A 57671-nucleotide genomic window follows, 5' to 3' on the forward strand; every position below is an offset into this window, starting at 1 on the left:
GGCTTGCGCACATCGGTCAGCCGGGTCCACCCGGCGAACCAGTCGGCCTTATACGCGGTCGAGAAGTCGAGGCTCGACATCTCCTTGATATCGGCGCCGGCGGCGAAGGCCTTCTCGCTGCCGGTGATGACGATCGCCTTGACCGAATCATCGGCGTCGTAGGCGGTCGCGGCATCGGTGATGTCGGTGAGCACCTGCAGATTCAGCGCATTGAGCGCCTTCGGCCGGTTGATCGTGATGGTGGCGACACCGTCGGTGACGTCGGTGAGGATGGTTTCGAATTCGCTCATGAGAACACCTTGTCTTCCTGGTCGGTAGTGAGGATCGAGTGGACCTGCTCGTCGCTGACCTCGGCCAGCGAGGCGGGATTCCACTGCGGGTTGCGGTCCTTGTCGATGACCTGCGCGCGGATGCCTTCCTTGAGGTCCGGCAGCCCGGTGAGGGCCACGGCCACGCGGTAGTCCTGTTCGAGGACCTCGGCCAGCGTCATCTTCTCAGCATTGCGGATCGCGGCCAAGGTCACCTTCACCGAGGTCGGAGCCTTCGTGCGGATGAGCTCCGCGGTGGCCTGGGCGTCGGGGTTCTCGTGCGCGGCGAGAGCCGCGACGATGGCCTCGGCGTCGTCGCCGACGTAGCAGGCGTTGATCCAGTCGGCCGCCTCGGCGAGATCATCGGCAGGCGCCTCCCCGGCGTAGTTGCCGAGAACGGATTCGAGGTCCTGGCCGGCGGTGAGGTCGGCGATGAGGTCGGGGATCTGCGCATCGGGGACGAAGTAGTCGGCGAGCCCGAGACTGATTGCGGTGCCGGCTCCGACGGGCTGTCCGGTCAGTGCGAGGTGTGTGCCGAACTCTCCGGGACTGTTGGCCAGCAGGTGCGTGCCGCCGACGTCGGGGAAGAGTCCGATTCCTGTCTCCGGCATCCCGACCTTCGTGGAATCGGTGACGATGCGGTGCGATCCGTGGCCGGAGATGCCGACTCCGCCGCCCATCGTGATGCCGTTCATGATGACGACGTAGGGCTTGGGGAACTCGGAGATCGCGTGGTTCATCTTGTATTCGCGATTCCAGAACTTCGCGTTCTCGTCGCTGCCGGCCACGATGTCGTTGTACACGGCCTTGATGTCGCCGCCAGCGCACAGTCCGCGTTCCCCGCGACCGGTGACGAGGACGATTTTGACCGCGTCATCGTCACGCCACGCGTTGAGAGCGTCATCGATGGCACCCACCATGTCCTGGCTGAGCGCATTGATCAGTTTCGGTTTGTTGAGTTCGATCCGGCCCACCCCGTTGGTGACCGAGGCGATGACGGAGTCATCCGCCTGCTTCGTCGAAGGTTCTGTCATATCAGCCCACTCCTGTGCTCTTGCGCGAGATGATCACGCGCATGATTTCGTTGGTGCCTTCCAGAATCTGGTGGACTCGCAGGTCACGCACCAGCTTCTCAATTCCATACTCTGTCAGATAGCCGTAGCCGCCGTGCAACTGGAGTGCCTTGTTTGCGACCGCGAAGCCGGTGTCAGTGGCCTTGAGCTTGGCCATGGCCGAGAGCAGAGAGGTGTTCGGATCGCCTGCGTCGTAGGCACCTGCTGCCCGCCACAGCAGGGAGCGGGCGCCTTCGAGATCGGCCTGCATCTGCGCGACTTCGAAGCGCAGAGCCTGGAAACCGGAGAGATCCGTGCCGAACGCCTGACGCTCACCCATATAGGAAATGGCCTTCTCCAGAGCGGCCTGCCCGCCGCCGAGCGAGCAGGCCCCGATGTTGAGCCGTCCGCCGTCGAGTCCGGACATTGCGATCTTGAAACCCTGGCCAGGGGCGCCGAGCAGGTTCTCCTTGGGAACACGCACGTTCTCCATGATCACCTGTCGGGTCGGCTGGGCCCGCCAGCCCATCTTCTGCTCATTGGGGCCGAAGCTCAGTCCCTCCATGCCCTTTTCGAGGATGAACGCGGAGATTCCGCGCGCTCCGTCCTGGCCGGTGCGAGCCATGACGAGGTAGGTGTCCGTGGTGCCGGCACCGGAGATGAACTGTTTGACTCCGTTGAGCACATAGTGGTCGCCGTCCTCGCGGGCCGAGGTGCGCAGGGCGGCCGCATCGGAGCCGGCATTGGGCTCGGTCAGGCAGTAGCTGCCGAGGTGCTCCATGGAGACGAGCTTCTCGAGGTACTTGGACTTCTGCTCGTCGTTGCCGAACTTGTCGATCATCCACGCGACCATATTGTGGATCGAGATATAGGCAGCGACGGAGGGGCATCCGGTCGACATCGCCTCGAAGATGAGCGCCGCATCCATCCGGCCCATTCCGGTTCCGCCGGCTTCTTCGCTGACGTAGATGCCGCCCATTCCGAGCTCGGCGGACTTCCTGATGACATCGACGGGGAAGAAGTGCTCAGCGTCCCATTCGAGAGCATGCGGGGCGACTTCGGTATCGGCGAACTCGCGCACCATCCCGGCGACGGTCTGCTGTTCGTCGGTGAGACCGAAAGGTAGGGCAGCGGCTGTACTGCGGGACATGATTCCTCCAAGAATCGGACGCGTATTCGGTGATCGACACCACGATACGTCCATATTACTTGGACATCCAACTAATTTATCGCCGAGGCGGCCCGACCGTCGGTTCCATCAGCGGGTTCGGTCAGCTGCCGGCTTCGAGGCCCGAGCGCAGCTTTTCGAGGTGGGGGAGCAGGGAATCGAGGTCGATCTCGGCGAAATCGGGGGAGGAGAAGACCTCGGCGTTGAGGGCCGTCGTCGCCTGAGCGGCGAGCGAACGACCGGCGTCGGTGAGGTCGATGAGCGTCGTGCGGCGATCATCGGGGTGACTGCGTCTGGCGACGAGTCCGGCCTTTTCGAGGCGGTCGACTGAATTGGTCGTCGAAGTCGCATGCACCTGCAGGCGGGCGGAGATCTTCGACATCGGCAGGGTTCCGGCCCTGGTGAACGACAGCAGGGTGAGGACCTCGTAGCGCGAGAAGGTCAGTTCGAAGGGTTTGAGGGCGGCGTCGACTCGGGCGAGGAACAGCTGGTGGATTCGCATCACCGAGATCACTGTCGTCATTCCGTCGGCTGCGTCATCCCACCCATGGGCCAGCCATTGCCGTCGGGACTCTTCGATCGGGTCGAAGCCCGGGACTGTATTCTCTTCTGCCGCCATTGTCGACAGTGTAGTGAAGTGAGAAGATGGGCGCATGTGCGGCCGACTCAATATGTCTCTCGATCCGGCGGATCTCGCCGATGAGCTGCGGCTGGACGTCGTCTCCTATGACTTTGCGCCGCGCTTCAATGTGCCCCCGGGGTCGTTCGTGCCGATCGTCGTCGAGCGGCTCGACGAGGATGGCCAGCTGCATCGCCGTCTCGAAACCGCCTCCTGGGGATTGGTTCCGGCATGGGCGAAAGATCCGAAGATCGGGTTCAAAGCATTCAATGCACGTTCGGAGACCGTGCTCGAGAAGCCGATGTTCCGGCAGGCCATCAAGCGTCGTCGCTGTGCCCTGCCGATCCCGGGCTACTACGAGTGGGAGAACACAGAGGACGGCAAGCAGCCGTGGATGATGACCGCCGCCGGCGAGGACCCGCTCTTCATGGCCGGTCTCTTCGAATTCTGGAAGCAGCCGGACAAGACCTGGCTGGTCTCCACGACGATACTGACCATGGAATCGGCGGGACACCTCAGCGATGTCCACCACCGCATGCCCGTGTTTCTCGGCCGCGACCAGATCAGTGACTGGATCGATCCGGGAGTGCTGACGAACGATGTGCCGAATCTGCTGGCAGCGACTCTCGGCCAAGTCGACCCCGCGAGTGTTACGCGACACAAGGTCGGCAAAGCGGTGGGCAACGTCCGCAACGATTCTCCTGAGCTCGCCGAACCCGTGGCGTAGATCTCTCTGCGTTTGACGGGAGCGATTACGCGGCTCGGCTCGGATCGTTGCGCTGAGAAATCTACTTCTACCAGGCTCAGGGCTGCCCCGGAAGGAGCGGAGCGGTCTGATCTCGAAGCGGTTCTAATGAGGATCTCGCCCGAGATCTCGGGGTTCTGACGAACGGGGGAGAGGGTGCAGGCGGAGCGATTTTGCAGCCGGGGGCAGATGTGTGTATTGTTGTCCAGGTTGCCAGGCCGCAAGGAACGGCAACAGTCGCTCTGATCGGGAACGATGCGGGCAAATTGAAGGTGAACTTCGAGTTGCACGGATCAGAACAACCATGTAGAGTAGACATCCGCTGGCACAGCGAGTCGCAAGACGAGAAGTGCACACAATGAAACTGATACCCCCAGTGAACACGCTCGTTTTTCGGGTGGTGGTGATGGGTGTGTGTTTGTGGTTTGAGAATCCAATAGCGTGTTTGTTTGAACAAGTTGTGATGCCAGAACATTTATTATTTCTGGTAAGACAATCACCTGATCGAACAGTATTTCACTCCTGGTGGGTGGTTCTTCGCCGAACCGCCAACCGTTTTGTGGGGTGAGTGTGTTTGGTCGGGATATTTTTTGATGAGCCGGTCTGTCACCCCGTGACGATCGGCTGTCTTGCCGGGATTCATTCGTAACATAATTTTTTTATGGAGAGTTTGATCCTGGCTCAGGACGAACGCTGGCTGCGTGCTTAACACATGCAAGTCGAACGCTGAAGCCCGAAGCTTGCTTCGGGTGGATGAGTGGCGAACGGGTGAGTAACACGTGAGTAACCTGCCCCTGATTTCGGGATAAGCCTGGGAAACCGGGTCTAATACCGGATACGACCACCTGACGCATGTTGGGTGGTGGAAAGTTTTTCGATCAGGGATGGGCTCGCGGCCTATCAGCTTGTTGGTGGGGTAATGGCCCACCAAGGCGACGACGGGTAGCCGGCCTGAGAGGGCGACCGGCCACACTGGGACTGAGACACGGCCCAGACTCCTACGGGAGGCAGCAGTGGGGAATATTGCACAATGGGGGAAACCCTGATGTAGCGACGCAGCGTGCGGGATGACGGCCTTCGGGTTGTAAACCGCTTTCAGCAGGGAAGAAGCGAAAGTGACGGTACCTGCAGAAGAAGTACCGGCTAACTACGTGCCAGCAGCCGCGGTAATACGTAGGGTACGAGCGTTGTCCGGAATTATTGGGCGTAAAGAGCTCGTAGGTGGTTGGTCACGTCTGCTGTGGAAACGCAACGCTTAACGTTGCGCGTGCAGTGGGTACGGGCTGACTAGAGTGCAGTAGGGGAGTCTGGAATTCCTGGTGTAGCGGTGAAATGCGCAGATATCAGGAGGAACACCGGTGGCGAAGGCGGGACTCTGGGCTGTAACTGACACTGAGGAGCGAAAGCATGGGGAGCGAACAGGATTAGATACCCTGGTAGTCCATGCCGTAAACGTTGGGCACTAGGTGTGGGGGACATTCCACGTTCTCCGCGCCGTAGCTAACGCATTAAGTGCCCCGCCTGGGGAGTACGGTCGCAAGGCTAAAACTCAAAGGAATTGACGGGGGCCCGCACAAGCGGCGGAGCATGCGGATTAATTCGATGCAACGCGAAGAACCTTACCAAGGCTTGACATACACTGGACCGTTCTGGAAACAGTTCTTCTCTTTGGAGCTGGTGTACAGGTGGTGCATGGTTGTCGTCAGCTCGTGTCGTGAGATGTTGGGTTAAGTCCCGCAACGAGCGCAACCCTCGTTCTATGTTGCCAGCACGTGATGGTGGGAACTCATAGGAGACTGCCGGGGTCAACTCGGAGGAAGGTGGGGATGACGTCAAATCATCATGCCCTTTATGTCTTGGGCTTCACGCATGCTACAATGGCTGGTACAGAGAGAGGCGAACCCGTGAGGGTGAGCGAATCCCTTAAAGCCAGTCTCAGTTCGGATCGTAGTCTGCAATTCGACTACGTGAAGTCGGAGTCGCTAGTAATCGCAGATCAGCAACGCTGCGGTGAATACGTTCCCGGGCCTTGTACACACCGCCCGTCAAGTCACGAAAGTCGGTAACACCCGAAGCCGGTGTCCCAACCCTTGTGGAGGGGGCCGTCTAAGGTGGGACTGGTGATTGGGACTAAGTCGTAACAAGGTAGCCGTACCGGAAGGTGCGGCTGGATCACCTCCTTTCTAAGGAGCACACATAAGAACCCCAACGAACCAACCGCACGTGTTGGTGTTGGGAGCTCAAGGGTGGAACATCACAACTTCTGCTCATACCTTCCAGCGTTGTCCGGTGACTGCCGTGTCGACGTTGATTGTTGTATGGGCTAGAACGAACACGTTATTGGGTCCTGGAATCACAAACCCCAACCGATTGGTTGGGTGTGGTTTCAACCAACAGGACCAACCCCGGTACCGACTGGCAGCTGTGTGTTGTCTGGTGGTGGTGGGTGTTTGGTAGTGGTTTGAGAATCGTATAGTGGACGCGAGCATCAAATAACACGAAAGTGTTGTTTATGTAATGTGATTTTTCTTGTCATCATCTAGTTAGGTGAATGAAACAATTTTTCGCGCACATGAACCGATCCCGGTGGGGTTGGGTGAGTGTGTAAGAGCGCATGGTGGATGCCTTGGCATCAGGAGCCGATGAAGGACGTGGAAATCTGCGATAAGCCTCGGGGAGCCGATAAACAGGCGTTGATCCGAGGGTGTCCGAATGGGGAAACCCCGCCACTCGTGAGGGTGGTGACCCGTGTCTGAATATATAGGGCATGTGGGGGGAACGCGGGGAAGTGAAACATCTCAGTACCCGCAGGAAGAGAAAATAACAATGATTCCGGGAGTAGTGGCGAGCGAAACTGGATGAGCCTAAACCGTGTGCGTGTCAAGCGTGCTGGTGTTGCGTACACGGTGTTGTGGGGTGTACATGGTCCGGTCCAGCATGGCCGGTCTGTGACGAGTGTTGGTGTAGTCGAACCTGGTGGGAAACAGGACCGGAGTGGGTGAGAGTCCCGTAGGCGAAACGTCAGCCAGTTGCAGTGTGTGCGTTGCCCGAGTAGCACGGAACTCGTGGAATTTCGTGTGAATCTGCCAGGACCACCTGGTAAGGCTAAATACTTCCTGATGACCGATAGCGGATTTAGTACCGTGAGGGAATGGTGAAAAGTACCCCGGGAGGGGAGTGAAAGAGTACCTGAAACCATGTGCTTACAATCCGTCAGAGCAGTATCTAGATGACTGTGATGGCGTGCCTTTTGAAGAATGAGCCTGCGAGTTAGCGGTGCGTGGCGAGGTTAACCCGTGTGGGGTAGCCGTAGCGAAAGCGAGTCCGAATAGGGCGTACCTAGTCGCGTGTCCTAGACCCGAAGCGGAGTGATCTAGCCATGGGCAGGGTGAAGCGTGTGTAAGAGCGCGTGGAGGCCCGCACCCACTTCAGTTGAAAATGGAGGGGATGACCTGTGGTTAGGGGTGAAAGGCCAATCAAACTCTGTGATAGCTGGTTCTCCCCGAAATGCATTTAGGTGCAGCGTTGCGTGGTTCTTGCTGGAGGTAGAGCTACTGGATGGCTGATGGGCCCTACCGGGTTACTGACGTCAACTAAACTCCGAATGCCAGTCAAGGTTCAGCGTGGCAGTGAGACAGTGGGGGATAAGCTTCATTGTCGAGAGGGAAACAGCCCAGACCATCAACTAAGGCCCCTAAGCGTGTGCTCAGTGGGAAAGGATGTTCAGTTGCGAAGACAACCAGGAGGTTGGCTTAGAAGCAGCCACCCTTGAAAGAGTGCGTAATAGCTCACTGGTCAAGTGATTGAGCGCCGATAATGTAGCGGGGCTAAGTACACCGCCGAAGTTGTGGCAGCACCACAAACAACCGTAATGGTGTGGTGTTGGGTAGGGGAGCGTCGAGTCGCTGGTGAAGTCATCGTGTGAACGAGTGGTGGAAGCGATTCGAGTGAGAATGCAGGCATGAGTAGCGAAAGACGGGTGAGAAACCCGTCCACCGGATGACCAAGGGTTCCAGGGCTAGGCTAATCCGCCCTGGGTAAGTCGGGACCTAAGGCGAGGCCGACAGGCGTAGTCGATGGACAACCAGTTGATATTCTGGTACCGACACACAACCGACAGTACCAAAACACACGATACTAACCCTGTGATGACCCCGTGGTGCCTGCGGGTACCTGGTTGGGTTTGAGTGGGGGACCTGAGTGTGGAGTCGGTAAGCGTGAGGTGTGACGCAGAAAGGTAGCCAGGCCGTGCGATGGTAGTCACGGTCTAAGGTTGTAGCACGTGGGGGTAGGTAAATCCGTCCCCACATTTGGTGTGAGAGCTGATGGGCGCCCCACGTTGGTGGGGTGATCTGGTGATCCTCTGCTGCCGAGAAAAGCATCGACGTGAGGGTGTGTGTTGCCCGTACCCTATAACCGACACAGGTGGTCGAGTAGAGAATACTAAGGTGATCGAGAGAATCGTGGTTAAGGAACTCGGCAAAATGCCCCCGTAACTTCGGGAGAAGGGGGACCATCCCGGTGAACCCACCATGCGTGGGGATGTGCTGGTGGTGGTCGCAGAGGCCAGAGAGAAGCGACTGTTTATTAAAAACACAGGTCCGTGCGAAGATGTAAGTCGATGTATACGGACTGACGCCTGCCCGGTGCTGGAAGGTTAAGAGGACCTGTTAACCCACTTTGTGGGTGAAGCGGAGAATTTAAGCCCCAGTAAACGGCGGTGGTAACTATAACCATCCTAAGGTAGCGAAATTCCTTGTCGGGTAAGTTCCGACCTGCACGAATGGCGTAACGACTTCTCTGCTGTCTCAACCACGAACTCGGCGAAATTGCATTACGAGTAAAGATGCTCGTTACGCGCAGCAGGACGGAAAGACCCCGAGACCTTCACTATAGTTTGGTATTGGGATTCGGTGTGGTTTGTGTAGGATAGGTGGAAGACTGGGAAGCCTCGACGCTAGTTAGGGTGGAGTCGATCGGTGAAATACCACTCTGACCATAGTGGATTCCTTAACTTCGGACCCTGATCGGGTTCAGGGACAGTGCCTGATGGGTAGTTTAACTGGGGCGGTTGCCTCCTAAAGAGTAACGGAGGCGCCCAAAGGTTCCCTCAGTCTGGTTGGCAATCAGGTGTCGAGTGTAAGTGCACAAGGGAGCTTGACTGTGAGACGGACGTGTCGAGCAGGAGCGAAAGCTGGGACTAGTGACCCGGCCATGGCTTGTGGAAGCGTGGTCGCTCAACGGATAAAAGGTACCTCGGGGATAACAGGCTGATCTTGCCCAAGAGTCCATATCGACGGCATGGTTTGGCACCTCGATGTCGGCTCGTCGCATCCTGGGGCTGGAGTCGGTCCCAAGGGTTGGGCTGTTCGCCCATTAAAGCGGTACGCGAGCTGGGTTTAGAACGTCGTGAGACAGTTCGGTCCCTATCCGCTGCGTGCGTAGGAAATTTGTGGAGGTCTGTCCTTAGTACGAGAGGACCGGGACGGACGAACCTCTGGTGTGCCAGTTGTTCCGCCAGGAGCATGGCTGGTTGGCTACGTTCGGGATGGATAACCGCTGAAAGCATCTAAGCGGGAAGCCGGCTCCGAGATGAGATTTCCAACTGACCTTGAGTCAGGGGAGGTGTCCTATAGATGATGGGGTTGATAGGCCGGGTATGGAAGCACTGTGAGGTGTGGAGTTGACTGGTACTAATACACCGATCACTCATCAACTCTTTTCATGGGGTTGGTGTGTGCGAGAAAGTGTTTTGCTCGCTGGCTAGGTTTTTAGTGATGGCTTGATTGTTCGCCCTGATGGGGTGGGCATGTTGCATGTTTGGTGTTCGCGTTCGCTGTGCGGTTCTTGGACCACTACCACCCAAACGTTGTTTGGGTGTGGTGGTTTGTTGGTTTTGCGGTGGTGATAGTGGTGGGGAAACGCCCGGTTAACCGTTCCGATCCCGGTAGCTAAGCCCATTCGCGCTGATGGTACTGCAACTTGGTGGTTGTGGGAGAGTAAGTGACTGCCGCAATATTTTTTGGGGTGATGGCCTCGTTCGATCCTTTTGGGTTGGGCGGGGCCATCACTGTATTCACCGGTTATTGCTACCTGGCGGGGGTGTTGCTACCTGGCGCGGGGTTGCTGCGCCCCCGCCAGGTAGCAATTGAGAGGAAGTTGCGGAATGGGGCGTCGCCGGTGACGTGCAGGTCGCTGTCTTCCGGCTCATAGTTCTCTGCGTTGAGAACCATGTGGTGCTCGGTGAGGACTGTGTCGTTCTGGCCGACAGTGCTGCGGTGGCCATTGGGGGAGTAGCCGAGCTTCTCCGATACTCGTCGGCTGGCATCATTGTCGGTGAAGTAGGCGGAGTCGAATCGTGTGGCACCGAAATGTCGGATGAACGTTTCGACGATGATCCGCCGCATTCTGGTGCCGTAGCCGCGGCCCTGTTCGGGCAGAGCCAACCACGAACCTGTTGAGACTGTTCTCGTCAGTGGATACCGATGCGCATTGACGCCTTGTACCCCGATGGCGCGCCCATCGACCCTGACCGTGAACTCGATCGTCCATTCATCAACGGTGAAGTTCGCCGGTGTCGACCAGTGATACTGTGCGAGGCTGCGCGCTACCTGTTCATCGGTTCCTGAATCCCAATTGACGAGGAATGCTTCGATTCCGTCTCTTCTGACGCCGCCTCGAGCGATTTGGGCGAGCTCGGGAATATCTGCTTCTCGGACAGGGGAGAGCTCCATATCCCCTGATCGCAGATGAAGTGCGAACGGCGGCCAGATCTCCGAGATGTCCATGTGCCTTGTACTCATTCTTTCCTGATCAACCGCGCCCAGATTGCGTGGGAGAGTTATATCCCACTTGAAGTGACCGGACAACGTTGTCCATTATCTGGTCGCTCGGATTGTTGTTATACGGGTCACGGTATGTTTGTGCCCATGAGTCTACATCCATCACTGCAGCCAATCTTCGACACTGTGCTCCAACGCAACCCTGGAGAGTCGGAGTTTCACCAAGCGGTACAGGAAGTTCTCTATTCCCTGGGCCCCGTCGTGGACAAGCACCCCGAATACCTGGAACTCTCAGCGCTCGAACGGCTGTGCGAGCCCGAACGCCAGATCATCTTCCGGGTTCCCTGGATCGATGACTCCGGAGAGGTGCAGATCAACCGCGCCTTCCGCGTGCAGTTCAACTCTGCTCTCGGCCCGTATAAGGGAGGCCTGCGCTTCCATCCTTCGGTGAATCTCGGCATCGTCAAGTTCCTCGGCTTCGAGCAGATCTTCAAGAACGCCATCACCGGCCTGCCCATCGGCGGCGGCAAGGGCGGAGCGGACTTCGACCCGAAGGGCCGCAGCGACCGCGAGGTCATGCGCTTCTGCCAGTCCTTCATGACGGAACTGTCCCGTCACATCGGCGAGTACCGCGATGTGCCTGCCGGTGATATCGGCGTCGGCGGTCGCGAGATCGGCTACCTCTTCGGCCAGTACAAACGAATGACGAACTCCTATGAAGCTGGTGTGCTGACCGGAAAGGGACTGTCCTACGGCGGTTCCATGGTCCGCACCGAGGCCACCGGCTTCGGCGTCGTCTACTTCCTCAAAGACATGCTCGCCGCCGCGAAGAAGAACATCGACGGACGCACCGTCTCGATCTCCGGGTCCGGAAATGTCGCCGTGTTCGCCGCAGAGAAGGTTACGGCCTTCGGCGGTACCGTCATCACAATGTCCGACTCGGCCGGCTTCATCCATGACCCGGACGGCATCGACACCGAACTCGTGAAGCGCATCAAGTTCGAAGAGCGCGGACGCATCTCCGAATACGCCGAACAGCGCGGCGGGCGCGCGACCTACCACGAGGGCGGCAACGTCTGGGACGTCGAGGTCGACGTCGCACTTCCGTGTGCGACTCAGAACGAACTCGACGGAGAATCCGCTGCGACTCTCGTCAAGAACGGCGTCATCGCCCTCGCCGAAGGTGCGAACATGCCCTGCACCCCGGAAGCTGTGAAGATCTTCTCCGAAGCCGGCGTGCTCTTTGCTCCCGGCAAGGCCGCAAACGCCGGCGGCGTTGCCACCAGTGCGCTCGAAATGCAGCAGAACGCCAGTCGCGACTCGTGGGACTTCGACTTCACCGAGGCTCGCCTGGCCGAGATCATGGGCGATGTCCACGACAGCTGCGCCGCCGCTGCCGACGAATTCGGTTCACCCGGTGACTACGTCGCCGGCGCCAACATCGCCGGCTTCATTCGTGTCTCCGAGGCGATGCTCGCCCAGGGAGTCGTGTGATCGACTGATCCATCCACGGTCGGCAGACCGGCCGGACCCTGCGTAGCAGCCCAAGGCTGACAACCAGGACCACGCGGCAGAGGCCCTGCTCCGAACGATTGAGCTTCCAAGAGAAGCACAACGGTCCGGAGCAGGGCCTCAGCCGTACCCGTAGGGCGCTGGCGAACCGGGTGGCCCCATCTTTGACGGCCAGCCTGGGCCTCACTGGAAGGACTTGTTTGAGCCCGTCGGCTCGGTCAGCGCTTGCCGATGGTCCCGTAGCCCTTGCGCCAGCGCAGCAGGGGACGGCTCGTTCCCGCATCGGCGCCGGCGCCCATGGACACCACCTCACCGACCACGATGTTGTGAGTCGCGACTTCGAGGATCTCGGTGAGTTCGAGCTCGAACCAGGCGATGGCCTCAGTGAGCACCGGTTGTCCTGCCTGCGGGGCCGGAAACGTGTCGATGCCCTTGAGTGATCCGTACAAAGGTTGACCCGAAGCGCCGAGTCGTTCGGAGATGTCGCGCTGATCGGAGTTGAGCAGCGAGATTGCAAAATGAGAGCTCGTCTCCAGGGTCTCCATCATCCGTGAGCCTGAATACACGCTGACCGCCATCGTCGGGGGATCGTACGACACGTCGAGAAACGAATCGACGGTGATCGCATGCAGCGTATTGCCCCGGGTAGCGGAGACTACGGCGACGGCCGCGGCGATGTTATCGCTGAGCTCGCGGTAGCGTTCTGTGAGGGAATCGTCGTAGGGCTGGTCCATGACTCCCATTCTAGGGAACTACAATGGGGCCATGACCATTCCAGCTTCAGGCGGTTCAGCAACGATCGAGCGCGAGCAGTCCGAGCAGCTAGTCGAGCCCGGCGACCACGAGCGCTTCAGCCACTACGCGCCCAAGGACAAGATCATGGAGTCCATGGTGACCGGGACTCCGCTGATCGCCTTGTGCGGAAAGGTGTGGGTCCCCACGCGCGACCCCGAGCGGTTCCCGATCTGCCCCAAGTGCAAAGAGATCTACGAGACGATGTCCGAAGGACCGCAGGAGTAGATGTCCGCGGATCGTCTCCCAACAGCACCAGGGACCTCCGCGGCAGAACAGCTTCCACCGGCATTCCCCGAGCGCGCAGCGTGGGGAACGGCGGGAAAGCTGCGTGCCTGGCAGGCAGAGGCTCTCGAACTCTACTTCCAGAAGCAGCCCAAGGACTTCCTCGCTGTCGCAACTCCCGGGGCAGGTAAGACCACCTTCGCTCTGCGCCTGGCGGCCGAACTGCTGGCCCAGCGGGTCGTCAACAGAGTCACCGTCGTCGCTCCCACCGAACACCTCAAGGTGCAGTGGGCCGATTCGGCGGCACGTGTGGGCATCAAACTCGACCCGCACTTCAAGAACTCCCAGGGCAAACACGCACCTGGATACCACGGAGTGGCTCTGACCTATGCTCAGGTGGCGGCCAAACCCGTTCTCCACCATAACCGGACCGCCGCAGGTCGTACCCTGGTCATCCTCGACGAGGTCCACCACGGAGGCGACGCCCTGTCGTGGGGCGACGCCGTGCGGGAGGCCTTCGGCCCCGCGGTCCGCCGCCTGTCCCTGACCGGAACCCCCTTCCGCTCGGACACGTCACCGATCCCGTTCGTCACCTACGCTCCCGACGAGAACGGCATCCGCACCTCGGTGGCGGACTATTCCTACGGCTACGGCCGTGCGCTCAAGGACTCCGTCGTCCGCCCCGTCCTCTTCCTCGCCTACGCCGGCGCCATGACCTGGCGGACCAAGGCCGGCGACGAAATGTCGCACGTCCTCGGCGAAGAGACGACGAAGGACATCAACTCGCAGGCCTGGCGCACCGCACTCGACCCGAAGGGCGACTGGATCCCGGCGGTGCTCAAGGCCGCCGATAGACGACTGACCGAAGTCCGACGCACCGTCCACGATGCCGGCGGCCTCGTCATCGCCACCGACCAGGAGGCGGCCCGCGCCTACGCCAAACGCCTGCACGAGATCACCGGAGAGAAGCCGACCGTCGTGCTCTCCGACGAGGCCGGCGCCTCGGAGCGGATCGAACAGTTCCAGAACTCCACCGACCGGTGGATGGTCGCCGTGCGGATGGTTTCCGAAGGCGTCGACGTTCCCCGACTGTGTGTCGGCGTCTACGCGACCTCCTCGTCGACGCCCCTGTTCTTCGCGCAGGCGATCGGACGCTTTGTGCGTGCCCGCAAACGCGGCGAGACCGCCTCGGTGTTCCTGCCCTCGGTGCCGGTGCTGCTGGCCCTGGCGAACTCGATGGAAGCCGAACGCGACCATGCCCTCGACCGACCGAAGAACGAGGACGAGAACGATGTCGTCGTCTTCGACGATGAGGCCATGGAGCAGGCGAATCGAAACGAGGGTGCCTCGTCGGACCAGCTCGGTTCCTTCGAAGCGCTCGGCGCCGAAGCCCTGTTCGACCGCGTCCTCTACGACGGCGGTGAATTCGGCACCGGCGGAGCCATCGGCTCCGAGGATGAACTCGACTTCATCGGCATCCCCGGCCTGCTCGAACCCGATCAGGTGCGTGAGCTGCTGAGCACTCAGCAGGCGCGGCAGGCCAAGCGCAAGACCGCGGCGGCGCCGCCGGCACCCGAAGTCGAGACGAGCGAGCTCGAGCACCGCGCGATGAAGGAAGAGCGCAATCAGCTCCAGAGCCTCGTCGGCGCCTGGTCGAGACGTACCGGGCACACCGCACCAGAACGTCCACGTCGAACTGCGCAAGGCGTGCGGGGGACCGGCCGTCGCCCAAGCTACCCGTGAGCAGATCCAGGCCCGGATCAAGAAGCTGCAGGGCTGGTTCATCGGCAAGAAGTGAGACCCGGGCGCCGGCAGGAGAGACTCACCGGCTGTGTGATCAGCGAAGCCGCCGAGGCAGACAGTGCGTCAGCCTCGGCGGCTTCGTTCGCGATCGGACGGGTGGGCGATGGGGCGGGTGCGGGATGGGGCGCGGTCAGTTATAAGCGAGCTCGATCCGGACCCTGGAGACCGCCCAATGGGCCAGGTCGCCGGGTGCGTATCAGGCGGAATAGAACACGGTGGGAATAGCCGGCTCGCCGTCCTGCAGACGCCTGGCCGAACGCGGCAGCTCCGCCAACGATTCGTCATGTCGGGCACAGGCCTTCTTCACACCCGCAGCACCGATGAACGTCTCATCGACCTCACGTCGAGAACGAGATCGACGCTCAGCCGGCGCCCCTCACCGAGGTCATCGGGCAGAGACGGAATGCCGACGGCTTCCTCCACCGCGATCGGACCGTCGATGAGACGCAGCGCCTCTTTGTGTCCGCCGCGTGACGGTTTGCCGGAGGAATGCTTGGCCACCGAGGTCCACTCGCCGGACTCATCGGCGCGAGCCACGAGCTTGTACACCAGCCCGGCGGCCGGGGCACCCGAACCGGTGACCACACGGGTGCCGACACCATAGGAGTCGACGGGAGACGCCGCCAGTGCGGCGATCGCATACTCGTCGAGATCGCTCGTGACGGTGATCGTCGTATCGCGTGCGCCGAGGCGGTCCAAGCTCTCGCGCACCTCACTGGCCTGTTCGATGAGGTCACCCGAATCGATGCGCACACCGCCGAGTTTCGGACCGGCCAGTTCGATCGCCGTGGTCAGTGCCTCCTCGACGTCGTAGGTGTCCAAGAGCAGAGTCGTATCGGTGCCCAGCGACTTCAGCTGGGCGGCGAAAGCCTCGCGCTCGGAATCGTGGAGGAGAGTGAACGAATGGGCGGAGGTGCCGATCGTGCGCAGACCGTACTGCAGACCGGCCGCCAGGTTCGATGTCGATGCGAAACCGCCGATGACAGCCGCCCGAGCCGCGGCCACGGCCGCATGCTCGTTGGTGCGTCGTCCGCCCATCTCCGCGCAGGGCCGGTCGCCGGCCGCCTGAGCCATCCGAGACGCCGCCGAGGCGACTGCGCAGTCATAGTTCATGGCCGAGAGGATGAGGGTCTCGAGGATGACGCCCTCGGCGAACGTCGATTCGATCGTGAGCAGCGGTGATCCCGGGAAGTAGATCTCCCCTTCCGCATAGCCGCGGATATTGCCGGAGAACCGATAGTTCGCCAACCAGTCGATGGTGCGCGAATCGACGATGTTCTCCCTGCTGAGGAACGAGAGCTCGGCGTCGTCGAAGCGGAAGTCGCGGATCATCTCGAGGATCCGACCGGTGCCGGCGACGACACCGTAGCGGCGACCTGCGGGAAGACTGCGGCCGAAGACTTCGAAGAGGCTCTTGCGGTGAGCGGCGCCGGATTCCAAGGCCGCCTGCACCATCGTCAATTCGTACTGATCCGTGAAGAACGCCGTCGAATCGGTCCGTGTGAGATCACTCATAGGCGCGATCTTACGTCACGACAGCGTCAGTGTTCTGCCGTAAGCTGGAAACGTGAGCAATCCAACGACACCAGTCCTGGAGCCGGAGGTCGACGTCCGGCCGTCCGAGAGCCTGGCCAAGCCCTGGAGGACCGTGGTCTTCAATGACCCGGTCAACCTCATGAGCTATGTCAGCTTCGTGTTCCAGACCTACTTCGGATACTCCGAGGAGAAGGCCCACTCACTCATGCTCGAAGTCCATGAGAACGGACGCTCCGTGGTCGCCACCGGAGGTCGCGAGGCCATGGAACGAGACACCCAAGCGATGCACGAATACGGCCTGTGGGCTGCGTGCCAACCCGATTCAGGATCCGACTGACACATGGCCGCTATCGACGCACGAGGGGACGATGTCGTCCTCACACTGCAGGACAACGAACGCTCGCTCATGCTCACCGTGTTCACCGATCTCGCGGCTCTGCTGGCCGAAGACAGTGACGACGATGACGACCGCCCGGACTCGGAGAACTGGGAAGCCCGACTCGGCCTCGTCGACCGGCCCCGCCCCGAGGACCCGGCACTGCTGCGTCTGCTGCCCGACGTCGATCCCACCGATGCAGAGCGTTCAGCGGAATTCCGCCGCCTCACCGAATTCGATCTCAAGCAGGCCAAGGCACACAATGTGCGCATCGTGCTGCTGGGACTGAGCAAGGGCAACGACATCTCCCTGACCCGGGACGAAGTGCTCGCCTGGATGAAAGGGCTCAACGATCTGCGACTCGTCCTCGCCGTCCGCCTCGGGATCGATACCGAGGAGGCGCAGGAGGCGCAGGAGGAGAAGTACGCCCACCGCGAGGACCTCTCCGAATCGGAAGACCTCACCCTGACCCTGTACGACTTCCTGACCTGGATTCAGGACCGACTGACGACGACCTTGCTCGACCAGACGCAAGGGGATGACGAGCTATGAAACTCACCGCTATCGGCACCGCCGGCTCCTTCCCGGGACGGGGCGCTCTCGCCAGCTGCTACCTCATCGAAACCGATGAGGACACACCCACTCGCATCATCCTCGACCTCGGATCCGGTGCGCTCAGCCCCCTGCAGGAGACGATCGACACCGATCGCCTCTCCGGGATCGTGCTCAGCCACCTCCACCCGGACCACTGCATGGACATGACCGGTCTGTACGTCAAACTCTGCTTCGACCCGAAGTTCTTCAACGGCGACATCTCCGACACCGGCACGATCCGCACCCGCACCCCGGTGCTCGCTCCGGCCGGTGCGAAGGAACGGCTGTTCCGGGCCTACTACACGGATCCCGGCAAGTCCCCGGTCGCCAACGGGGGAGACGACTCGGACTTCGACCACGCCTTCGAATTCACCGACATCGACCACGGCAGTCGGCATCAGATCGGATCGCTGACCATCGAATCCTTCCTCGTCGACCACCCTGTCGAGGCCTATGCACTGCGGATCACCGACGCGGCCGGCAAGGTCATCACGTATTCCGGCGACAGCGACGAATGCGACAACCTCGTCGAGGCGGCGAAGGGTGCCGACCTCTTCCTCTGCGAAGCCGCTTTCCAGGAAGACCGCGACACCGCGCGCGGCATCCACCTCACCGGCAAACGCGCCGGGCGAGTAGCGCAGAACGCCGAGGCGGCAGCGCTCGTGCTCACCCACATCCCGATCTGGACCGACTGCTCCATCGTTCGCGGTGAAGCGGCCGGGGAGTACCGTGGACCCATCGAGCTGGCGAAGCCCGGAGCCACCTGGACCGTGTGAGTCGGCGACGACCAGCAGACACCACCACCGAGACGAAAGAGGCAGACAGTGCGAGCAGACGGCCGTGCAGCAGACGAACTCCGTGAAGTCCGGATCACTCCGGACTGGATCAACACCGCCGAAGGGTCCGCGCTCGTGGAATTCGGCAACACCCGCGTGCTCTGCGCGGCCTCGCTGACCGAAGGAGTGCCGCGCTGGCTCAAGGGCCAGGGACGCGGATGGGTCACCGCCGAATACGCCATGCTCCCGCGGGCCACCGACTCCCGCAGCACGCGTGAGTCAGTCAAGGGCAAACAGGGCGGACGCACCCACGAGATCTCCCGCCTCATCGGGCGCAGCCTGCGTGCGGTCATCGACATGGACAAGCTCGGAGAGAACACCCTCGTCCTCGACTGCGACGTCCTCCAAGCCGACGGCGGCACCCGCACCGCGTCGATCACCGGCGCCTACGTGGCACTGGCGAAGGCCATCGACAAGGGACGGTCGACCGGGCTCATCCCCGCCGCCCACCAGCCGATCATCGACTCGGTGTCGGCCATCAGCGTCGGCATCATCGACGGAGAGCCCCTCCTCGACCTGCCGTACGTCGAGGACTCGCGCGCCGAAACCGATATGAACGTCGTCATGACCGGTTCCGGAAAGTTCATCGAAGTCCAGGGGACCGCCGAGGGAGCTCCGTTCGACCGCGAAGAACTCGGCAAACTGCTCGACCTCGCCGCTCATGGCTGCACCGAGCTCACCCGCATCCAGTCCGACGTGCTCGCCGCATGACGACCTTCGTCCTCGCCACTCACAATGAGGGCAAGAAACGCGAGCTGCTGACCATCCTCGGCCCCGTCCTCGGTGACGACACCCAGGTGCTCTCCGCCGCCGAGGCGGGACTGGCCGATGTCGCCGAAACCGGAGTCACGTTCGCCGAGAACGCGCTCATCAAGGCGCGTGCCGCGGCCTCCGCGACGGGACACACCTCCATCGCCGACGACTCCGGAATCAGCGTCGACGTCCTCGGCGGTGCACCGGGCATCTTCTCCGCCCGCTGGGCCGGCCGCCACGGCGACGACCGAGCGAACCTCCAACTGCTGCTCGCTCAGCTGGGCGACATCGCAGCCGAACACCGCGGAGCACAGTTCCGCTGCGCCGCTGCTGCTGTGACCGCCGACGGACGCGAGTTCACCGCCGAGGGCGTGATGCCCGGACGTCTGGCCACCGAACCCAAGGGGGAGAACGGCTTCGGCTACGATCCGATCTTCGTTCCCGAGGGTTCAGACCTCAGTGCCGCCGAGATGAGCGCCGAGGAGAAGAACTCACGCTCCCACCGCCGGTTCGCCTTCGACGCACTGGCCGCGATCCTCGCCGACGAACCGAACCTCTGAGCCACCTGCCTAGGCCGCCCAGCATCTGAACGCAGCCGCCTCACCAGCTGAGAACTTCGGATACACTGACGATGCTTGAATGTTGGCGAACGACCCTTCTTCGTGGTCGGCGAAATCGAGGAGAACAATGAAGACTCCGGGGCATCATGACGTGGGTGGCGGCCGCTGCCGCCACGAGCCTGCTCATCACAGGCTGTTCGGCCGGAGCCTCCGACTCCGGAGGCGATGCACAGAAGAAGGACTCGATGACCATCGCCTTCACCGCCGAACCGGTCAACCTCGACTTCACCTCCACCTCGGGAGTCGCCATTCCCGAAGCGCTGATGGAGAACGTCTACGAATCGCTCGTCCGGCTGGACGGAGAAGGCGAGATCCAGCCCGCACTGGCCAAGGACTGGAAACTGTCCGACGACCGCAAGACCTACACCTTCGAACTCCAGGACGGTGTGAAGTTCTCCAACGGTGCGGACTTCACCAGCGAAGACGTCAAGTACTCCTACGAACGAGTGCAGAAGGACTGGAAGAACGCGCTGAAGTCGAAGATGGACATCGTCGAGTCCATCGAAACCCCGGACGACTCCACCGTCACGATCGAGCTGAAGAAACCGTCGAACACCTGGCTGTTCAACCTCACCAGCCTCGTCGGTGCCGTCTTCGACACCGAGGGCACCACAGACCTGGCGAACGAAGCCATCGGCACCGGTCCCTTCCAGATCGAGAAGTTCACCCGCGGACAGTCCATCGACTTCGCCGCCCGCGACGACTACTGGGGTGAGAAGCCCTCCCTGAACTCGGTCCAGTTCAAATACTTCAAGGATGCGGTCTCGGCCTCGAACGCCCTGAAATCCGGAGAGATCGACCTCGTCTCCAACCTCCAGGCACCCGAACTGGCCGGAGAGTTCCAAAGCGATGACTACCAGATCGTCTCCGGCACCACGAACGGCGAAGTCGTGCTGTCGATGAACAACGCCGAAGGCATCTTCAAGGACAAGAAGGCCCGTGAAGCCGTGATGCATGCGATCGATCGCAAGGCCGTCCTCGACACCGCGTGGGCCGGCTACGGCGAACTCATCGGCTCGATGGTGCCCCCGACCGACCCGTACTACGAAGACCTCACCGGCGAATGGAAGTACGATCCCGAGAAAGCCAAGAAGCTCGTCGACGAAGCCGGGATCAAGGGCGAGGAGTTCGCCTTCACCGTGCCGAACCTGCCGTACGCGAAAGCGATCTCCGAGATCGTCTCCGCTCAGCTCGAAGAGGTCGGACTGAAAGCGAAGATCTCGACTCAGGAGTTCCCCGCCGTGTGGTTGGACAAGACGTTCACCGAACACGACTACGACATGTCGGTGATCAACCACGCCGAACCGCGCGACATCCTCACTGTGTTCTCGAAGGACTACTACATCGGCTACGACGACTCGAAGATCAAGAAGATCGCGGAGAAAGCCGACACCGGCACCGAAGAGGAATACATCTCCGGGATGAAGGAGATCGCACGGACGATCACCGAGGATGCCGCCTCGGACTTCCTGTTCTTGTTCCCGAACCTCGTCATCGCCAAGGCCGACGTCGAGGGGATCCCCGCCAACCGCGTCTCCGACGCGTTCAAGATCGCCGACCTCAGCTGGGCCTGACCGCGAACGTCGATGCTCACCTACGCAATCAACCGTGCGATCCAGTTCGCACTGTCCCTCCTCGTCGCCTCGGTGGTGGTCTTCGCCCTGATGAGCCTGCTGCCGGGAAATGCGGCTCAGGTGGCGCTGGGAACGAACGCCACCCCGGAAGCGGTGGCGGCGCTCGAAGCACAGTACGGGCTTGATCGACCGCCGATCATCCGGTACTTCGACTGGATGGGCGGAATGCTCACCGGAGACTTCGGCACCTCCTACGTCACCGGCGCCGAGATCACACCCGTCATCGTCGACAGCGTCCAGGTCACCGCGATCCTCGTCATCGCCGCCATCGCCCTGTCCATCCTCATCGCTGTCCCCCTGGGCACCTTCGCCGCCCTCGAACAGCGCAACTGGATCGGCGTGACGATCTCGGCGATCAGCCAGGTCGGCATCGCGATCCCGAACTTCCTGGCCGCGATCATCCTCGTCATCATCTTCTCGCTGACCCTCGGATGGTTCCCGTCCCAAGGCTGGATGGCCCCGATCGAGGGCCTCGGCGGCTTCCTGCTCCGCCTCGTCCTGCCGGTCGTGTCGCTGGCGCTCGTCCAGGCGGCGATCCTCACCCGCTACGTTCGTTCGGCGGTCCTCGACGTGATGCGCGAGGACTATATCCGCACCGCCCGTGCCAAGGGACTGACCAGGACGAAGGCACTGTTCGTGCACGGACTGCGCAATGCCGCGATCCCCGTCATCACCGTCGCCGGAGTCCAACTCGCCACTCTGCTGGTCGGGGCCGTGATCATCGAACAGATCTTCGTGCTGCCGGGAATCGGGTCCGAACTCGTCCGCGCCGTGGCCAACCGCGACCTCGTGGCGGTCCAGGGCATCGTCATGGTCCTCGTCCTGCTCGTCCTCATCATCAACCTCATCGTCGACATCCTCGTGCCCATCGTCGACCCCCGCATCAGGAACGCCGCATGAACCCGACCGATGCCCAGAATCCCCGCGACCACATCGATCCCGTCGATGACGACGCGACCGGCACGACCGCCTCGGCGAAGGTCGGACCGACCCGGTCCCGCAAGGGCGGACGGCGAGTGAACGCATCGATGCTCATCGGTGCGGCGCTCGTCGTGCTCATCGTCGGGCTCGCCCTCATCTCCTTCGCGTGGACCCCGCACGATCCGAACGCGATCGACCCCGCCGCCAGACTGCAGAACGGCAGCCTCGCCCACCCGTTCGGCACCGACACCTTCGGTCGGGACACGCTGACCTGGGTGATGGTCGGAGCCCGGATCACCCTGCTCGTCGGGGTCGTCGCCGTCGGCATCGCCCTGCTCATCGGCACCCCGATCGGCATCATCTCCGCACTCTTCGCGAAGCAGCCGTGGGGGATGTGGATCGACGCGGTGATCATGCGCGCCAACGACATCCTCCTGGCCTTCCCCGCCCTTCTGCTGGCGATCATCTTCGCCGCCGTCTACTCACCGGGGACGGGACCGGCGATGGTCGCCGTCGGCATCGCCGCGATCCCCGGGTTCGCCCGAGTCGCGCGGTCCGGGACGCTGCAGGTGCTCGGCTCCGAATACGTGCGGGCCGCACGAGCCTCGAACCGTCGGGTCCCGGCCATCGCCTTCGTCCATGTCCTGCCGAACATCGCCGGAATGGTCATCGTCCAGGCGTCCGTGGCGTTCGCGATCTCCGTCCTCGCCGAGGCGGGGCTGTCCTTCCTCGGACTCGGCACCCAGGCCCCGACACCCTCGTGGGGCCGGATGCTGCAGGAGTCCCAGCAGTACCTGTCCACCCACCCCGAACTCGCGCTGTGGCCGGGAGTGTTCATTGCACTCGCCGTGCTCGGATTCAACCTCTTGGGCGATGGGCTGCGTGACCGGTTCGACCCGAAGATGGAGGCCCGAGGTGCCTGAGAATCTGCTCGAGGTCCGTGACCTCACTATCACCCCTGCCGGAGCGGAGACACCGGTGCTCCACGATGTCAGCCTCAGTCTGGCGCCGGGGGAGCGGGTCGGGCTCATCGGCGAATCCGGGTCGGGAAAGTCCCTGACTGCGCAGTCCGTGATGGGTCTGCTGCCCGAAGAGCTGCACGCTCGGGGCCAGGTGCGCCTGCAGGGGCATTCCGGGAACCTCCTCGAAGCGAACGAGAAGACCCTGGCCGGGTTGCGTTCGGACATCGTGTCGATGGTGTTCCAGGAACCCATGAGCGCCCTCAACCCGCTCATGCGCATCGGCGACCAGATCGCCGAAGTGCTGCGCATCCACGGCAAGGTGCCGCGAGCACAGATCCCGACGCGGGTGCGCGAACTGCTCCACGACGTCCACATGCCCGACCCGGACAGTGCCCGGTTCGCCTACCCGCACCAGATGTCGGGCGGACAGCGGCAGCGGGTCATGCTTGCGATCGCCCTGGCCAACTCGCCGAGGCTGCTCATCTGCGACGAACCCACCACTGCCCTCGACGTCACCGTGCAGAAGCATATGCTCGACCTCATCGCCGAAAGGGTCGCGGCGGTGGAGGCGGGACTGCTGTTCATCACTCACGACCTCGCCGTCGTCGCCGGGGTCTGCGACCGGGTCATCGTCATGTACCGCGGCCGCATCGTCGAGTCCGGCAGCGTCGACGAGATCTTCACTGCTCCCAAGCACGAATACACCCGTGGACTCCTGGCTTCCTCGGATCTCGAATCCACCGACGACCGCGGCCGGCTCTTCACGCTCAAGACCGCGCTCGCCTACTCGGGGCCGCAGGTCGACGCGGAGTCGCCGGCCGAGGCGGATTCGTCGGATGGGGCGGGGGAGTCAGAGGAATCCGAGTGCCGTGAGGAGTCGACGACCTCGACCCGGTCGGGGCACACCGGCACGACCGTCGCAGAGTCGACGGACGATGGCGATGACGGGGCCGCCTCGACGCGGGAGAACGACGGGGCCGCCTCGGTGGGGGAATCGGCACAGCTCATCGAGGTCTCGGGCGTCACCCGGGTCTTCCGCCGACGGGGATTATTCGGCCGCAGACGCTCGCAGGTCACAGCCCTGGGCGGAATCGACTTCACCGTCGCAGGCGGAGCCCGTCTGGGCATCGTGGGGGAGTCGGGCTCGGGGAAGTCGACGCTGCTCAACATCCTCTCAGGCCTCGATCGACCGACCACCGGCCACGTGCGCGTCGGCGACATCCGGGTCGAAGCCGCAAGCTCACAGGCGCTGCGCCGCCTGCGTGAGAATCTGCAGATCGTGTTCCAGGACCCGTTCGCCTCGCTCGACCCGCGGATGCGAATCGCCGATATCGTCTCCGAACCGCTCATCGCCGCCGGCGTCGACAAGGACGAACGCATCGCACGGGTCGAGGAGATGATCGCATCCGTCGACCTCGATGCGGACTCCCTGCGCCGGTACCCGCACCAGTTCTCGGGCGGGCAGAGACAGCGCATTTCGATCGCCCGGGCGCTGGTGACCAGGCCGCAGATCCTCGTCGCCGACGAACCTGTCTCAGCCCTCGACGTCTCGGTTCGCGCGCAGGTGCTCAACCTGCTCACCGACCTCGTCGACGAGTACGCGCTGACACTCCTCTTCGTCTCCCACGATCTCGGCGTCGTCAAACACCTGTGCTCCGACGTCATCGTCATGAAAGCCGGGCAGATCATCGAATCGGGTGCGACGGAGGACATCTACGCGCACCCGCAGGAGGAGTACACGCGACGTCTCATCGCCGCCACTCCGAGCCTCGCCGAGGCGCTCGCCGCCGGATAGCCCGGCCCGCGCGCGGGGAGCGACGAACCACCGAGAGAAAGGGCAGCATATGACCACATCGCTTGCCGACCGCAGTGCGGCCGAACTGGCGGCCGGATTCGCCGGCGGGGACTTCGACCCGATCGAGGTGCACTCCGCGGTCGTGGACCGCATGGACGAATGCGAACCGACCATCAACGCCCTGTTCCACCGCGACGACGAACGCTCCCGGGACGCCGCGGCGGCCAGCGCCGCACGCTGGCGTGAGGGCCGCCCGCTGAGCGACCTCGACGGGGTGCCCGTGACGATCAAGGAGAACATCGCCCGCCGCGGAGTCCCGCTGCCCAGCGGTCACGCCTGGGTGGAGACGCCGGTGGCCGGTCACGACGCCCCGATCACCGAGCGCCTCGAGGAAGCCGGCGCCGTCATCCTCGGGTCGACGACGATGCCCGACTGGGGAATGCTCTCCTCGGGAGTGTCCTCTCTGCACGGCATCACCCGCTCGCCCCTGGACCCGAGCCTGACGACCGGAGGGTCGAGCGCCGGTGCCGGAGCCGCGGCGGCAGCCGGCTACGGACCCATCCACATCGGCTCCGACATCGGCGGATCCATTCGCCTGCCCTGCACCTGGCTCGGACTGGCCGGGCTCAAACCCAGCTTCGGCCGCGTGCCGCTCGACGCGCCCTACCTGGGCAGGTGCGCGGGACCGCTCGCGCGGACGATGGCCGATGTCAAAGCCGCCATGGACGTCATCTCCGCCCCGGACGATCGTGACTATTCACGGCTGCCGCGCTTCGCCGCCGATGACGCGCAGGCTCTGCCGGGCAGCGACACGACCGCGACCTTCGATCCGCGGGGACTGCGCATCGGCGTGCAGCTCGACGCCGGGTGCGGAGTCGCCGCAGATGCGCAGGTGCGCTCGGCCGTCACCGAGGCGGCCGACCGGTTCTCCGCGGCCGGAGCCGAAGTCATGACGCTCGATCCGTTCATCGACGATGATCTGCTCCACGACATGGACCTGTTCTGGCGGGTGCGGTCGTGGGCCGACCTCAAAGCGCTGCCCGTCGATGAGCAGGCACTCATCCTGCCCTATATCCAGCAGTGGGCTCAGGACGGGGCCGATACCAGCGGAGTCGACCTGATCGGCTGCTATCACAGCGTCCAGGAGATCCGGCGGCGGACGATCAACGCTACTGCCGAGTTCGACCTGGTCATCTCGCCGACGGCTCCGGAAGCGGCCTTCCCGGCCGAACAGCCCATGCCCTACCCACAGGTTCACGAACCGATGGGCCATATCGGGTTCACGATGCCGTTCAACATGTCCGAGCAGCCGACGGCAACGGTGCTGGCTGGCTTCATGGACGACGGGCGGACCATCGGTGTGCAGATCGCAGGGCGACGGTTCGCCGACGAATTCGTCATGGCCGCCGGCGCCTGGTTCGAGGCCGCTGCCGGACTCGAGCTGCCGACGCGGTCGGTGGGCTGACAGAACGAGAACAGCGGGCCTGTGACGACCGGGAATCGGTCGTCACAGGCCCGCTGTGTCTTCAGCGCCGCCTCGGTGACAATGGTGCCTCACCTCAGGGGAGGCGAGGCACCGAGATGTCGGTGAGTCCTGAGGTCAGAAGTCGAAGAACTCGACCGAGAGCTTGTCTCCGTCGATCTTCACGCTTCCGGACACCGACAGGGAGTTGCCGTTGGAGAAGTACGAGGAGCCGGCCCTCTTGCCGTCGACGGAGAAGTCGAACTTGCCGGGCTTCTCCGTGAAGAACGAGCCGGTGCTCGTGTCTCCGGCACCGAAGCTGGCCTTCACCTTGGGCATCTCCTTCATGTCCCAGTCGGCCGTGTTCTTCTTCGCCAGATCATCGAGTTTCTTGTCCGAACCGCCGACGGGAATCTCGGTCGGGTCGTACTTGATGAAGTCGCACTTCGGCTCGATGCTCTTGTTGTCGAAGCACTTCTTCAGCTCCTTCTCGACCTGTTTCTGAACTTCCTTGTCGAAGGCTCCGGTCGGGGCCAGATCGAGGTTGAGCGTGGTGGGAGACGCCTGCCCCTTGTTCGGCTGTCCACCGGGAGCGAAAGCCTTCGGGAAGTTGACTTTGGCCGTATCGGACGCCTCGGAGATCCACTTGCTCTTCGGGATCGTGAAGTCGTAGCTGCCGGGGTAGACGGCGAACGAAGTGGTGCCCGACTTCGCCTTATAGTCCTTGCCGTTGACGGAGAGACCGTCGGCTGCGGGGATATCGAGGGAGATGACGTTGAGGTCGGGGCCCTTCATCGTCCACTTGTCGAAGAACAGGTCCTGCTTGCCGTCCTTCGTCGCGGAGAGCTCCACGTTGTAGGGGCTGCCGTCGAGCTCGTAGGACACGACGACGGTTCCCTTGTCTCCGTCGACCTTCGACGATTCGACCTTGGCCTTCTCGATCTTCGCCGAGGAGGGATCGGTGAATTCCTTCTGCAGCAGGTCGAGGTTCGTGCCCTCCGGCCGTGCGGACGGTGCGATCTTCTCCGCGGCTGCGAAGTCGCCCTTGTTGAGGGCTTCGACGTAGTCCTCAGCGACCTTGTCGGGTCCGTACTTGTTCTTATTCACACTGCCGATGACGAAGAACCCGACGAGAACGAGGACGATGACGAGTGCGACCGCGCCGAGAGTGATGAAGAGGGGCAGCTTGCCCTTCTTCTTCTCGGGACGATTCTCGGCACGCGTAGCGCCGTTCTGTGCGCCGGCGAAGCCCGGAGCCGGAGCCGGCTGGGGAATCGCCTGCGACGAACCGGAACCGGTCTGCTGGGCGTTCGGTCCTGATCCCGTCTGGTACTGCCCCGACTGGTTCTGCGCGGAGTTGTACTGGCCCGGCTGGTTCTGAGCACCAGGGTACGGAGGCTGGTTCTGAGCACCCGGGTACGCGGCATTCGAATACTGGCCTCCCGGCTGTCCGCCCTGCGGCTGTGCGCCGGGGTAGCCGCCGTTCGGCTGTTGCGGGCTCTGGTACTGCCCGTTCTGAGGCTGGCCATTCGGGGACTGACCGTTCGGAGATGGGGCACCTCGGTAGGGGCCCGCCTGCGAGCCGCCCGGGGCGTTCGCTCCGCCATTCTGGCCGGGGCCGAAGGACTGATCGTTCTGGGCACCGGGGCCCGAATACTGCGGCGGCTGGTTCTGCTGAGAAGGCGCCGGAGCGACAGTGGGGCGCGACGGCTCATCGCCGGCAGGGGTGCCCAGGGGCGGCGCCTGATCATCGGGCACCGAGGAACCGCTATCGGACTGAGCCGGGCCATCGGCTGCGGGGGAGTCGTCGCCGGATGCCGAGGTGTCGGCCTCGGCAGGAGCCTGCGCATCCGAGTCGGACGGACCATTGGTCGAATCCGGCCCGTCAGCGGACTGCGGCTGCGAGGTGGGCGTCTCGTCGCCTGGGGCGGCGCTCGAACCGGTCGGGCCCTCATCCGTCGGAGTCTCCGACTCAGGCTTCGGTCCGCCGTTCTCCGGAGGCTCGCTGGGTGGTGGCGGGAAATTGGGGTGATCGTTCCCGTTGCTCATCGTGGGGTCATCCTTTGCGTGTACAAGCCTGTCCTGGCGCAATTGTACTTCCCGGAGCAGGGAACCGCGTGGTCAATACCGGGAAGCCGACCCGAGTTAAGCGAAAATGGACCTGATGCACACTTCTCCACACCCTCAGCCCTACCGTCGGACGATCTTCGCGGCCCTCATGGAAGTCGTGAAGATCGACCTCATCGTCGTGCCCGCCGGGTTCGTCATCGCCACCGTCTTCTGGATCATCGGACTCGGTTCGCAGCTGCCGTACTCGGTGATTCCCGAATGGGCATTCGCGCTGTGGTCGACGGTGTCGGGACTGAGCGTCTCGACCCTCGGCTTCGACTTCTCACTGGCGCCGAGCCTTGTGGCTCTGGGCCTGTGGTTCCTGGTGGCGACGGGGGCCGGACGTGTGGTTGGCGGCACGGCGGCGGACAGCCCGACCGAGAGCGACGACGATCCGGGCGGATGGTGGGCGCTGATGGGAACAGCTCTGGGCACCTTCGTCGTGGTCTACGCTGGTCCTCTGCTGGTGCTGGCGATACTGGTCGGCCAGGTCGCTGTGACTCCGCTCGGATTCCTACGTCTCTTCCTCTTCCTCGTCACGGCTGTCGTGTGGGCGTTCATTCGAGTGCGGGGAATCGGTGACATTCCCGGACTGTCCATGTTCTCCGACTGGACGTGGAACGTCGCCACCGGGCTCGTTCGACGTCTGCTGTGGTCCGCCGCGGCTCTGAGCGCGATCGTCCTCATCGTCGGAGTCGTCATCCGCTGGGGCGACGTCGTTGACACTGCGCAGGTCTACAGTTCACCGGTCGCCGCCGGCATCGGCCTCCTCGTCGTGCAGGTGCTCTTCGCACCGAGCATTCTCTACTCGGCCCTGTCCTGGATCGCCGGGACGGGAGTGAGCATCGGCGAAGCAGAGACGAGCTCGGCGTTCCGGTCGACCGCTGTGCCCGTCCCCGATGTGCACGTGCTGCAGCTGTTGGACGGTGACTATCCGGCGTGGACGGCAGCGGCACCGGCACTTCTCGCGCTGCTCGGTCTGCTGTGCGTCATCCTCGGCCGAGACCGAGCCCGCGAAGTCGCGGCACAATCGTGGACGGGACTCGGCATCGCGATTGGGATTCTGTTCGTCACCTTCGAGATGCTCGCGCTCTTCGCCAGCGGTGCCATGGGCCCGCTGGGTCTGTCCGGATTCGGACCCTCGGCACTGACATCGGCGCTGGCAGTGACAGGATGGATCAGCGTGGGAATGGCCGGCGGCCTCCTGCTGATCAGACTCTCCGGTCTGCACAATGCGGATTCGGAATTCGACGATGACGACGAAGACGACGAAGAGGAGGCCTTCTTCGCTGAGGACGAACCGGAATCGATCGCCGACGACATCGTCACGGACGACGAACCGCGATAGCCGGGCGGGCCGCCTCGGTGCGGGATCTGCGTCCCAGGCGCAATTGCACTGTGAACGACGGGCCGCCTCGGCGAGGGTCTCAGACGTGAGTCGAGGGCATCCTCGGTGAAGGGATCAGTGCCGAACGATCGGGGATCGGAGCATCTGGATCAATTGGTGCCGGGCAGGTCGAGCTCCTGACCGGTGACCTGCTTGAACCAGTCGCCGAGTCCCGACTGATATTCGGTGCTGCATGAGAGCTGCGCCTGCTGCGTGATCGCATCGCGCAGGCATTCCTCGTACTTCGACTGCACCGGCCAGAGGATGACCGAGGACATCGTGGAGAAGATGAGATAGATGCTGAGCAGGCCGCCGAGGATGCCCAAGGACATGTTCCGGCGCTGCTTGGTCTTGACGACGGCGACGATGTACTTCACCGACCACACGACCGCGGCGATGGCGAAGCCGATGGCGGCGAGCTTGAACGGCAGCTGATACGTGAACGTCAGCACCGAGGCGAGGATCAGCAGTATCAGGACGAGCCCATGTCGTGCCGGTGCGGCCTGTGCCTCCTCTTCGGGAGTCGGTGCCTTCTTCTCTTCAGTATTCTGCGGTGACGTCACCCGATCAGTTTCTCACAGTCGACTGACAAATGCCTCGGCAGGCTGTGTCCGCACGATGACAGCCGCGCATCGTCCATGTGCTGCAGACGTTAGACTGTGCGGGTGCGCATCGTTCTTCTGGCCTCAGGATCCGGTACCCTCACGCAGTCCGTCATCGACGCCTTCGCCGACGGGACCCGCGGAGTCGACATCGTCGCCATCGGAGCCGACTCGGCGACCGCAGGGGTCCTGGCCAGGGCCGAGCAGCACTCGATTCCCACCTTCGTCGTCCGCCCCAAGGACTTCGCCGACCGCGAGGAGTGGAACGCAACGCTGAAGGACACGGTGGCCGAGCTCGCCCCCGATTGGGTGGTCTCCGCCGGATTCATGCGCATCCTCGGCCCCAGCTTCGTCGACGCCTTTCCCTCCCGGATCATCAACACCCATCCGGCGCTGCTGCCGTCGTTCCCGGGCGCTCACGGAGTCCGCGACGCGCTCGCCCACGGGGTGAAGCTGACCGGTGGAACCATCCACCTCGTCGACACCGGAGTCGACACCGGACCGATCATCACCCAGTACGCGGTGCCCATCGGCGATGACGACACCGAAGAGACCGTGCACGAGAACATCAAGGCCCGTGAACGCGAAGAGCTCGTGCGCCTGCTCGCGCATCTGGCCCACACCGACCTCGTCGTCGACGGCCGACATGTCCGCGGATATGTCGCCTCGGCGATGTCCGCCCACTGACCCCGCCGTGAGAAGAACCGACCGGCAACCGAACCTCAAGGAGGATCTGTGACAGGAACCCGCGCGATCAAGAGAGCGCTGATCAGCGTCTATGACAAGACCGGGCTGGAGGAGCTGGCTCGCGGCCTCCACGCGGCCGGAGTCCAGATCGTGTCGACCGGATCCACGGCAGCCAAGATCGCCGAGGCGGGAGCCGCGGTGACGAAGGTCGAAGAGCTCACCGGGTTCCCCGAATGCCTCGAAGGCCGAGTCAAGACACTCCATCCGCGCGTCCACGCGGGCATCCTCGCCGACTCCCGCAAGCCCGAGCACCTCGAGCAGCTGTCCGAGCTCGAGATCGAACCCTTCGACCTCGTCGTCGTCAACCTCTACCCGTTCGCCGACACCGTCGCCAGCGGAGCCGGCTTCGATGACTGCATCGAACAGATCGACATCGGCGGACCCTCGATGGTGCGCGCAGCGGCGAAGAACCACCCCACCGTCACCGTCGTGACCGATCCGGCCGACTACTCCGCGGTGCTCGACGCAGCCGCCGGAGACGGCTTCGACATCGACGCTCGTCGCTCCTTCGCTGCCCGCGCCTTCGCCCACACCGCGGCCTACGACTCGGCGGTCGCCTCCTGGCTCGCCGGAGAACTCGCCACCGAGGAGAAAGCCGCCTTCGCCGGACTCACCGGCGAGAAGATCACCGACCTGCGCTACGGAGAGAACCCACACCAGGCTGCCGCCGTGTACTCCGACGGAACCGCGGGGATCGCCGGTGCGAAGCTGCTGAACGGCAAGGCGATGTCGTACAACAACTACACGGACACCGACGCCGCGATCCGTGCAGCCTTCGACTTCGAGCAGCCGGCCGTGGCCATCATCAAGCATGCGAACCCCTGCGGAATCGCCGTCGGTGAGACCGCGGCCGCGGCGCACAAGGCCGCCCACGAATGCGATCCGCTGTCGGCCTACGGCGGTGTCATCGCCACGAACCGCGAGGTCGATGCCGAGCTGGCCGCCTCGATCAAGCCGATCTTCACCGAGTGCCTGGCCGCTCCGTCATTCAGCGCCGAGGCCCTTGAGATTTTCACGACGAAGAAGAACCTGCGACTGCTCGAACTCGGTGACATCGATGTGCCCGCCGCCGAGATCAAGCCGATCAGCGGTGGGTTCCTCGTCCAGGACCGCGACGCGTTCCAGGCCGAAGGGGACTCGCCTGAGAACTGGACCCTGGCCGCCGGTCCGGCAGCTTCCCCCGAAGTCCTTGCCGACCTCGACTTCGCGTGGAAGGCCGGACGGGCTGTGAAGTCCAACGCGATCCTGCTCGCCAAGGGCGGCGCCTCGGTGGGCGTGGGCATGGGCCAGGTCAACCGCGTCGACTCGGCCAAACTCGCCGTCGAACGTGCCGGAGCCGAACGCGCCGCCGGTGCGGTCGCCTCCTCGGACGCCTTCTTCCCGTTCCCCGACGGTCTGCAGATCCTCATCGACGCCGGGGTCACCGCAGTGGTGCAGCCGGGCGGATCGATCCGAGACGACGAGGTCATCGCGGCCGCGGAGGCGGCAGGCATCACGATGTACCTGACCGGGAGCCGCCATTTCTTCCACTGAGATGAAGCGCCCTCACCCCCGCCATGCACGGCGGGGGAGAGGCCCGATCGCGAAGCGATGGATCTACTGGAAACGCCGATACGCGCACCCCACCAGGCGTGATTGGGTGCTGCTCGGCTGTCTTCTGGGCGTCGCCGCCGCCGCGGCGTGCTCCGTCATCGACTTCCGCCTCGGTGCTGTCGTCCTTGCGGTCGTCCCCGCCGGTCTCGCCGGATTCCGTGCGATGCCGCCGCCGTGGACGGAAGTCTGGGTGAACCGATCGAAGACCGTCGACATCACGACGTGTCTGCTGTTCGCCGGTCTGCTGGTCGGACTGGCGTTCCTCGTGCCCCTGACCCGCTGACAGGTTGACCTCAGGGAAACTCCAGATGTGCATTCGCTGAGAAATGCGACCTGCAGGTGTCGTCACGCCGGGAACAGTGGCAAGGTGAGTGTCGTCAAGAGGTTCGATTCGAACCTTTTCCGATGAAAGGAGACAGCATGGGACTGGACGATCTGACAAACAAAGCCAAGGACGCCGTGAATAGCGATAAGGGTGAAGAGATCAGCGACCAGGGCCTGGACAAGGCTGCTGACGCCGCCAACAACGCCACCGGTGGAAAATTCGAAGACCAGATCAATCAGGGTCGCGAAGGTGCCGATGGCAAGTTCGGCAACGAATGATCTTCAATCCATAGCCGCGTCCGGCATGGATGAGCGCCGAGGAGAACCTGAGTTCTCCTCGGCGCTTTCTTGTGTTCCGGGACGGGTGAGCGGCACCGTGAGGTGGGTCCACGGTCCAGCCGCGCACCCACCGCAGGTGAGGAATCAGCCGAGCTTTTCGATCGGGGCGTAGCGCAGCAGCAGCCGCTTCGATCCGGCCGACCCGAAATCGACGACGGCTACGGTCTTGTCGCCGGCGCCGTTGACCTCGGTGACGGTGCCGAGTCCGAATGACTCGTGTGAGACCTTCTCACCGACCTCGACGGAGATGACCTCACGGTTGGGACGGATCCGGTTGGGGAATCCGGCGACCGGCGTCGAGGAGCTCGCACTCGAGCGGGAGCGGGATCCGCTGCCGGACGACCGGGATGACCCGAAGCCGCGAGAGCCGCTCGAGTACCCGGAGGAATAGCCGCCGGAGCCGAAACCTCCGGAACCGAACCCACCCGAGAATCCGCCGGAGAAGCTGCCCGTGTTCTCCCAGCTGATGAGGTTCTCCGGGATCTCGGACAGGAATCGGCTCGGCGGATTGTACTGAGGCTGACCCCACATGCTGCGAGTCTCGGCGCGAGTGACGAGCAGCCGTTGCCGAGCACGAGTGAGCCCGACATAGGCCAGACGCCGCTCTTCCGACAGCTCCTGCGGATTCTCGAAGGAACGCGAATGCGGGAATCCGCCGTCTTCGAGACCGGTGAGGAAGACCACGGGGAATTCCAGTCCCTTGGCGGTGTGCAGAGTCATCAGTGTGACCTGACCGAGTTCGGCATCGGGAATCTGATCGGTATCCGAGGCCAGAGCCACCTGTTCGAGGAACTGGTCGATGGCCGCGGGGCCGACTCCCGGTGCGGTGGAGGCGTCAGCGGAACCGGCATCATCGACGTCGGGATCGGCTGCCTCGGCGGCGGAATCGGTTTGCGCATCGGTCGCAGCTGCGGCGGCGGTCGCCTCGGTGACGGTGTCAGTGTCAGTGTCGGTGTCGGTACTGTCCGGCGTGTCCGGCTCCGCGACCGCGGAGGCCTCGCGGGTGGCGACGAAATCCTCTGCCACGGCGACGAGCTCGGCGAGGTTGTCGACGCGCGATTCGTCCTGCGGGTCGGTGCTCTTCTGCAGCGATTCGAGGTATCCGGACTGTTCGAGGATCGCCTCGATGACGCGGGAGAGCGGGGAGGACTCGGCGGTAGAGCGCAGATCCTGCATGAGGTCGTAGAACTTCTGCACCGAGGTCAGGGCACGCGAACTCAGGTGCGAGATCTCATCGAGGCGGCCCAACGCGGTGAAGAAGCTGATGCTCTCCCGGTCGGCGAAGTCGGCGATGATGCCCTCGGTGCGGTCGCCGATGGAGCGTTTGGGCACATTGAGGATGCGGCGCAGATTGACGTCGTCATCGGGGTTGGCGACCACGCGCAGGTAGGCGAGGGCGTCCTTGATCTCCTTGCGCTCGTAGAAGCGGGTGCCGCCGACGACCTTATACGGGATTCCGGAGCGGACCAGCGCGTCTTCGATGGCTCGTGACTGCGCGTTGGTGCGGTAGAAGACCGCGAAATCACCGTAGGTGTACTTCTCCTCGTCGATGAGGTCATCGATGCGGTCGACGATGAACCGAGCTTCGCCCTGTTCGTTCTCTGCCACCCAGCCGACGATCTGCTCGCCGGAGCCCTCCGAGGTCCACAGCTTCTTCTCACGGCGGTCGTCGTTGTTCGCGATCACGGCATTGGCCGCGTCGAGGATGTTCTGCGTCGAACGGTAGTTCTGCTCCAGCAGAATGGTGTCCGCGTTCGGGAAGTCTTTCTCGAATTCGACGATATTGCGCACCGTGGCGCCGCGGAAGGCATAGATGGACTGATCGGCGTCGCCGACGACGGTGAGCTCGGCACCCGTTGGGCCACCCGCGCCATCACCGGCCAGGGCCTTGATCAGGGCGTACTGCGCCGGGTTCGTGTCCTGGTACTCGTCGACGAGGATATGGCGGAACCGGCGACGGTAGGAATCGGCCACCTCGGGGAATGCGCCGAAGAGGTGGACGGTCTCTGCGATGAGGTCGTCGAAGTCGAAGGCATTGGCCAGCCGCAGACGGGAGGTGTAGCGCTTGAAGACGTCGGCGAGCACCTCATCGGCGGGGTTGTTGGGACGCGGGACGAAGTCGTCGGAGGTCTGCAGCTCGTTCTTGAGGTTGGAGATCCGGTGCAGGATGGCGCGTGGGGCGTACTTCTTCGTGTCGAGCCCCAGCTCCTTGAGGATCTGGGCGACGAGTCGCTGAGCGTCCTGGGCGTCGTAGATCGTGAAGTTCGACTTCATGCCCAGCACCTTCGCCTCGCGACGGAGGATGCGCACGCACGAGGAGTGGAAGGTCGAGACCCACATGGCGCGGGAGGCGGGACCGACGATCGAGGACACGCGTTCGGCCATCTCCTTCGCGGCCTTGTTCGTGAACGTGATCGCCAGGACTTCGCCGGGGTGGGCGCGACCGGTGGCCAGGGCATAGGCGATGCGTCGGGTGAGCACGGTCGTCTTGCCCGATCCGGCCCCGGCGACGATGAGCAACGGGGATCCCGTGTGGATCACGGCCTCGCGTTGCCTGGGGTTGAGCCCGGTGAGGAGTTCGGCCGCTCGGGAGTCGGCGCCGGCGGCATGGTCGGTGTGTTCAGCTGCAGCAGTCATGTCGCCCCCAACGATACCGTCAGGCTCGGACACGACACGATCGGTCCCTCCGCCGGCCGCTCACCGGCCGTTCCACAACCCTCAGAACTACCTGACGGCGGCTCAGCAACCTCGCGCGAGGTTGCTGAGCCGCCGTCAGGTAGTAATTAGTGGGTCAGTGGATGAAGACGGCCACGATGACGTTGATCACCGCGAAGATGACGACGAGGTGAGCCATGGTCGCCGACGGGTTCTTCGTCGCTGTGGCGCCGCCCTCGGCAGGGGCAGCAGCGGCGAAGGCCTTCTGCTTCTTGTTGCCGATGAAGGCGAAGACCGTGACGAGGATCGCCACGACCAGTTTGATGCCGATCTTCATATGGTTGACGTCGCCATCGCCCATCTCGGCCAGACCCACGAGCAGCAGGCCGGTGACCAGCTGCAGATAGGACCCGTGCAGCATTCCGGGCATCACCTTGGGGGAGCGGATGACGGTGAAATAGCCGCCGACAATGATCGCCATACCCAGCAGATGCAGGGTCAGAAGAATCTCGCGTAGAATTTCCATACAGTTAATCGTAGTGGCATGATGGTGTCTCGTGAGCGCGGGCCCCTCTACTGGTGCACGCTGTTCCGCCCTGGTGTAATGGCAGCACGCCGGCCTTTGGAGCCGTGCAGTATAGGTTCGAATCCTATGGGCGGAGCTGGCCCAACCCGACATGCGAAGGATTCAACTATGTCGCAGACTCATCCGACCGCCGTCATCGTCCTGGCAGCGGGCCAAGGCACTCGAATGAAGTCGGCTCTTCCCAAGGTGATGCATCCCATCGGCGGACGCTCCCTGCTTCATCACTCCGTCGCAGCAGCGGCCGGAACCTCTCCGGAACATCTCATCGTCGTCGTCCGCCACGAGCGCGATCAGCTCGTCGCCCACCTCGACTCCCTTCCCGTGTCCTCCCAGCGGACCCTGCTCATCGCCGACCAGGACGAAGTTCCGGGCACCGGACGCGCCACCGAATGCGCGCTGACCCAGCTGCCCGAGGACCTCACCGGAACCGTCGTCGTCACCTACGGCGATGTGCCGCTGCTGACCACCGAGACGATCACGGGCCTCGTCGAAATCCACGAATCCAACGCCAACGCCGTCACCGTCCTGTCCGCCGAGGTGGACGACCCGACCGGGTACGGCCGCATCATCCGCGACGAAGCCGGCTCCCTGCTGCGCATCGTCGAGCAGAAGGACGCGAACGAGACCGAGCGGGCCGTCCGTGAGATCAACTCCGGCATCTACGCCTTCGACGCCTCCGCGCTCAGGGAAGGCCTGGCCTCTCTGACCACTGACAACGCGCAGGGCGAGAAGTACCTCACCGACGTCATCGGCCACTCCCGGGAGGCCGGCCGCTCCGTCGCCGCCACCGCCACCGACGACCTGTGGCAGGTCGAAGGGGCGAATGACCGCGTGCAGCTGGCGAACCTCGGCAAGGAGCTCAACCGCCGCCAGTGCGAGAAGTTCATGCGCGCCGGAGTCTCCATCATCGACCCCGACACCACATGGATCGACGTCGACGTCTCCATCGCCGCCGATGCGACGATCCTCCCGGGCACCCAGCTGCTGGGCGCCACCGACATCGCTGCCGGTGCCATCGTCGGTCCCGACACCACGCTGAAGGACACCGAGGTGGGGGAGGGTGCCAAGGTCGTGCGCACCCACGGCGAACTCGCCGTCGTCGGTCCGAACGCCTCAGTCGGACCGTTCGCCTACCTGCGCCCGGGCACCAAGCTCGGCGAATCCGGAAAGATCGGCACCTTCGTGGAGACGAAGAACGCCGATATCGGCACGGGTGCGAAGGTGCCCCACCTCTCCTATGTCGGCGATGCCGAGATCGGGGAGGGCTCGAACATCGGAGCCGCCTCGGTGTTCGTCAACTACGACGGCGTCAACAAGCACCGCACCGTCATCGGCAAGCATGCACGCATGGGCTCGGACAATATGTATGTCGCCCCTGTCACCGTGGGCGACGGCGCCTATTCGGGTGCAAGCACGACGGTGCGCAAGGATGTCCCTGCAGGAGCGCTGGCCATTTCGGTGGCACCGCAGCGCAACCTGGAGGGCTGGGTCCAGACAAACCGTCCCGGCACGCCTGCAGCGCAGGCAGCCGAAAACGCATCCGAAGGGGAACGGATCAGTGAATGAGATTACGACGGCGGGCGATAAGAAGCTCGTCCTGGTCAGCGGTCGGGCGAATCCCGAACTCGCCGAACAAGTCGCGGAGAACCTGGGGACCGAACTCCTCCCCACCGACATCTACAACTTCGCGAACGGTGAGATCTACGTCCGCTACTCCGAGTCGGTGCGCGGCAGCGACGTCTTCGTCCTGCAGTCGCACTGCGCTCCCATCAACGAATGGCTGATGGAGCAGCTGATCATGGTCGACGCACTCAAGCGTGCTTCGGCCAAGCGCATCACCGTCATCGCTCCGTTCTTCCCGTACGCCAGGCAGGACAAGAAGCACCGCGGACGCGAGCCCATCTCGGCCCGCCTCGTCGCCGATCTGTACAAGACCGCCGGTGCTGACCGCATCATCACCGTCGACCTGCACACTGCGCAGATCCAGGGCTACTTCGACGGCCCCGTCGATCACCTCATCGCGATGCCGATCCTCGCTGGCTACGTCAAGGACAAGTACCCCGGTGACCTCGCCGTGGTCTCGCCCGACGCCGGACGCATCAAGGTCGCGGAGAACTGGTCGAACTCGCTGGGCGGAGTGCCGCTGGCCTTCATTCACAAGACCCGTGACATCACCCGACCGAACGAGACCAAGGCCAACCGCGTCGTCGGTGAGGTCGAGGGACGCACCTGCGTGCTCGTCGACGACATGATCGACACCGGAGGCACCATCGTCCAGGCCGCCGATGCCTGCATGGCTGCCGGCGCCAAGGGCGTCATCGTCGTGTCCACCCACGCCGTGTTCTCCGGCCCGGCTGTCGAACGACTGTCGAGCTCCGTGGCCGAAGAAGTCATCGTCACGAACACGCTGCCGCTGAGCGAGGACAAGATCTTCGACAAGCTCACCGTGCTCTCCATCGCCCCGCTCATCGCCCGTGCTGTGCACGAGGTCTTCGAAGACGGATCGGTCACGAGCCTCTTCGAGGTCTGAGTCCGCAAGGTCTGAGACCACAGACTCTGAGACCACAAGGTCTGAAAGTGCGGCCGCCCCTACGAGGGCGCACACACTGACGGAACCCCGAGTCGGCCACCGGCCCGGGGTTCCGTCAGTGTACGGACAGAATTCGCCCGCATCCGGCGAACCCGGCGCACCGGAACCGGGAAGTCCGGTGGTCCCGCACCCGGAACCCATCGTCGCGGTTGCCGTGAGGTCCTACACTGGAGGCAACGCCTAAGCGAAGGGATCAGGGACGATGTCCTCACACGATTACAACCGGTACCGCGTGGACGTCCCCGGAGGGCAACTGTCCGTGGGAGTGTGGGAGCCGGTGGCCAGCGGCCCCGGACGCGTGCCCACCGTGTGCGTCATCCACGGCATCACCTCCAATCACCTGTTCTTCGCCGGCCTCGTCTCCGCCCTCCCCGGAGTTCGCATCATCGGACCCGACCTGCGCGGACGCGCCGACTCCCGCACCCTGCCCGGGCCGTTCGGGATGGCCGCCCACGCACAGGATGTCACCGCCGTTCTCGACGCCTTCGCCCCGGAGAGCCCGGTCACTCTGGTCGGGCATTCCATGGGCGGGTTCGTCGCCATGACCCTGGCAGGCACGGCGGCTGAGCAGAACTTCGATACCGGCGCCGAGGCGGCCAGGCGCTTCCGCGGCCCCGTCCTCATCGACGGGGGACTTCCCCTGCCCGTGGGCCAGCCCCATGGAGACGGTCCCGTCGATGACCTCAACGACGAGGACCTCGACACCGATGACCTCATCGCGGCCGTCCTCGGTCCGGCCGCCGAGCGGCTGTCGATGACCTTCGGCAGCGTCGAGGAGTACTTGGCGTTCTTCGCCGCCCACCCCGCCTTCGTCGACGGCCTCGACACCGTGGCGACCGAGAGCTTCGTCTACGATCTGGCGGCCAAGGACGATCACTCGTTCCAGCCTTCGACCTCGGTCGAGGCGATGCAGGCCGATTCGGCGGACATGTACACCGGATCCGACTACCGTGAGGCCCTGGAGACGGTGATGGACAGCGACGACTCCCAGGCCGAGGTGGTCTTCCTCTTTGCCGAACGCGACCTCGTCGCCGCCGAACCGGGCCTGTACCCGCCGGAGCTGACCGAGGACTTCGCCCGTCAGTGGCCGCAGATGGACATCGTCGATGTGCAGGGGACGAACCACTACGACATCCTCCTCACCGAGACCGGAATCGACGCATGTGCCGCGGCCGTGACCTCTCGGATTGGTGCCGAAACGGACGGTGCCGTAGAATAGTCGGGTTGCCTCGGCGAGGGAGACTGATGTCTCCGTGATCGACGCGGTCCTGCCCCACGAAACGAACCCTTCGGGTTCGTGATTCGCGTGGGTGCTCAGGCTGTTTCGCCGTGGTGCTCGAAGGTAAGTTCACCACGAAGGAGAGAAAATGGCTGACTTCAAACTTCTGGCCGAAGCTCGCAACGAGTTCGGCAAGGGCGCAGCGCGCCGCATCCGCCGCGCGGGACGCATCCCCGCTGTCATCTACGGCCACGGCGGAGACCCCGTGCACGTGTCCCTCGAGGGCCACGCCACCATGCTGGCTCTCAAGCACGCCAACGCGCTGCTCGAGATCGAAAGCACCGACGGATCGAAGAACGTCCTCGCCATTGCGCGCGACGTCCAGATCGAGCCCGTCCGTCGCGATATCGAGCACCTCGACCTCATCATCGTCAAGCGCGGCGAGAAGATCGAGGTCGATGTGCCGATCCACGTCGTCGGAGAAGCCGCTCCCGGCACCATGGTCTCGCAGGAAGAGTCGACCATCGCCGTCAAGGCCGATGCGACCAAGCTGCCCGAGCTCATCGAGGTCTCCATCGAAGGCCGTCCCGCCGGCGAGCACGTCCTGGCCGGTCAGGTCGAGCTGCCGGCCGGCGTCGACCTCATCGCCGACGAAGAGCAGCTCATCGTCAACGTCTCCGAAGAGATCGAGATGGACATTGAGTCCGACGCCGAGGAAGACACCGAAGAGTCGACCGAGGAAGAGGCTGCTGAGGAGTCCGGTGCAGAAGAAGCTTCCGAAGAGGAGTGATCTTCTCTCCTCACTGCACTGAGGTGCCGTGAGGAGCACTGACTGACTACGCTGTTCGGTGGGCCGCCTGTTGTGGGCGGCCCACCGAATTCGTTTCACAGCAGAGAGCACCGGCACGTGTCTCGCCCACCGGCGAGCAGAAGCATCACCGCCCGGTTCGCGGGCATGGACAGGACGGACAACGACGGCAATGTCGAACGAAGCATGGTTGGTCTTCGGGCTGGGCAACCCCGGACCCAAGTACGAAACGACCCGGCACAACATCGGACAGATGGTCATCGCCGAACTCGCCTCCCGCATCGGAACCACGCTGACGCGGACGAAGCTGCGCGCGAACGTCGGCACCGGGCGGCTGTCGACCGGCAGCGTTCCGGGACTGCCCGGTCCGCGCGTGGTCCTGGCCACCTCGACGGGATATATGAACGAATCCGGCGGACCGGTGCGTGCACTGGCCGACTTCTATGGAATCGACACCGACCGGATCATCGCCGTCCATGACGATGTGGATCTCGACTTCGACGCCATCAAAGCCAAACTCGGCGGGGGAGAGGGCGGGCACAACGGCCTGCGCTCGATGACCTCAGTGCTGGGGACGAAGGACTATCTGCGGGTCCGAGCGGGAGTCGGACGCCCGCCGGGACGGCAGGACACCGCCGACTACGTGCTGCGCCCGTTCTCGAAAGACGAACGCACGACCCTGCCGATGTTCGTCTCCGACCTCGCCGACGGCGTCGAAGAGCTCATCGTCAACGGACTCACCGACATGCAGCAGAAGTTCCATTCGCGCTGATCGAATCTCGGACGTGGACGGGGCGTCGGGCGCCGAAAAGCGTCAGGCGGTCTTCTGCTTCTCGGAGCGACGGTGCAGCCACCACGCGGCGACGATGCCGCCGGCGAACCCGAACAGGTGACCCTGCCAGGAGATGTCGTTGGTCTGCGGGAGCATGCCGAAGATCATCGATGCACCGTAGGTGACGAAGATGAACAGACCGATGGCGAAGTAGATGATCTTGCGCAGCAGGTCATCGGTGAACCAGGTGCGCAGGGCGAGGTAGCCGAAGAATCCGAAGACGATGCCGGAGGCACCGACGATGTGCTGGCCGGGCAGAGTCGTCAGCCACGCGCCGAGCCCGGAGCTCAGTGCAGTGATGCCCGTGACGGTCCAGAAGCGCCGCTTGCCTTCGAACGCGATGACGACGCCGAGGACGAGGAACGGGAAGGTATTGGCCAGGAGATGGCCGAATCCCGAGTGCAGCAACGGCGAGGTCACCAGGCCGTAGAGCGAGAGCGGATTCCACGACTGCAGACTGAAGAAGTCGAGGTCGGCGGGGAGGATCGCATCGACGATCTCGACGACCCACATGACCGCGAGCAGAATCAGCACCGGAGCGAACCGGGAGAGCAGATGCGGCCGGTCGACGGTGGTGTTCAGGTGTGCGACAGGCGGATTCGCGGAACGGCCGGAGCGGGGAGATCCGGAGTCGGCGGAGTCAGGGCCGAAGAGGAGACGGGATTCCTCGGCGGAGAAACGGGGGGAGTGGTCGGAGCTCATGCCTCAATTGTGAGCGATGAAGATTGGAGAACCCCGAACATCCGGGCCCTGCGAGCAATCGTGATCGTTCCGTTAGGCCCGTTATCGCCTCGAAATCTTCTCGGCCGGACGCGACCTGTCCCGACCTATCTGTTCTGCGGGGCGGCTGTGGTCGATCCGAGCGACTCGCCGTCCGCGTCGAGAGCTTCCACGACGATCGTCGAACCGTTCGGGGTGATGTCCGCCGCCGTCTCGAAGCCGGTGCGCTCGACCTCGGAGTTCTCGACCAGATGTTCCTCGTCGTCTCCGCTGAGCACCCTCCAAGAAGCTACCTCGGTGGCGCCGTTCCAACTCATATGCACGCGTGTGATGTCCGCCTGCGGCTGAGACTTCGTCGCGGTCGGCGGAGCGGTCGGCTGGGCATGCCAGTCGAAACGGTAGGCCCGGTAGTTCGATCCGCCGGTGAAGGTGAGGTCGGCCAGCAGCTTTCCGTCCTTGGAGAATTCCGAGACATAGGGCTCCGAACCCCAGCCGAGGACGACATTGCCGTTGGGCAGCTCCTGGAAGTTCCCCTGACTGCCCGACGAACGGTCGTCGGGGGCGGGATACTCCGTGACCACCTCGGCGCGCTTCTTCTTCTCATCGACGTCGAGGCGCAGACCACGGGTGTCACCGAGGCGGGGTGCGGCGTGGTTGTCGAACAGGGTCAGCGTTCCATCGGATCGGCGTTGGGCATCGTGCTGCCAAGCGAACTGTGCGCCGTCGCCCATCTCGAAGTCCGAGGCCTTGCCGCCCAGGACCCAGTTGAGGTCGGCGCTCTTCCGGTCGAGCTGGTAGATCGCATGGGTGTTGCGTGCCGAGACGAGGAGGGCCTGGCCATCGTCGTCCTCGGCCACGGAGTTGAGGTGGATGTAGTCGAAGGGCTCGTCCTTCGTGCCCTCACCGTCCTTGAGCTCCGTCTCGGTCTGGTCGACGGGGACTGCATCGAGGGAGCGCCATTCGAACAGCGGATCGCCGGTGTCGATATCGACCTCCTGGACGATTCCCTCCCAGGCCCAGCCGTCCTCGTCCCCGCCGACGGAAGTCAGATCCGTCTGCGTCTTCACATAGGAGATGAGGAACATGGTGTCATCAGCGGTGATGGTCGTCTCGTGGAGGTCGGAGGTGTCCTTGGGCAGCTCTCCGCCCATGCCGACACGGGCGATCTCCTGATACGAATCATCGAGGACGACGACCTCACCGGCGGTGTGCGGCGTTTCGGCCAGACCCTCCCACCACGTGAGCACCGTCTGTCCCTGGTACTCCTGGACGCGCAGGTCCCACATCTGCTCGCCATCATCGCGGATCCACACCGGGTCACCGGCGGCGTCGAGGATGAGGCCGCCGACCCAGGACTTGTCGTCGGCTGCCGTCTGTCCCTTCGGTGCGAGGAACGTCTGCAGGTCTCCGTTGTCGTCGGGGAAGGACCCGGAGTCGATATCGACCTTCGGCGGGGCGAGTTCGGGGCGGGAATGGAAGTCCCACCGTTCGGCGACGGCGATGTCGTCATCGGCATCGGCCGTGCACCCTGTGAGCAGGAGCGCCGCTGCGGCCAATCCTGCAAGGACTGTTCTCTTCATGGCCATATGCTCATCCTCACATGTTTTCCTATCCTGCGCCCCTCGGCCGATGCGAACAGGGCACGAATGGGTCGTGTCAGCTGTGTGGCCTAGACTGTTCGGGTGCTCAACGGACTTGATCTCACTCGCCGGAATCCCACCATCACCGAACTCGTCGCGGCCTTCAACGACGCGAACACCGTCGGCGGCACGATCGATGCGATCAAGGGACTGTGGCCGTCGATCCTGCGCCGAACCGTCACCACCGATGGGGCCGCCTCGGCGCCGCAGCTCATCGTCACCGCCACGACGCGTGAGGCCGAGGACCTCGCTCAGGCACTGGCCGATTGGGTGCCATCGGCGTCGATCGCGATCTTCCCCAGCTGGGAGACCCTGCCGCACGAGAAGCTGTCGCCGCGTTCGGACACCGTCGGCCAGCGCCTCGAGGTGCTGCGCCGTCTGGCCCACCCCACCTCCGGTCGGGAGCTGACCTTCATCATCGCGCCCGTGCGCGCGTTCCTCCAGCCCCTGGCCAAGGGCCTCGGCGACATCGAACCGGTCGAGCTCGCCGTCGGCGACGAATACGAGATCGATGACCTCGCCGAACGGCTGACCGAACTCGCGTACTCCCGCGTCGACATGGTCTCCAGACGCGGCGAATTCGCTGTGCGCGGCGGCATCGTCGATATCTTCCCGGCCACCTCGGAACGGGCGTTGCGTGTGGAGTTCTTCGGCGACGAAGTCGACGAGATCCGCGAATTCTCCGTCAGCGACCAGCGCTCCATCCCCGCCGACGACGGCGACGAACCCCTGCACCTGTCGGCACCGCCGTGCCGGGAGCTGCTCCTGACCGATTCCGTGCGGAAGCGGGCGGCGGAAATCGCCGAGGATGTGCCCAGCGCCGCCGATATGCTCGACAAGATCGCCGGCGGAGTCGCCGTCGAGGGCATGGAATCGCTCACCGCCGTCCTCGCCGACGGGATGGAGCCGATCATCGCTCTGCTGCCGCCCGAGTCGAAGATCATCATCACCGAACCCGAACGCGTCGAGGCCCGCGCCGCCGACCTCGTGGAGACGACGAACGAATTCCTCGAAGCCGCGTGGAGCGGTGCCGCCGGTGGGGGAGAGACCCCGATCGACCTGTCGGCTGCGAGCTTCCGAACCGTGGCCGAGATGGAGGAGGGCGCTCGCCTCATCGGCCTGGCCTGGTGGGAGATCGGCGGATTCGCCGCCGACGAGGAGCTCGCAGGCCCCGAGGAGAACATCTTCTCTGTTCCCGCCCGCATCCCGAAGGGCTATGCCGGCGATGTCGAAGCGATCCTCGCCGACGTCAAGGGACTCATCCACGACAAGTGGCGCATCCTGGTCCTCACGGAAGGCCAGGGACCGGGCCGACGCATGGTCGAGGTGTTCTCCGAAGCCGGAGTGCCCGCTTCCTTCGTCGATGACCCCACCGATCTGCCCGAGGCCCTGGTGACCGTGACGACGGCCGCGTCCTTCGGCGGATTCGTCTTCGACGATCTCAAACTCGCCGTTCTCACCGAGGCCGATGTGCTCGGTCGGGCGGCGGCCACCTCGACGCGGGATATGCGCAAGCTGCCCACCCGCCGTCGACGCAACCAGGTCGACCCGCTCAACCTGGCACCCGGCGACTACGTCGTCCACGACCAGCACGGCGTCGGACGATTCGTCGAGATGACGCAGCGGACCACGGGCAGGGGTGCGAACAAGCACACCCGCGAATACCTCATCATCGAATACGCGCCCGCCAAACGCGGACAGCCCGGCGACCGCCTCTACGTCCCCAGCGATGCGCTCGACCAGGTCACCCGCTATGTCGGCGGGGAGAGCCCGAACCTCAACAAGATGGGCGGCGCCGACTGGCAGACGACGAAGGCGAAAGCCCGCAAAGCCGTCAAGGAGATCGCCGGGGAGCTCATCCGCCTGTATTCGGCCCGCCAGGCCACGGTCGGTCACGCGTTCGGTCCGGACACTCCCTGGCAGCGCGAACTCGAGGACGCCTTCCACTATGTCGAGACCGCCGATCAGCTGACCACCATCGACGAGGTCAAATCGGATATGGAGAAGACCGTGCCGATGGACCGTCTGATCTGCGGCGATGTCGGTTACGGGAAGACGGAGATTGCGGTCCGCGCCGCGTTCAAGGCGATCCAGGAAGGCAAACAGGTCGCCGTGCTCGTGCCGACCACACTGCTCGTCCAACAGCACTATGAGACCTTCGCCGAACGCTACTCCGGATTCCCCGTCACCATCGGCGCACTCTCCCGGTTCCAGACAAAGCAGGAATCGGAGAAGGTCAAGGAGGATCTGGCCGACGGCAAGCTCGACCTCGTCATCGGCACGCACCGACTGCTCAGCGGCGAAGTGCGTTTCAAGGAACTCGGACTCGTCATCATCGACGAGGAGCAGCGCTTCGGAGTCGAACACAAGGAGACGCTCAAGGCGCTGCGGACGAACGTCGACGTCCTCGCCATGTCAGCGACCCCGATCCCGCGAACCCTGGAGATGGCCGTGACCGGCATCCGCGAGATGTCGACCCTGGCCACACCGCCGGAGGAGCGGCACCCGGTGCTGACCTATGTGGGCAAACGCGAGGACAAGCAGATCAAGGCCGCGATCCGACGCGAGCTCATGCGCGAAGGTCAGGTCTTCTACATCCACAACCGGGTCCGCGATATCGAAGCCGTCGCCGGCCATATCGCCGAAATGGTGCCCGAAGCGCGGATCGCCATCGCCCACGGCAAGATGAACGAGACCCGACTCGAACAGGTCATCGTCGACTTCTGGGAGAAGAAGTACGACGTGCTCGTGTGCACGACGATCGTCGAAACCGGAATCGACATCGCCAATGCGAACACCCTCATCATCGACAACGCCGACCGCTACGGACTCTCCCAGCTCCACCAGCTGCGCGGGCGCGTGGGACGCGGACGCGAACGCGCCTACGCCTACTTCCTCTACCCGCCGGACACTCAGCTGACCGAGACCGCCCACGACCGGCTGACGACCCTGGCCGCGCACACCGAACTGGGCGCCGGAATGCAGGTGGCGATGAAGGACCTCGAGATCCGCGGAGCCGGCAACCTGCTCGGCGGCCAGCAGTCCGGACACATCGAAGGCGTCGGCTTCGACCTCTACGTCCGACTCGTCGGTGAGGCCGTGGCGAAGTTCCGAGGTGAGGAGACCGAGCCCGAGTCGGATATGCGCATCGAGCTGCCCGTCGACGCCCACCTGCCGGCCGACTACGTCGACCACGAACGGCTGCGTCTCGAGGCCTACCGGAAGCTCGCCGCGGCAACCGACGAAGCACAGCTGCAGGAAGTCCTCGACGAACTCACCGACCGTTACGGCCCCTATCCGGAACCCGTCGGCGTCCTCGCCGATGTCGCCAGGCTGCGCATCCGCGCCCGAGCCTCCGGCGTCAACGACATCGTCATGCAGGGCAACTTCATTCGCTTCGGACCCGTCGAACTCTCCGACTCCCAGGTGGTCAGGCTCAAACGCCTGTACCCGAAGTCGCTGCTCAAACCGGCGCTGCGCTCGGTCCTCGTTCCCAAACCGATGGCTGGCAGCGGGTTCGACTCCAAGGAGATGACCGATTCGGACATCCTGCGGTGGGCACATCAGTTCCTCGACGCCATCCTGCCCGTCATCGAGTCCGAAGCCACAGAGACCAAGGACGCTGGTGCTGCGAAGAACGGTTGAGAACTTTCCGACTGTTCATCGCTGACCGGCCCAAGGGCCGAGGCGGTGGCGTAGAGTGCGAAGCGCGGAGGCATCCGCAGCAAGTGCATTTCACTCAGCCGTCTGCTAAGGAGAATCACCATGGGTGTTGACGACAAGTTCGAGAACAAGGCCGAAGAACTCGGCGGTCATGCCAAGGAGACCATCGGCGATGTGACCGGTGACGATCAGCTCAAGGCCGAAGGCGCCACCGACCAGCTCAAGGCCAAGACCAAGGACGTCGGCGAGTCGGTCAAGGACCTCGGCTCATCGGTCAAGGACAAATTCTCGAAGTGACCGACGACTCGACCCTCATCGCTGCTGTGGTGGGGGTCTTTCGTGCCGGCAGGAGGAAGATTCGTGGGTGAACGTGACGAGCAGAGCGCGGTCGAACCGCAGCTGCAGCCGGTGATCGAAGCCATGGCGACACTGCGGCGACGCTGCCCGTGGTCGAGCCGACAGGATCACCAGAGCCTGGAGAAGTACGCCACGGAAGAGACCGACGAGCTCATCGTCGCTCTCGAGGACTTCACGACAGCACCCACTGCCGAGAACCGGGCGGCCGTCGTCGAAGAACTCGGCGACGTGTTCTACCAGGTGCTCTTCCACTCCGCTCTGCTCGACGAGAGCAGCGGGCACGCATACGGCCACAGCCTCGGTGCCATCATCGACGGCCTCGAGGCCAAACTCATCCGCCGGCACCCGCTGGCATTCACCGACGACTCCGGGGATGAGATGGCGTCGTTGGAGGACGTCGAACGCGAATACCGCCGGATCAAAGCAGAAGAGAAAGCTGCAGCGCCAGGAGAGGACAGAACCCGATGAGTCTGGACAGGCTCGAGATCGAAGGCACCTTCAACTTCCGCGACCTCGGAGGACCCGCCACCGAGGCGGGGGACAGCCGAGTGCGGTCCGGGAAGGTCTTCCGCGCTGACGGGCTGGCGCAGCTGAGCGATCGAGCCCGGGCTGACATCGGCGGACTCGGCATCGGCACGGTCATCGATCTGCGCGATATCGGCGAACGGGCGAAGCTGCCCGATGCGCTCGACGGTCTCGACGTCCGTCATATCGAGCTGCCCGTCTTCGACGACCATTTCTTCCCCAGCCGACCGCTGAGCAGGGAGGAGATGAAGGCCGCCGCCGAGGCGACCGGAATGGACCTCAGCGACCGCAGCCTCAGCCGCATCTACGATCTCATGATCACGCACTTCGGCCACCGGCTGGCTGCAGCCGTCGATCTGATCGCCGAACACTGCACCGATGGCGTCGTCTTCCACTGCTCGGCCGGGAAAGATCGCACGGGTGTGATCGGAGCGTTCCTGCTCGACCTCCTCGGCGTGGGACGGCAGGAGATCGTCGACGAATACGCGATCACCTCCACCCACCTGTCCGGGGGATTCCTCGAGGCGATCACCCGGAACTTCTCCGATGCCGGGATCTCCGGCAACCTCGCTCAGACCGCCACCGCAGCCCCTCCCGAACTCATCAATGAGATCCTCGATCGGATCGAGACCGAGCACGGGGCCGCCTCGGCGAAGGACGAAGGAGCACCCGGGGCAGTCGAGGCCTACCTGCTCGCCCATGGGATGGACCCGGCGACGCCCGCGCGACTGCGCCAGTGCCTGCTCGAGTCCGCCTCGGACCGAGGGTGAGCCTGATCGCGCGGTGCATTAAGCTGTCCTGCAGGCACATGTTCCCCATGTGAAACCAAACGCTAAGGAGTACTCAGTGGCCGAGATCGTTGCCGCAAACGCCCGTGAAATCCTGGATTCCCGGGGAAATCCCACCGTCGAGGTGGAAGTGCTGTTGGCCGATGAGTCCGTCGGTCGTGCCGGCGTTCCCTCCGGTGCCTCCACCGGTGAGTTCGAAGCCGTGGAGCTGCGCGACGGAGATCCGGAGCGCTACCTGGGTAAGGGCGTCACCCAGGCCGTCGACGCCGTCGTCGACGAAATCCACGAAGTCATCGTCGGACTCGAGAGCGACGATCAGCGACTCGTCGACCAGGCGCTCATCGAACTCGACGGCACCGACAACAAGTCCCGCATCGGTGCGAACGCGATGCTCGGCACCTCGCTGGCCGTGGCCCGCGCCGCAGCGGTCTCGGCCGACCTGCCCCTCTACCGCTACCTCGGCGGACCGAACGCGCACGTCATGCCCGTGCCGATGATGAACATCCTCAACGGCGGATCCCATGCCGACTCGAACGTCGACATCCAGGAATTCATGATCGCCCCGATCGGCGCCGCCAGCTTCCACGAAGCACTGCAGTGGAGCGTCGAGGTCTACCACGCGCTCAAGGGAGTGCTCAAGGAACGCGGACTCTCTACCGGACTCGGCGACGAGGGCGGATTCGCTCCGAACCTCGACTCGAACGCAGCGGCACTCGACCTCATCATCGAAGCCATCGACATCGCCGGCCACCGTCCCGGGCGGGACATCGCCGTGGCCCTCGACGTGGCATCCTCGGAGTTCTACTCCGACGGAGTCTACGAGTTCGAAGGCGGCAAGAAGACCGCCGAAGAGATGGCCGCCTACTACGAAGAGCTGTTGGCGAAGTACCCGCTCGTCTCGATCGAGGACCCCCTCGACGAGAACGACTGGGACGGCTGGGCGACTCTGACCGAGACGATCGGTTCGAAGGTCCAGCTCGTCGGCGACGACCTGTTCGTGACCAACCCCGAGCGTCTGCAGCGCGGAATCGACAACGCCACGGCGAACTCGCTGCTGGTCAAGGTCAACCAGATCGGCACCCTGACCGAGACCCTCGACGCGGTGTCGCTAGCACAGACGAACGGCTACACGACGATGATCTCGCACCGTTCCGGCGAAACCGAGGACACGACCATCGCCGACCTGGCCGTGGCGACCAACGCCGGTCAGATCAAGGCTGGTGCGCCGGCACGATCGGAGCGCGTTGCGAAGTACAACCAGCTGCTGCGCATCGAAGAGCAGCTCGGCGATGCCGCACGCTACGCCGGCCGCGGCGCCTTCCCGCGCTTCGAAGCCTGAGGCGAGCCGCTAGGCACTGAACTCCCCGAGGCGGGGCCGGACGATCACATCGATCGCCCGGCCCCGCCTCGGCGTTTCTCACTTCGGCATACTGTCGCTTGTCGCGCCATCGCGACGATTCGCTGCCATCGCCAGGCGGGCGCTTGTCGCGCCATCGCGACGATTCGCTGCCATCGCCAGGCGGGCGCTTGTCGCGCCACCGCGACGATTCGCTGGTGCCGGCACCGTTCGTCCGCGCCACCACTTGTCACCAGTAGTCGCAAATCAGCCTCTTGGCCGTTCACCCGCGCGTTTCTCGCAATTCACACCGGTGCAGCACTCTGACGAGCTGCCGCGAGTGATGGATGGTCGAGCAACTGTAGGAGCTGCCACTTGCCGATCGGGATGACCTCGCGTTTATCGCACGGCCGGTGCCGCTGAACTCGAGCTAAGAGGAGTGGGATGCGGCTGACAGTGCGGGATGCTTACTGCAGGTTCAGGCATGAGCCCGCTGTGAACAGCGAATGGCTCGGAGGATCTCTTCGAACTTCGCTTCCTCGAAGAGTTCCTTCCAGCTGATTCGGATCACACGCCAGCCGCGATCGCGCAGCCACTGCTCTCGACGACGTTCCTCTTCGAGCTCTTGCCGAGGAACACCAGAGCCGAGATAGAGCTTGCCGATCCCGTCGATTTCGACGATGAGCCGCGCCCGCTGGTGACAGAAGTCGACCCGTATGTCGCGGTTCAGACTGTCGGCGCGGAATGTGACCTGTGGTTCCAAGCCGGTGATTCCATGTTCGTAGAATCGCACTGCGGCGACCGCCTCGGCGGGGGATTCTCTGAGCGAATCAGCGAGGTCGATGGCCAGTCGGGTCTTCTTGACGTTGCGCTTCTCCACGCATCTATCGAGTGTCGCGAGGATGTTCTCTTTGGTCGTGAGTTTCCGGTGCAGCGCATCATCGATCATGGGCACGGAGACGTCGAGGTTGTAGCTGCGGGCGACGTCGATGAGTGTGCGTTCGAGCGTAGTGACCTCGGCTCCATCGATCGTTGTGCGATGTTCCTTGGGGATGACATTGCCGCGGACGTGGATGGTTTTGAACTTGCGATTGATTCCTGGTCGCACGACCTCGACCTGGTGCGTCACTGGGTGAGAGATCGGCAGATTGTGGATGAGCGCAGCGGAGATGTGCGAGAAGACCTCCGCCGGTGGGTTCGGCTTCGAGTCGTCGGTTCTCCGATCGGACCGTTGGGCGAAATGAGCCATCACCGAGGCGTTGAGATTGTTGATCTCGTCGCGATTGTCTCCGTGTTCGATGAAGGCTTGGTGGATCTGTTCGTCGATGCTCGCCCACAGAGGACGATGGAAGTCCAAGTCGCAGACACGACTGACGAGATATGTGCCGCGTGACAGTCGTCGCAGACAGCATCGGCGGGCGCGTCTGATGTCGCTGTGATTGAAGCCGAGGCGGACGATTTCTTCGGTGCTCAACAGTTTGTACATGAATTCAAAATGCTACAAACAGCAATAAACTGCAATAGGCGCTTGTTCAGCTGTGTATAACTCTGTGGAAAGGGAACATCTCGAGCGGGAGGGGCGGGTCGGTTCAGCTGGTCGCAGGTGGCAATTTGCCGGCATCAGCCACCCGGAGACGCAAAACGCACCGCAGGAGCGGGGCGGTTTACTGCTGTGGGTGAGGGATGCCTCCGCAGGTGTAGGAGAAGCGACTGCCGAGAGGGTTTGGCGGCGGAGGCGAGGGGTGCCCGCGTGGGAGGGACCGAGGCGGCGCGCGGGGCTGCGATAGTTCAGGACAGGGAGGCGTCCGGAGGAGGGGCAGGCAGCAGGGCTGAGGGGCGGAGCGGCGCGGGCGGGGGAAGAGGGAGCGCGCGGCAACGTGATGGAGGATACGTGAGAATCGAACACGCCACGAGCCCGAAATCCTCGCGCAGAGAATGCGGACACGGCACACTTGGAGATGTTGCGACACTCTTCCCCGATCCCCAGTCGCAGAGGAAAGAAGCATGGTTCCGAGTAAGCCCAGAAGAAGTGCCCCGAAATCGGCTCCTGGCAAAGCCACTCCTCGTCGACGCCCGAAACCGGTCATCGAATCCGATGCCGACATGGACGCCGAGGCGAGGGGCCGCCGTATGTCGATGCGCACCGGCATCTTCCTCTTCGTCATCGCCATCGTCCTCCTCGCATTCCTCTCGCCCCTGAACTCCGCGCTCAAGCAGGCCCAGCAGATCGCGGCCCTCAACGACGAAATCGAGACGACGAAAGCCGAGGTCAATAGCCTCGAGGAGAAGAACGAGAACCTCAGGGACCCTGACTACATCAAGCGCAAGGCACGCGAGGACCAGTACTACGTGGAGAAGGGCAAGAACGCGGTCATCGTCACGAATCAGGAGGCCGTGGACGAGGAATTGGAGTCCGAGCGGCCGGTTCGCAAGCAGGCCTGGTACCTTGAGTTGCTGGAGTCCATTCAGGAGACAGGCAACACCGTGGAGAAGAGCTGATGATCACAGAGTGCACCGAGGCGGATTTCGCTGTCCTCCAAGACCAACTCGGACGCATTCCCCGAGGCGTCGTCGGCATCGCCGCCCGCAGCACTTCCGGTGAACCCCTCGTCGTCGCCACGGCTCCGCGCCTCGAGGACGGCACACCGTTCCCGACGACCTTCTACCTCACCCACCCCGCCTATGTGGCCGAATGCTCACGGCTGGAAGCATCGGGAATCATGGCCGAATGGACCGCCGAGATCGGTGAAGACGAAGAACTCGCCGCCGCCTACGCCGCCGCACACCGAGCCTACCTCGACGTCCGCTCAGAGATCGGCTCCGCCGCCGGCCTGGCGGAAGTCGAAGAGATCAAGGACTACTCCGCCGGCGGAATGCCGAATCGGGTCAAATGCCTCCACGCCCTCGTCGGCCATTCGCTGTCCGCCGGGCTCGGCGTCAACCCGATCGGTGACCGTGCACTGTCGTTCATGACCGAAGTGCCGCCCCTCGCCGAAGCCGCTGCCACCACCGAACCGACCGACTAGGACCTGCCATGCGTGTTGCTGCCTTCGACTGCGGGACGAACTCCCTGCGCCTGCTCATCGCCGATGTCGCCGCCGACGGCACCCTCACGGACCTGCGCCGCGAAACCCGGGTCGTCCGCCTCGGCCAAGGTGTCGACGCCACCGGCGAGTTCGCTCCCGAAGCGCTTGAGCGCACCTTCGCCGTGGCAAAGGAATTCGCCGAGGTGGCCGCCGAGTACCAGCCGGAGAAGCTGAGATTCGTCGCGACCTCGGCCAGCCGCGACGTGAAGAACCGTGATGAGTTCTTCGCCGGGATTTTCTCGATCTTGGGCGTTGTTCCCGACGTCATCGCAGGAGAGGAAGAGGCCCGTCTGTCCTTCCTTGGCGCCACTGCCGGCCTCAAGGAGGCTGACGGACCGTATGTCGTCATGGACCTCGGCGGCGGATCCACCGAACTCGTCCTCGGCCACGAGGATGTCCAAGCGGCAGTGAGCATGGACATCGGCTCGGTGCGTCTGACCGAGCGCCATATGCCAGTCGAGACTCCTTCCGAGGACCAGATCCAGGCAGCGCTTGCCGATATCGACAGGCAGCTCGACCAGGCCGCGCAGATCGTCGACTTCTCCGCCCCGCGCACCTTCATCGGCGTCGCCGGCACCGTCACCACCATCACCGCAGGCATCCTCGGACTCGAGAGCTACCAGCGTGAGCGCATCCACGGCGCCCACATCAGCGTCGCGGACGTGGCAGAAGAATCCCGCAAACTCCTGGCCATGCACCGTCAGGAACGCACGGACCTGCCGTATATGCATCCCGGACGCGTCGATGTCATCGGCGCGGGATCGCTGCTCTTCGCCCGGATCGTCGCTCGCTTCGACCAGGCAGTGACAGCCGCCGGAGGATCACTCGATATTCGGATCTCCGAAACCGACATCCTCGACGGGACCGCACTCGACCTCGCGCTGACGAGCTCGTGAGAGCCGCCGCTCGACTCCTCGCCGTCACGGCCGTCGTCCTCGGCCTCGTCGTCGGCACCACCCAGCCGGTCGTGGCCGCACCGAAGGCCGGGCCGGGCCAGTGGTTCATCAAGGACTACGGAATCGACAAGGTCTGGAAGAAGTCCACGGGCAAGGGCGTCAAGGTCGCTGTCATCGACTCCGGCGTCAACACCGACCACGAAGACCTCAAAGGCGTGGTGAAGAAATCCAAGGATTTCAGCGGATTGGGCAAGGACGGCAAGACCCCGATCGGCGGGAAGACCACGATTCACCATGGCACCGCCGTGGCCGGTGTCATCGCCGGGCGAGGAGTCGGCGCCGGACCGACCGGAGTCGCCCCGGACGCAGAGATCCTCTCGGCATCGATGTGGCTCGGACCCGACCGCCCGAAGGAATCCGGATCGACCCGCGAACAGGCCGATGAGGCCATCCGGTGGGCCGTCGACTCCGGCGCGAAGGTCATCAATATGTCTCTGGGCTGGGACGATCCGGGCTGGCCGGAGAGCTGGGACGAGTCCTTCGCCTACGCCTACAAGAAGGACGTGCTCATCGTCGCCTGCGTCGGCAACGCCTCGCAGGGCGCGACCCAGGCGTGGTCGCCGTCGACCGTGCCTGGCGTCATCGGGGTGGGCGGACTCGACAAGAACGGCAAGGTTCTCGAGGACTCCACCGCGCCCGGCACCGCCGTCGACCTCATGGGCCCCGCCAAAGACATTCCCATCCCGTACTACAGCGGCGGCTACGCCGAAGGTCAGGGATGCTCCTTCGCCTCACCTGTCGTCTCCGGTGTGGCGGCCCTCATCCGGTCCGAGAACCCGGATCTCAGCGCCGACGAGGTCCGAGCCAAGCTGCAGTCGAGTGCCAAACCGGTGGACGGTCACAAGGGCGTGAGCAAGAAGGGCAAGCCCGACCCGATCGTCGGCTGGGGGCGCGTCGACCCACGAGCCGCCGTCAAGGCGAAAGTGCCCAAGGACGTGTCCTCCGCCGAGGATGAGCTGGCGGATTGGGTGAAGATGCATCGTCGCGGGGATGCGAAGTCAGAAGAGACCGAAACCGCCGCACCGGATGAGACCGAGAGCCCGAAGGCTCTCGCACCGACCGATATCGTCGCCACGCAGTCGACGCCGACTCTCGGCTTCGCCGTTCTCGGCGCCGGAGCCCTGATCGCCGTGGTCCTCATGATCGTCTCGATCGTCTCCTTCGCCCGCCGTCGCCGCTGAGACCGGGCGCAGAAACTGCTCTGATCTGGGGCGTTCGAGTCCGTGGGACAAACAATTAGTGAAAGTTTTCACAAGGGTCTAGCATGGGGATATGGCACTCATCAGAAACTCAAAACTGCGTCCACGAATCCTCGTCGTCGGTGGCGGCTCGGTCGGCCTGCTCGCCGCTCAGAATCTGTTGAAGAACCTCGGTCGGGGTGAAGCCACCGTCACCGTGGTCGATCCCAACCCGTACATGACCTACCTGCCGTTCCTCCCCGAGGTGGCAGCCGGGTCGATCGAGCCCCGTCACGCTGTGGTGCCGTTGCGCCGCAACCTGCCGGGTGGCGAGGTCATCACCGCGAAGGTCACCTCGATCAACCATGCCGAGAAGTTCGCCACCATCGAACCTGAGAACGATGAGGCGTTCGAACTCGACTACGACCACATCGTCCTCGCCTCCGGTTCGGTCGCGCGTGCGCTGCCGATCCCGGGCCTGAAGGAGAACGCGATCGCGCTCAAGCGCATCGAAGAGGCCGTCGCCCTGCGCGACCACCTTCTCTCCCGCCTGGCCGACGCCGCTCTGATGGAAGACGACGAAGAGCGTCGCAAGGCCCTGACCTTCGTCTTCGTCGGCGGCGGATTCGCCGGCATCGAGCTGCTCACCGAACTCGAGGACATGGTTCGTTCGGCCGTTGCCCAGTACGAGACGCTGACCGAAGCCGATGTCCGCTTCGTCCTCGTCGAGGCCCTCGGCCGCGTCATGCCCGAGGTCGGCGAGGCTCAGGCCCGTTGGGTCGTCGAGCACATGCGCGAACGCGGAATCGACGTCTACCTCGAGACGTTCCTCCAGGACTGCACCGACAAGCACGTCAAGCTCTCGAACGGTGAAGAGTTCGACGCTGACACGATCGTGTGGTCCGCCGGTGTCAAGGCCAACCCGGTGCTCATCGACTCCGACCTGCCGATCAACGAACGCGGCAATGTCACCGTACGCGCCGACCTGCGGGTCGAGGGCGATGACGGTGTCGTCGAGGGTGCTTGGGCCGCTGGCGACAACGCCGCGGTTCCCGACCTGTCCGGCGGCGGAGTGGCAGGCTTCTGCGTGCCCAACGCTCAGCACGCTGTGCGTCAGGCTCCTGTGCTGGCCGCCA

The 57671-nt window shown here is 63.7% G+C and carries 46 protein-coding genes, 1 tRNA gene, 3 rRNA genes and 2 pseudogenes (2 of these 52 cut by a window edge); 38 read left to right on the plus strand and 14 right to left on the minus strand.

The genetic code is table 11. The features are described from left to right. The 4 genes from GUY30_RS05415 to GUY30_RS05430 form a co-directional block, all read right to left on the minus strand. Positions 1-290, minus strand: partial view of an enoyl-CoA hydratase gene (locus GUY30_RS05415; protein ID WP_167194732.1) — the beginning only. It extends 487 nt beyond the left edge of the window; 290 of the gene's 777 nt are visible here — the first part of the coding sequence; the start codon lies at positions 288-290; its stop codon lies beyond the left edge, outside the window. Beyond that, positions 287-1342: an enoyl-CoA hydratase/isomerase family protein gene (locus tag GUY30_RS05420; RefSeq protein ID WP_167194735.1), complete on the minus strand. Its 1056-nt coding sequence runs from the start codon at positions 1340-1342 to the stop codon at positions 287-289. The genes GUY30_RS05415 and GUY30_RS05420 overlap by 4 nt, the downstream gene beginning before the upstream one ends. Position 1343: 1 nt before the next feature. Next, positions 1344-2510, minus strand: coding sequence for an acyl-CoA dehydrogenase family protein (locus tag GUY30_RS05425; RefSeq protein ID WP_167194738.1), 1167 nt, complete (start codon positions 2508-2510; stop codon positions 1344-1346). Between the two features lie 121 nt (positions 2511-2631). Then, positions 2632-3147 carry a MarR family winged helix-turn-helix transcriptional regulator gene (locus tag GUY30_RS05430; protein ID WP_167194741.1) on the minus strand — a complete coding sequence of 172 codons (516 nt, stop codon included), beginning with the start codon at positions 3145-3147 and terminating at the stop codon, positions 2632-2634. Positions 3148-3199: 52 nt separating this feature from the next. Between GUY30_RS05430 and GUY30_RS05435 the strand changes: the two genes are divergently transcribed. From GUY30_RS05435 to rrf, 4 genes are all read left to right on the plus strand, one after another. Beyond that, complete coding sequence (locus GUY30_RS05435; RefSeq protein WP_407645301.1) at positions 3200-3874, plus strand: SOS response-associated peptidase; 675 nt, start codon at positions 3200-3202, stop codon at positions 3872-3874. Positions 3875-4550: 676 nt separating this feature from the next. Continuing rightward, positions 4551-6075, plus strand: a 16S ribosomal RNA gene (locus GUY30_RS05440). 411 nt (positions 6076-6486) lie between these two features. Then, positions 6487-9609 (plus strand): 23S ribosomal RNA (locus tag GUY30_RS05445). Positions 9610-9789: 180 nt separating this feature from the next. After that, a 5S ribosomal RNA gene (rrf, locus tag GUY30_RS05450) occupies positions 9790-9908 on the plus strand. The 16S, 23S and 5S rRNA genes sit together here, the layout of an rRNA operon. Before the next feature lie 73 nt (positions 9909-9981). Here rrf and GUY30_RS05455 read toward each other — a convergent pair. Next, the gene (locus GUY30_RS05455; RefSeq protein ID WP_228281711.1) at positions 9982-10695 is read right to left on the minus strand and encodes a GNAT family N-acetyltransferase; all 714 of its coding nucleotides are present in this window, start codon (positions 10693-10695) and stop codon (positions 9982-9984) included. 126 nt (positions 10696-10821) lie between these two features. Here GUY30_RS05455 and gdhA point away from each other — a divergent pair, with 126 nt between their 5' ends. After that, a complete protein-coding gene (gdhA, locus tag GUY30_RS05460) occupies positions 10822-12168 on the plus strand; it encodes an NADP-specific glutamate dehydrogenase (RefSeq protein ID WP_167194746.1) in 1347 nt (448 codons plus the stop codon). A gap of 236 nt (positions 12169-12404) precedes the next feature. On the opposite strand, the gene GUY30_RS05465 is transcribed toward gdhA, so the two are convergent. Beyond that, positions 12405-12920, minus strand: a complete 516-nt coding sequence (locus GUY30_RS05465; RefSeq protein ID WP_167194749.1) for a flavin reductase family protein — start codon at positions 12918-12920, stop codon at positions 12405-12407. A gap of 31 nt (positions 12921-12951) precedes the next feature. Between GUY30_RS05465 and GUY30_RS05470 the strand changes: the two genes are divergently transcribed. Together GUY30_RS05470 and GUY30_RS05475 are read left to right on the plus strand one after the other, a co-directional pair. Further along, positions 12952-13206 carry a DUF3039 domain-containing protein gene (locus GUY30_RS05470; protein WP_035320920.1) on the plus strand — a complete coding sequence of 85 codons (255 nt, stop codon included), beginning with the start codon at positions 12952-12954 and terminating at the stop codon, positions 13204-13206. Further along, positions 13207-15001 (plus strand): annotated as a pseudogene (locus GUY30_RS05475) (DEAD/DEAH box helicase). A 201-nt stretch (positions 15002-15202) separates the two neighbouring features. Here the strand turns inward: GUY30_RS05475 and GUY30_RS05480 are convergent. Then, positions 15203-16521 (minus strand): annotated as a pseudogene (locus tag GUY30_RS05480) (nicotinate phosphoribosyltransferase). Positions 16522-16573: 52 nt separating this feature from the next. Between GUY30_RS05480 and clpS the strand changes: the two are divergent. The 10 genes from clpS (at position 16574) to GUY30_RS05530 (ending at position 26498) form a co-directional block, all read left to right on the plus strand. Beyond that, positions 16574-16879 carry an ATP-dependent Clp protease adapter ClpS gene (clpS, locus tag GUY30_RS05485; protein WP_135810635.1) on the plus strand — a complete coding sequence of 102 codons (306 nt, stop codon included), beginning with the start codon at positions 16574-16576 and terminating at the stop codon, positions 16877-16879. A 3-nt stretch (positions 16880-16882) separates the two neighbouring features. After that, positions 16883-17470, plus strand: coding sequence for a DUF2017 family protein (locus GUY30_RS05490; RefSeq protein WP_167194752.1), 588 nt, complete (start codon positions 16883-16885; stop codon positions 17468-17470). Continuing rightward, the gene (locus tag GUY30_RS05495; RefSeq protein ID WP_167194755.1) at positions 17467-18288 is read left to right on the plus strand and encodes an MBL fold metallo-hydrolase; all 822 of its coding nucleotides are present in this window, start codon (positions 17467-17469) and stop codon (positions 18286-18288) included. Before GUY30_RS05490 ends, GUY30_RS05495 begins: the two co-directional genes overlap by 4 nt. Positions 18289-18336: 48 nt before the next feature. Next, positions 18337-19059, plus strand: coding sequence for a ribonuclease PH (gene rph / locus GUY30_RS05500; RefSeq protein ID WP_167194758.1), 723 nt, complete (start codon positions 18337-18339; stop codon positions 19057-19059). Beyond that, positions 19056-19661 carry an RdgB/HAM1 family non-canonical purine NTP pyrophosphatase gene (gene rdgB, locus GUY30_RS05505; protein ID WP_167194761.1) on the plus strand — a complete coding sequence of 202 codons (606 nt, stop codon included), beginning with the start codon at positions 19056-19058 and terminating at the stop codon, positions 19659-19661. Before rph ends, rdgB begins: the two co-directional genes overlap by 4 nt. Before the next feature lie 146 nt (positions 19662-19807). Then, positions 19808-21295: an ABC transporter substrate-binding protein gene (locus GUY30_RS05510; protein WP_167194764.1), complete on the plus strand. Its 1488-nt coding sequence runs from the start codon at positions 19808-19810 to the stop codon at positions 21293-21295. 12 nt (positions 21296-21307) lie between these two features. Next, complete coding sequence (locus tag GUY30_RS05515; RefSeq protein ID WP_167194767.1) at positions 21308-22255, plus strand: ABC transporter permease; 948 nt, start codon at positions 21308-21310, stop codon at positions 22253-22255. Next, a complete protein-coding gene (locus GUY30_RS05520) occupies positions 22252-23199 on the plus strand; it encodes an ABC transporter permease (protein ID WP_167194770.1) in 948 nt (315 codons plus the stop codon). Before GUY30_RS05515 ends, GUY30_RS05520 begins: the two co-directional genes overlap by 4 nt. Continuing rightward, complete coding sequence (locus GUY30_RS05525) at positions 23192-25033, plus strand: dipeptide ABC transporter ATP-binding protein (RefSeq protein ID WP_167194773.1); 1842 nt, start codon at positions 23192-23194, stop codon at positions 25031-25033. The genes GUY30_RS05520 and GUY30_RS05525 overlap by 8 nt, the downstream gene beginning before the upstream one ends. Positions 25034-25082: 49 nt before the next feature. Then, a complete protein-coding gene (locus GUY30_RS05530; protein WP_167194776.1) occupies positions 25083-26498 on the plus strand; it encodes an amidase in 1416 nt (471 codons plus the stop codon). A gap of 135 nt (positions 26499-26633) precedes the next feature. Here GUY30_RS05530 and GUY30_RS05535 read toward each other — a convergent pair whose 3' ends face one another. Further along, entirely contained in the window at positions 26634-28544 is a 1911-nt protein-coding gene (locus tag GUY30_RS05535; RefSeq protein ID WP_167194780.1) for a zinc ribbon domain-containing protein, read from the minus strand. A gap of 115 nt (positions 28545-28659) precedes the next feature. Here GUY30_RS05535 and GUY30_RS05540 point away from each other — a divergent pair, with 115 nt between their 5' ends. Next, positions 28660-29952, plus strand: a complete 1293-nt coding sequence (locus tag GUY30_RS05540; RefSeq protein ID WP_208091489.1) for a cell division protein PerM — start codon at positions 28660-28662, stop codon at positions 29950-29952. A gap of 149 nt (positions 29953-30101) precedes the next feature. On the opposite strand, the gene GUY30_RS05545 is transcribed toward GUY30_RS05540, so the two are convergent. Further along, the gene (locus GUY30_RS05545; protein WP_062241515.1) at positions 30102-30554 is read right to left on the minus strand and encodes a hypothetical protein; all 453 of its coding nucleotides are present in this window, start codon (positions 30552-30554) and stop codon (positions 30102-30104) included. A 102-nt stretch (positions 30555-30656) separates the two neighbouring features. Here GUY30_RS05545 and purN point away from each other — a divergent pair, with 102 nt between their 5' ends. The 4 genes from purN to GUY30_RS05565 all read left to right on the plus strand — a co-directional run bounded on the left by purN (position 30657) and on the right by GUY30_RS05565 (position 33536). After that, a complete protein-coding gene (gene purN, locus GUY30_RS05550; RefSeq protein WP_167194783.1) occupies positions 30657-31280 on the plus strand; it encodes a phosphoribosylglycinamide formyltransferase in 624 nt (207 codons plus the stop codon). Positions 31281-31328: 48 nt separating this feature from the next. Continuing rightward, on the plus strand, positions 31329-32873 hold the full coding sequence (gene purH / locus GUY30_RS05555) for a bifunctional phosphoribosylaminoimidazolecarboxamide formyltransferase/IMP cyclohydrolase (RefSeq protein ID WP_167194786.1): 1545 nt from the start codon (positions 31329-31331) through the stop codon (positions 32871-32873). 1 nt (position 32874) lies between these two features. Beyond that, positions 32875-33216, plus strand: a complete 342-nt coding sequence (locus GUY30_RS05560) for a hypothetical protein (RefSeq protein ID WP_062241521.1) — start codon at positions 32875-32877, stop codon at positions 33214-33216. Between the two features lie 137 nt (positions 33217-33353). After that, positions 33354-33536: an Rv0909 family putative TA system antitoxin gene (locus GUY30_RS05565; RefSeq protein ID WP_167194789.1), complete on the plus strand. Its 183-nt coding sequence runs from the start codon at positions 33354-33356 to the stop codon at positions 33534-33536. Between the two features lie 144 nt (positions 33537-33680). Here GUY30_RS05565 and GUY30_RS05570 read toward each other — a convergent pair whose 3' ends face one another. Together GUY30_RS05570 and GUY30_RS05575 are read right to left on the minus strand one after the other, a co-directional pair. Beyond that, complete coding sequence (locus GUY30_RS05570; RefSeq protein WP_167194792.1) at positions 33681-36233, minus strand: UvrD-helicase domain-containing protein; 2553 nt, start codon at positions 36231-36233, stop codon at positions 33681-33683. 154 nt (positions 36234-36387) lie between these two features. Then, complete coding sequence (locus GUY30_RS05575) at positions 36388-36777, minus strand: hypothetical protein (protein WP_167194795.1); 390 nt, start codon at positions 36775-36777, stop codon at positions 36388-36390. Positions 36778-36841: 64 nt separating this feature from the next. Here GUY30_RS05575 and GUY30_RS05580 point away from each other — a divergent pair. From GUY30_RS05580 to pth, 6 genes are all read left to right on the plus strand, one after another. Next, a tRNA-Gln gene (locus tag GUY30_RS05580) sits at positions 36842-36913 on the plus strand. A gap of 32 nt (positions 36914-36945) precedes the next feature. Further along, a complete protein-coding gene (glmU, locus tag GUY30_RS05585; RefSeq protein WP_167194798.1) occupies positions 36946-38403 on the plus strand; it encodes a bifunctional UDP-N-acetylglucosamine diphosphorylase/glucosamine-1-phosphate N-acetyltransferase GlmU in 1458 nt (485 codons plus the stop codon). Next, the gene (locus GUY30_RS05590) at positions 38396-39367 is read left to right on the plus strand and encodes a ribose-phosphate diphosphokinase (RefSeq protein WP_167194800.1); all 972 of its coding nucleotides are present in this window, start codon (positions 38396-38398) and stop codon (positions 39365-39367) included. Before glmU ends, GUY30_RS05590 begins: the two co-directional genes overlap by 8 nt. Before the next feature lie 262 nt (positions 39368-39629). After that, positions 39630-40646: an alpha/beta fold hydrolase gene (locus GUY30_RS05595; protein WP_167194804.1), complete on the plus strand. Its 1017-nt coding sequence runs from the start codon at positions 39630-39632 to the stop codon at positions 40644-40646. Between the two features lie 148 nt (positions 40647-40794). Then, the gene (locus tag GUY30_RS05600) at positions 40795-41436 is read left to right on the plus strand and encodes a 50S ribosomal protein L25/general stress protein Ctc (RefSeq protein WP_167194807.1); all 642 of its coding nucleotides are present in this window, start codon (positions 40795-40797) and stop codon (positions 41434-41436) included. A gap of 190 nt (positions 41437-41626) precedes the next feature. Beyond that, entirely contained in the window at positions 41627-42226 is a 600-nt protein-coding gene (gene pth, locus GUY30_RS05605; protein WP_167194809.1) for an aminoacyl-tRNA hydrolase, read from the plus strand. A gap of 42 nt (positions 42227-42268) precedes the next feature. Here pth and GUY30_RS05610 read toward each other — a convergent pair whose 3' ends face one another. Both GUY30_RS05610 and GUY30_RS05615 read right to left on the minus strand, forming a co-directional pair. Then, positions 42269-42988 (minus strand): rhomboid family intramembrane serine protease, encoded by a 720-nt coding sequence (locus GUY30_RS05610; RefSeq protein WP_167194811.1) that lies wholly within the window; start codon positions 42986-42988, stop codon positions 42269-42271. A 125-nt stretch (positions 42989-43113) separates the two neighbouring features. Next, positions 43114-44586, minus strand: a complete 1473-nt coding sequence (locus GUY30_RS05615; protein WP_167194814.1) for an arylsulfotransferase family protein — start codon at positions 44584-44586, stop codon at positions 43114-43116. 102 nt (positions 44587-44688) lie between these two features. Between GUY30_RS05615 and mfd the strand changes: the two genes are divergently transcribed. From mfd to eno, 5 genes are all read left to right on the plus strand, one after another. Next, entirely contained in the window at positions 44689-48291 is a 3603-nt protein-coding gene (mfd, locus tag GUY30_RS05620) for a transcription-repair coupling factor (protein WP_167194817.1), read from the plus strand. A 120-nt stretch (positions 48292-48411) separates the two neighbouring features. After that, positions 48412-48606: a CsbD family protein gene (locus tag GUY30_RS05625; RefSeq protein ID WP_167194820.1), complete on the plus strand. Its 195-nt coding sequence runs from the start codon at positions 48412-48414 to the stop codon at positions 48604-48606. Between the two features lie 63 nt (positions 48607-48669). Continuing rightward, positions 48670-49134 (plus strand): MazG nucleotide pyrophosphohydrolase domain-containing protein, encoded by a 465-nt coding sequence (locus tag GUY30_RS05630; protein ID WP_228281721.1) that lies wholly within the window; start codon positions 48670-48672, stop codon positions 49132-49134. After that, the gene (locus tag GUY30_RS05635; protein WP_167194823.1) at positions 49131-49961 is read left to right on the plus strand and encodes a tyrosine-protein phosphatase; all 831 of its coding nucleotides are present in this window, start codon (positions 49131-49133) and stop codon (positions 49959-49961) included. Before GUY30_RS05630 ends, GUY30_RS05635 begins: the two co-directional genes overlap by 4 nt. 76 nt (positions 49962-50037) lie before the next feature. Continuing rightward, positions 50038-51318: a phosphopyruvate hydratase gene (gene eno, locus GUY30_RS05640; protein WP_062861336.1), complete on the plus strand. Its 1281-nt coding sequence runs from the start codon at positions 50038-50040 to the stop codon at positions 51316-51318. A 475-nt stretch (positions 51319-51793) separates the two neighbouring features. Here the strand turns inward: eno and GUY30_RS05645 are convergent, their stop codons facing one another. Beyond that, complete coding sequence (locus GUY30_RS05645; RefSeq protein WP_228281722.1) at positions 51794-52789, minus strand: DUF559 domain-containing protein; 996 nt, start codon at positions 52787-52789, stop codon at positions 51794-51796. 629 nt (positions 52790-53418) lie between these two features. On the opposite strand from GUY30_RS05645, the gene GUY30_RS05650 reads away from it, so the two are divergent. From GUY30_RS05650 to GUY30_RS05670, 5 genes are all read left to right on the plus strand, one after another. Continuing rightward, the gene (locus GUY30_RS05650) at positions 53419-53814 is read left to right on the plus strand and encodes an FtsB family cell division protein (RefSeq protein WP_228281723.1); all 396 of its coding nucleotides are present in this window, start codon (positions 53419-53421) and stop codon (positions 53812-53814) included. Beyond that, on the plus strand, positions 53814-54341 hold the full coding sequence (locus tag GUY30_RS05655) for a DUF501 domain-containing protein (RefSeq protein ID WP_167194832.1): 528 nt from the start codon (positions 53814-53816) through the stop codon (positions 54339-54341). The genes GUY30_RS05650 and GUY30_RS05655 overlap by 1 nt, the downstream gene beginning before the upstream one ends. An 8-nt stretch (positions 54342-54349) precedes the next feature. Further along, positions 54350-55297: a Ppx/GppA phosphatase family protein gene (locus GUY30_RS05660; protein WP_167194835.1), complete on the plus strand. Its 948-nt coding sequence runs from the start codon at positions 54350-54352 to the stop codon at positions 55295-55297. Continuing rightward, on the plus strand, positions 55294-56538 hold the full coding sequence (locus GUY30_RS05665; RefSeq protein WP_167194838.1) for a S8 family peptidase: 1245 nt from the start codon (positions 55294-55296) through the stop codon (positions 56536-56538). Before GUY30_RS05660 ends, GUY30_RS05665 begins: the two co-directional genes overlap by 4 nt. 91 nt (positions 56539-56629) lie before the next feature. Next, positions 56630-57671, plus strand: partial view of an NAD(P)/FAD-dependent oxidoreductase gene (locus GUY30_RS05670; RefSeq protein ID WP_167194841.1) — the 5' portion only. 332 nt of this gene lie beyond the right edge of the window; 1042 of the gene's 1374 nt are visible here — the first part of the coding sequence; it begins with the start codon at positions 56630-56632; its stop codon lies off the right edge, out of view.

The organism is Brevibacterium pigmentatum, from assembly GCF_011617465.1.
Taxonomy (GTDB): domain Bacteria; phylum Actinomycetota; class Actinomycetes; order Actinomycetales; family Brevibacteriaceae; genus Brevibacterium; species Brevibacterium pigmentatum.

Excerpts from the sequence above, each read along its gene's own strand:
- GUY30_RS05425 (WP_167194738.1), bottom strand. The coding sequence starts at position 2,510 with ATGTCCCGCAGTACAGCCGCTGCCCTACCTTTCGGTCTCACCGACGAA.
- GUY30_RS05435 (WP_407645301.1), top strand. The coding sequence starts at position 3,200 with ATGTCTCTCGATCCGGCGGATCTCGCCGATGAGCTGCGGCTGGACGTC.
- GUY30_RS05530 (WP_167194776.1), top strand. The coding sequence starts at position 25,083 with ATGACCACATCGCTTGCCGACCGCAGTGCGGCCGAACTGGCGGCCGGA.
- GUY30_RS05570 (WP_167194792.1), bottom strand. The coding sequence starts at position 36,233 with ATGACTGCTGCAGCTGAACACACCGACCATGCCGCCGGCGCCGACTCC.
- GUY30_RS05430 (WP_167194741.1), bottom strand. The coding sequence starts at position 3,147 with ATGGCGGCAGAAGAGAATACAGTCCCGGGCTTCGACCCGATCGAAGAG.
- GUY30_RS05600 (WP_167194807.1), top strand. The coding sequence starts at position 40,795 with ATGGCTGACTTCAAACTTCTGGCCGAAGCTCGCAACGAGTTCGGCAAG.
- GUY30_RS05610 (WP_167194811.1), bottom strand. The coding sequence starts at position 42,988 with ATGAGCTCCGACCACTCCCCCCGTTTCTCCGCCGAGGAATCCCGTCTC.
- GUY30_RS05455 (WP_228281711.1), bottom strand. The coding sequence starts at position 10,695 with ATGAGTACAAGGCACATGGACATCTCGGAGATCTGGCCGCCGTTCGCA.
- GUY30_RS05515 (WP_167194767.1), top strand. The coding sequence starts at position 21,308 with ATGCTCACCTACGCAATCAACCGTGCGATCCAGTTCGCACTGTCCCTC.
- GUY30_RS05565 (WP_167194789.1), top strand. The coding sequence starts at position 33,354 with ATGGGACTGGACGATCTGACAAACAAAGCCAAGGACGCCGTGAATAGC.
- GUY30_RS05465 (WP_167194749.1), bottom strand. The coding sequence starts at position 12,920 with ATGGACCAGCCCTACGACGATTCCCTCACAGAACGCTACCGCGAGCTC.
- GUY30_RS05535 (WP_167194780.1), bottom strand. The coding sequence starts at position 28,544 with ATGAGCAACGGGAACGATCACCCCAATTTCCCGCCACCACCCAGCGAG.
- GUY30_RS05520 (WP_167194770.1), top strand. The coding sequence starts at position 22,252 with ATGAACCCGACCGATGCCCAGAATCCCCGCGACCACATCGATCCCGTC.
- GUY30_RS05660 (WP_167194835.1), top strand. The coding sequence starts at position 54,350 with ATGCGTGTTGCTGCCTTCGACTGCGGGACGAACTCCCTGCGCCTGCTC.
- GUY30_RS05615 (WP_167194814.1), bottom strand. The coding sequence starts at position 44,586 with ATGAAGAGAACAGTCCTTGCAGGATTGGCCGCAGCGGCGCTCCTGCTC.
- GUY30_RS05650 (WP_228281723.1), top strand. The coding sequence starts at position 53,419 with ATGGACGCCGAGGCGAGGGGCCGCCGTATGTCGATGCGCACCGGCATC.
- GUY30_RS05470 (WP_035320920.1), top strand. The coding sequence starts at position 12,952 with ATGACCATTCCAGCTTCAGGCGGTTCAGCAACGATCGAGCGCGAGCAG.
- GUY30_RS05560 (WP_062241521.1), top strand. The coding sequence starts at position 32,875 with ATGAAGCGCCCTCACCCCCGCCATGCACGGCGGGGGAGAGGCCCGATC.
- GUY30_RS05625 (WP_167194820.1), top strand. The coding sequence starts at position 48,412 with ATGGGTGTTGACGACAAGTTCGAGAACAAGGCCGAAGAACTCGGCGGT.
- GUY30_RS05575 (WP_167194795.1), bottom strand. The coding sequence starts at position 36,777 with ATGGAAATTCTACGCGAGATTCTTCTGACCCTGCATCTGCTGGGTATG.
- GUY30_RS05635 (WP_167194823.1), top strand. The coding sequence starts at position 49,131 with ATGAGTCTGGACAGGCTCGAGATCGAAGGCACCTTCAACTTCCGCGAC.
- GUY30_RS05420 (WP_167194735.1), bottom strand. The coding sequence starts at position 1,342 with ATGACAGAACCTTCGACGAAGCAGGCGGATGACTCCGTCATCGCCTCG.
- pth (WP_167194809.1), top strand. The coding sequence starts at position 41,627 with ATGTCGAACGAAGCATGGTTGGTCTTCGGGCTGGGCAACCCCGGACCC.
- rdgB (WP_167194761.1), top strand. The coding sequence starts at position 19,056 with ATGACGACCTTCGTCCTCGCCACTCACAATGAGGGCAAGAAACGCGAG.
- glmU (WP_167194798.1), top strand. The coding sequence starts at position 36,946 with ATGTCGCAGACTCATCCGACCGCCGTCATCGTCCTGGCAGCGGGCCAA.
- gdhA (WP_167194746.1), top strand. The coding sequence starts at position 10,822 with ATGAGTCTACATCCATCACTGCAGCCAATCTTCGACACTGTGCTCCAA.
- GUY30_RS05540 (WP_208091489.1), top strand. The coding sequence starts at position 28,660 with ATGCACACTTCTCCACACCCTCAGCCCTACCGTCGGACGATCTTCGCG.
- GUY30_RS05655 (WP_167194832.1), top strand. The coding sequence starts at position 53,814 with ATGATCACAGAGTGCACCGAGGCGGATTTCGCTGTCCTCCAAGACCAA.
- GUY30_RS05495 (WP_167194755.1), top strand. The coding sequence starts at position 17,467 with ATGAAACTCACCGCTATCGGCACCGCCGGCTCCTTCCCGGGACGGGGC.
- GUY30_RS05490 (WP_167194752.1), top strand. The coding sequence starts at position 16,883 with ATGGCCGCTATCGACGCACGAGGGGACGATGTCGTCCTCACACTGCAG.
- GUY30_RS05595 (WP_167194804.1), top strand. The coding sequence starts at position 39,630 with ATGTCCTCACACGATTACAACCGGTACCGCGTGGACGTCCCCGGAGGG.
- GUY30_RS05510 (WP_167194764.1), top strand. The coding sequence starts at position 19,808 with ATGACGTGGGTGGCGGCCGCTGCCGCCACGAGCCTGCTCATCACAGGC.